Raw genomic sequence first — 57,671 nt, 5'->3', positions numbered from 1 at the left:
CTGAACACTTACGCGCATGGTTTTGAGCTTGCGGTAAACCAGCGTCTGCGTGGCCAGCAGATGTTCAATTTCCGACGTCCCGATACCAAAGCCCAGCGCGCCAAATGCACCGTAGGTTGTCGTGTGACTATCCCCGGCGGCGATCACCATGCCAGGCATCACTAGCCCTTGTTCATGAGCAACCACGTGTTCAATCCCCTGACGCGGATCCAGCACATCAAATAATGTGATGCCAAAGTCAGCGGCATTTTCCCGAAAGTAATCAACCTGTAGCTGTCCTCCCGGATCGGTCATTAAGACATCCCGTTGCGACCGCGTGGGATTAACATGGTCAATATTCAATAAAAACGTGTCGGGGTGCCGAACGGTGCGACCGCGTTCTCTTAACCCGCTAAATGCCTGCGGGCTGGTATATTCATTCAGTATTGAACGATCAATATAAAGTAAAACATGTCCTTCGTTATCAAGTTCACGAATGGTATGTGACTCAACTAATTTTTCATACAGCGTTTTAGCAGACATATATATTCCTGGAGCAACGAATATCCGGGTAGCCAAATATTCACAATTTAAGCTTTTAGCTATAGTGACACATTAATGAAAAAATGATGATTCCATTATGGAAAGTATAAAAACACACTTCGTGTCTATAATCAGAAACTCTCCTGAACTGACTGTTTTTTGATTTGCGGTTGTTTCTCATATTTTGCGAAAATAAACCGGCAGATAAATAATCCTATCCCCAGCATCATCAGACATGATGCCGCAATAGCATTCCATCCCTGCCAGGAGAAAAGATACCCGTTTAAATACCCCATTACTGCACCGCCAGAGTAGTAGCAAAGCAGATAAAACGATGTCGCCTGTCCTTTTGCGTTTGGACTCCGTGAACTGACCCAGGCTAATACGGTGGAATGAGCAGAGAAAAATGCGACTGACAGTAAAACGATACCTGAAATGAAAACCCACAGAGAAGGGGCGATTAGCGTGAGAAATGCACCGACCATCATACAGATGATCAGCATACTGAGCGCATTCATCGACCCAATATTCAACGCGACACGGGCAGCATATGGCGCAAGAAAAAAAGTTAATGAGAAGCTAACTGGAATCAAACCTATCCAGGTGTAGCTCAGCTCATAAGGCGGTCGATGCAGGTAAAACGCCAGAAAATTAAAGATGGACGTAAAAGAGCCGAAAAGAATAAATCCAATGACAAAACATAATGATACGCGGATATTCTTAAAATGTTCCAACCCGCCTTTCAACACTGCACCAAGCTGTAGTGAAGGTGTAGGAACAAACTGTCGGGATGTCGGGAGAAACAACTTCACCGCGAGTGCCATAGCAATCAGAACACCACCGAAGATAAAGAAAATCGTATCTATAGATACATGCTCCATCATCAAAGTTGCAAACACACGACCAGACATACTCCCTAGCGAATTGCCAAAAATAAAATATCCAGTAACAATCCCTGCCAAAGCAGGAGAGACTTCTTCACTGATATAGACTGTAACGGCCGCCGTAATACCACTTACTGCAATGCCGAGCAAAGCGCGGTATACCACCAGCATCGGCCATGATGATGCAGTTGCGCACAGTAGAGTTAAAATACCTCCTGCCAGCAACGAATAAAAAATGATTGGCTTTCGCCCAAAACGGTCAGATAACGTGCCGCTAAATAACATGGCTAATGCCAGAAACCCCACCTCAGCAGACAAAATCATCCCTACCTGATTCAATGGGATATTATAAACCTCACTTAACTTTGGTAATAAAGCCTGGATTGAATATAAAGAAGCTAACTCTGCCAAACCCGCCAGAGGTAATATCATTAAAACAGGCAAGTACTTACCTATTGTCTCTTCAATATTATTTTTCATACACAATGTTCCGTAAAAGATCCTGATTGCCATCTGCCTGTTTGCCAACAAACATCCGTGTATACAATATTTATCTTTTACGTTTGCAGAATTGACAGCGTTCACATTTTATTTTTCTTAATAGAGACAAAATGGAATCAAGTGTTTTATGAAATGTAGATCATCTAAGAATGACGCGGTAATGGCAACGTAGTAAGTTATGAACTATATATTTATTCAATAAATATATAGACATTAATTTGACGAAAAGAAATGAATCGGCAGTCCAAAACTGTCACTGGCAACCCCTTCTGGACGCCGCCATCCTTAGATGGAAACGTCCGTTAGCGTTTTATTCGATAGTCAGCTCACACGAGTTCTTTGAGCTGCTCCTGCATATAGGTCGAAAAATACTCTGGGTTTTTGATAAGGATGCGGTTACCGGAGGCGACTTTTTCTGCCCATCCGGCCACTTTTTTCGTGAACTCAGGATTCCATCCCTCCTGCTCACCCCGTGCCATCACAACTTCCGGACTCGCTGGCACACCTAAGTCATGCAAATACTTTAGAATTCCCTTAGCGGTGCTTTCATCCATTGAATGGGGCACTGACGCCGAAGTATTCATACCACCAATAAAATCCAAGGCTTTTTCAATTGCTGTTGGCATGCTCTTATCCTTAAAATTAACCACGTGAGAGACACCTTGATACTATGTACCCAACTCCGCCGGGATATCAAAGAGAACATCGCCTTTCTTTGACTTACCCCGCAGCTAAACGCTTTCGCGGCTATTTTCTGCACTATTTTTTGGCTTCTCCGGCTAAAACCAGCCCGGTCGCCACCGCATTGCGCGGGCCTTCAGTACCACGGATATTACCCTGCCCGGCGACAACGCTGTACTACGCCATCGTTATTGATAATGGCGGCATCGGTGGATCCTGCGCCTAAATCGAGGATCGCCAGCGGAGCGGCGCATCCAGGCGTCGTTAACGCGCCAGCCACAGCCATGTTGGCTTCCACACCACCGACTTCAACTGGGGTATTTAACCGGGCGCTTAGCTCGCTGGCGATAGCCTGCATCTGTAAGCGATCGGATTTCACCATCGCCGCAATGCCAACGGCGTTTTCCATTGAACATTCCCCGGCAATGCCACCCTGCACCGCGCGGGGAATAAACGTATCCACCGCCAGAAGATCCTGGATATGCACGGCGTTCATGTCATGACCGGTCAGCGAGGCCATTGATCTTACCCAGCAATAGTGGACACGCGACTAAGTGAGTAAACTCACAAGTAAGAAGTGACTCACATGACAAAACCAGCATCAACCACCAAAAAGCCACGCAAGCAGCACACGCCTGACGGATGAGCTTCGTGCTCAGGGTTACCAGTTCAACGTGAAAACCGTGGCGGCCAGTCTGCGTCGGCAGGGGCTGCGGGCGAAAGCCTCGCGCCGGTTCCGTCCGGTCAGTTACCGCAAACATGATCTGCCAGTCTCAGAGAATCTGCTGAAGCAGGACTTTTACGCCAGCGGCCCGAATCAGAAGTGGGTGGGTGACATTACGTATCTTCGCACTGGTGAAGGCTAGCTTTATCTGGCCGTGGTTATCGATCTGTGGTCGCGGTCAGTCATTGGCTGGTCGATGTCCTCGCGGATGACAGCACAGCTTGCCTGCGATGTGTTACAGATGGCGCTGTGGCGGCGTAAATGTCCGGAAAATGTCATCGTGCATACAGACAGAGGCGGTCAGTACTGTTCAACGGATTATCAGAGCTTACTGAAACGCCATAATCTGCGGGGAAGTATGAGCGCCAGAGGTTGTTGTTACGACAATGCCTGTGCGGAAAGCTTCTTCCATACGCTGAAGGTGGAATGTATCCACGGAGAGGACTTTGTCAGCCGGGAAATAATGCGGACAGCAGTGTTTAATTATAGTGAGTGTGATTACAATCGGTGGCGTCGTCACAGTGCCTGTGGCGGTCTCAGTCCGGAACAATTTGAAAACCAGAACCTCGCTTAGGGTTGTGCCCATATTACGCGGGTAGGATCACAGTTCTTTCCTTCTGCCACAAGTTTTCGGGCATCATCACGACGAGAACTGGCATCTGCAAGTGTGATCGTCGGATACACACCCAGCGAGATCATTTTTGGCTTACCGGCAAAACGATAACGGAACCGCCAGCTCTTGCTTCCATTAGGTTCAATTAGCAATGACAACCCTTGCCCATCTCCGAGTGTATAGGCTTTAGTTTCAGGCTTAGCGCGGCGAATCTGCATATCGTTTAAAGGCATGTGGATAGGAATCCAAGACCGAACAGGAACATATACACAATCCTATACACATTCAGTGTCGGATTCTACTGGATGGTTACGGACGGTGATGGACAAAAAAGCAATAAAGTCGTTATAAATCAGTGTATTTATGGATGAATACGGACGTTTGAGGAACTTGAGATGGTGCCGATAATAGGAGTCGAACCTACGACCTTCGCATTACGAATGCGTAAATTGATCTTGTAAAATCAATACCTATCGAATTTAAATGGATTTTTTGCCACAATATTGCCACAGTTCGTTAGGAATCAGACAGAAATGGCGACTATACGCAAACGTGGTAACTACCAATGGGAAGCTCAAATCCGTAAACGTGGTTTTCCCTCTCAAACCAAAACCTTTAACACCAAAGTAGAAGCAGAAGCTTGGGCCAAAATGATCGAGTCAGAAATGGCGAGAGGAGTTTGGCTTAGCCGCAGCGAAGCGGAATCTACGACATTGTATGAAGCCCTAACGCGATATGAAAAAGAGATTGTTCCCGACAAAAAAGGGGCAGTGCAAGACCGATCATTGGTGCGGATACTAAAAGGCACTCAGCTGGCGAAAAACTATATGGCCAGCATCAGGAGTGCCGATGTCGCCAAGCTGAGAGATGAATGGTTGAAAATCTATGCTCCTGCAACCGTTTTAAGGCGTTTGGCCTTACTTTCTCATGTATTCAATGTTTCGCGGAAAGAATGGGGCATGGAGAGCCTGCTGAACCCCGTAGAGGCCATTCGCAAACCCCAACCCAAGAACTCCAGGACCAGACGCCTGGAAGCGCTGCCTGTAGTTTCTGAGAAAACCGGTGTTACGTCAGGAAAGCAAATAGCCAACGAGATCGAACATATCATCGCCGCAACACATTCATTAGTATTGCCAGCAATCATTCTTCTGGCGTTAGAGACAGCCATGCGCCGTAGCGAAATCGCAGAGCTTCGATGGCGCTTTATCGATCTTGATCGGCGAGTTGCACATCTGCCGGATACTAAGAATGGTAATGCCCGCGATGTCCCTTTATCAACGAAAGCCATTACGATACTGTCCAGTCTCAAGGAACATTCTAAGCCAGCTGCTGATAAGGTTTTTGATATGCGTGCAGACGCGATTACCCGAGCTTTTGACCGAGCTGTAAAACGAGCCAGAGAACGATACGAGAAAACAAACTCATTATGTGATGAATCTTTCCTTAAAGATTTAAGATTTCATGACCTTCGACATGAAGCAACTTCTCGACTTGCTGAAATTTTCCCTATGCATGAACTAACCAAAATTACAGGACATAAAGATCCAAGAATGCTAATGCGGTATTATCATCCAAAAGCTGAAGATTTGGCGTTAAAGTTGAAATAAGGACGTTGTATGGATTATAAAAATAAGTTAGTTGATGCATCACCAAAATTAAACAACCCTCAACTATTGGCTATAATATACTTAATACCTTTTGGATACTTGATTGTAGAAAACCCATTATGGCTAGAAAATATATACATTGCCGCTCCAATTTTCCTATCATCTATAGCTTTATTAACCAGTGTATACATAGGATATCGTGATTTATTAAATAAAGTATTTAATAATGCAGTAGTTAAATGGGGCGTAACTGGCTTTACATATTCCGTATGCTTATGGATCGCAAAGTTTAAGCTTGACATAGCTTATGGTATAGTCCCAGAAAACCTTAATTACTCGACATTAGCTTATGCTTTCATGCTCTCATTTCCAATAGGGGCAATGATTTGTGCAATTACAGTCTATATATACATATTTTTGCGAGATGTATCCCCAGCAAAAATAGTAATATCCTCTATGATTTCAGTATATATTGGAAGCTTGGCTCAACATCATATACAGGTGAACAATCTTCCTGAAAAAATAATATTAATAGGACTTATAATTATGGTCCCCTATAACATGGTCAATTTAGCTAGTTCATTAGTTATTAAAAGGAAATTTAATTTTAATCGTTTAGTATCAGGCTTATCCCTTTTTGCTGTGTCAGTTGCTCTTTTTATTATTAGCATGACAGCAATGAAATACATTGAAAGATTTCAAGAAAAGTTTATTTTTCTCGATGCAAGAACATCTACGACATGTGGTAGCTCAGAAAGCAAATCTCTTTATATTGAAAAAAATGAAAATCAGTGTTATAAAATATCAGGAAATAAATTCTCGGAGTTAAGACTAACTCTTGTAGATAAAAACATCTCGAATATAAATAATAAAGGCACTTCAACTTATGAACAAAAATAACCCTGCTAATTCATTTTCTATAGAAGCAAGGAAAGAAGCTTTTCGGAGAGCTGAAGCCAGTCTTTTTTTATCAAGTAAAGATCCCAAAGGCTCCTCATTTTTTAATGAAATAAAAAGTAAGGTAATCAATGGAGAGCTAACCTATGAAGAGGCAAAGAGAGAAGTATTAAATTATCACATTGAACAATCTAAAAATCAAAATAAAAAAGGCTAACATTTAGTTAGCCTCTTCTCACTAGTGAGCTATTTTATAGTCCCTTAATGCATTTTTAAGTAACTCAGTTTGCACATCAGCATCATCATAATTATAAATTCCGGTAGCAGAATAATACTCTTCGATACATAGAATATTTATCAATGGTTCACAAATCTCTTTAATAAACTCCTTGTTGTTATCGGCAAAAATAATTTTTATTCCTTCCAAAACAAAGCTATTATAATCAGCCATTATCCACCTCCTTACAGGTGGTTAGTGGAAGCGTCAGTTAACGTTACCGCGCTAACTGACGCGCCTAAATCAAGATTTTTTACTGCCAGTTAAACTATCACCCTCAAACTCATCCTGTTCGTGGTTACTCTGACGATCGGCTGTGTGTTTACGTATTTGATTCGCTATTTCCCCACCAACGGTCTGTTGTGTTCGGATAGAATTAGTACTTCCCTTCATCATCTGATACTCCGCAGCTCCATTAGACAGTCCGCTCGCCATGTGAGAAGCCATGCGGCCAGCTCGTGAGAATGATGAAGCAAACCCTTGGCTTCCTCCGCTGAAGCTACCTGCATTGCTCCCTGCAGAAGAACCACCGGAACCGCCTGATGGTTGTCCTCCAGAAGTATCTACGGAACCGGTATCTTCCCCGCCGCCAAATCCTCCACCTGAACCACCTCTATCACCAGAACCAGATTCTTCGGCCATCGCCGCTTGTGCAGATTCAAATGCTGCTTTTAGAGCGGAAGCACCACCACTGACTTGAGCTGTAGCGCTCATTGCCATTGCCCCAGCGCCACTGATTGCAGTAGTAGCAGCGCCAGTAATCATACCTGCTCCAAAACCACCGATCCCTTGTAAGGACGCTCCTCCTACAACGCCTGATAACAACAACGGTAATTTATTCGTCAATACTAAAAGAATAATTGACGCCAGAAGTAAAACAATAAGACTATTAAGATCAGGAATATCATTTTTAATAATAGAAAAATACTGATCTATAAATGATTGCCCAATCCCAATAATTAATGTCATCGTAAATAACTGAACACCAATCGATAATACTGTGCGTAAGTAATTTATTGCTATATCAGAAGTCCATTTTGAGCCACCAAACCCAAGCAAAATAACTCCTGCATAACACAACACCCAAGCAGAAACTAACATTATTAGCATATTTATCGCGATAAGTGCCATTACTACTAATACTATTATCGCGACGGTTATCATAATGGTCGAAATCATTGGAGACCAAATTGATGCTGCTGAACTGACCTTTGTTAATATCACAAAAGCCATATCAACTATGCTGGAGGGTGAAATACCAGTACTTGTTCCTAAAGCATTTGCTGCAAGTTGTCTCATTGAGTTAATTATAGATTGTGATATGGCTGGGCCGTTGATTAAAAGATAATAAAAAAAACCAATCACGGCAAAAAAACGAACTATCTCTGCAAGTGCACTGGTTAAACCTTCCCCTTGCATCGCCAACATACCAAATGTCCAAGCCATACTTATTAATACCAGCCCCCAGAAGAGCCAATTTGCATAATCACCAATTACTAATGACCATGTGCTGGCTACTTGCTGAAACCTATCTAATAACGTATCAAGTAATCCGCTACTATCTAATTGACCAGCATAAGCATTTACAGAAAACAAAAAAATCATTCCCAAAAAAGTGAGTTTGCTTACTATTCTCATAATTACCATTCTCGCTTAGGGCTAGGATTGTTATTACTGCGCAGGGCACATTTATCATAGTTATGTTCGTTCAATTTATTCTCTGGCGTCGATAAACAATCTTCATCTTTTTTATCGCAAGAGCATAGAATCAATGGAATGATTAGAATAAAAATGACCAAAAGTTTATCTTTCATTCAGCTATCCCTCACCAAATTCGCTTCGGGCTTGGTGTGTTCTTGCCAGCTAACGCTTTTTCATCAGCTACTATTTGTTGGGCCTCTTTATCGGCCTGAGCCTGTGCCAGTGTTGCTGCAGCGTTTTGTTGGGATACCAGAAGCGAGCGGATTTGCAGCAACTGGTTCGTTTGAGCACTGGCAAGCTGGTTAGCGGCCTGAATAGCTTCCATTTGCCCTTGTGCGCTGGTTGCCTGAGTTTGCAAATCTGCAAGGTTATCAGCATCGCTTTGCAGTGTTTCCTGCTGTTCGTCGAGAGCCTTAAACACGGCGTCATTGGCCTTTTTACGTGCCTCAGAACTGTTCTGCTCAGCTTTACGCAGTGCGCTAATTTCATCCGTAGTACATTCAACATTACTGTTAAAACACGGTGATGAGCGGTAGTAATTCACGTCCTGATAACGTTTCAGATATGAATCAAGACTTCCGGCTTGATTTTTGTAGTAATTAAGGGTGTCCTGCGCCTGCAACAATTTGTTGATGGTCGAATTGGCCTGATCCCAGATATATGCCGCAGGTGCGACTGTATTTTTCAGCATGTTTTCATACTGCTGCAGCTGCGTTTGGTACTGCTGGATCTGTTTAGCCACAGCCTGAACGTTGTTGGCTGCGCTGATTGTGGTCTGCACCACATTAGTACCATCGATTACAGGGATACCGGCTGTCGCCGGTAATGCCATGATGGACGCCAGGAAGGAAGCTGCTAATGATTTTTTAGCTGCTAAAATCCCTCTCGGTGATGAAAATACTCGGAGCATTAACTTCATTTGCCCACCTCAATTTTAACTGATTATTGATATTGAAAACTCGTACTTTTAACTGATACAGATATTTAGGAAACCATAAATTTATTTGTCCAAGATTCTATCCATAATATTTCTTAGTTCTTGTCTGGTTGATTCTATTTTAGCAAGCAACGTTTTGATCAATGAGGGTGAAAAATCAACTGTGCGTGGATCGTTAGCTAACCACAGTTTAAGTAACCCACCAAGTCGACCAAGATCAGCATTTACTCGGCTAAGCTCTACAACCTGTTCAATATCTACAATAGACTCAACCTGATAACCCATTGCTACTTTACGAATGAAGCTCGCTACACTTAAGCCAGATGCTTCTGCATTTTCCTGGATTTGCGCTTTTTCATCTGGCAAACAATAAACTTTAATTGGTGTACTATTTTTTCTAGTCTGAGAAACGGTCATATCATTCTCCATACAGGCGGTAGCCGATCAGCCTCGCAGAGCAGGACTCCGTTGAGCAGCCCAGCTGCTAATAAGAGAAGGTAAAGTAGAAGCACCGTTTACGGTGGGCCTACTTTACATGTCCTGCCCTACATTTGCCGTTGTGAATCTGTGTACGTATTGTGTATTCCTGTGTACTCAGTGTGTTTTCCTAAAGCATTTGTGCAGGATTAGTAGTGTAAAAATGTGCAGCATATGTGTTTATTGGAAGGGAAATTATTTGAATGACCCTAAGAAATATTTTTATTCTCGCGGCTTGGGTTTTGGCGGCCTGCCACGTTTCCTTTGAAACCTATTTATCTCTTTCGCTATATCGTCATTTTCTGTCTTTGACTCAACAGATTTATCTATCCAATCCTTAACATCTTCTCTACGCCAGAGAAGACGTTTATTACCGGGAAGACGGCATCTTGGTGGAAGACATTTTGGATTTCGCGTTGCATCACTGCGGATACTTTTTACAGTTTTCTTTAATGCAAAAGCCAACTCTTCAACGGTTATAAGTTCTGGCATAACTGATTTCATCGAAGAACCCATCTCTCAGTAGAAATTTGAGGATTTTAGCGGCTAAAATTTTAGCCGCTAAAGTTTGCTAACCAACGTTATGAATTGAGAATAATTAAAACTTACTGGCAAAAAGAATAATGTCAACAGGATTTTTATTCATCGGATTTTTACTCCATATGAAATTGGTTTTATTGACCGATTTCTGAATGACACTAAGGTTTTAATAATTCCTTTAATCTTTTTGGTTATATAAAAGGTTAAAGATCAGGTTAGAGAGGTGTGGAAAAGCGATATATTCATTTGTTTATTATGACAATTTTAAATTATATCCGTACCTCAAATGTCATGAAAGCGTACCTCATATGTCATAAAGGCGTACCTCATATGTCATATAATAAAAAATAAGCAAACAAGTTATACACAATATTATTAACAGAATCTGTGGATAAATACACAGATTATACATGATAAAATAGATTGTTTAGCTAAACTAAATAGCAATAAATAAAATGAAACAAAATGTAAATAACAGAGAGTTGTAGATAACTTATAAATTTGGTTAGCTAACCTTTATAAGAAACACTGTTTGTAAATGATTCATTTCTGACAACGGATATATCGAAATTTAGTAAGTAAAATGCCACAGCTAAATCTTTTATATCATTTGTTTAGCTATACTATTTTTACTAAGGGTTATGTATATCTAAACTACAAAAACAGCAATGCAAAAGATAAACGGGTAACAATCGTAGAAAAGCTTTGTTGCTGAGGGGTTACCCTCATTGGAAACCGGCTTGAGATAAGTATCATATGAGGATATCAAATCCGACTGGTGAGGCCAGGTTTGATAATTTGAAGCGCTGGACGTAGCGTAGATGCCACAATAGAGGAGACAATAGTAAATTAAATTATAAGATAAATGCAGATTTTTGTTTCGCTATGAAGTTATCACTGAAGATAAAGTGTTCTAAGATAGATGAATGTGAGGTTGCCATGACAACGATGAAAGCTAGACCCAGTTCTGTTGCGGAAATTCTTTTAAATGAGTATTTGAAACCTTTAGCTATGTCTTCACGTGACTTAGCTAATTTGATGGGAGTACCTTATAGCAGAATTGACGATATATTACGACACTCTAAAAATATAAGTAATAGAGAGGGGGAATTACTTTCTAAAATCTTCAATACTGATAGCGATTTTTGGATAAAACTTCAAGAAAACTATATAAATCATACATGCAAATTCCATAAATAGTGCATAAACGCTAACTTAAGGCATATATTATTTGTACTACGCCGTTGTATTAAAGAGAGATATCAAGCAACAAAAATCAACTATAATAGGTAAAAAATCAGTATGAAGGAATTATCACAATCTGCACGATGGTTCTAATATAAATTTAGTAAAATAAAACATAAATCATTTCCGTATAAAAAGATGGCCAGGTCTTTATCATCGACCCAGCCAATTAGTAAAGGATTTTTCATTTCAAACTCATTAAACCTTAGGCATAAAACCTTAATGTTCAATATCTATTTGATTATCAATTTGAATAATGTTTTGAATCTCACTGTAAATATCAATGTTCTCATCTGGTACATCTATGCTAACCAATAAACTATATTTAACATTGTTAATATAGCGATCCTGCGCAGTACGATATTTCCACCATCCACCAACAGGATAGACAGCGATAGTATTCATCTCTGTTAAATCTGCAGCACTGCCTTTCCAAGCATCTGAGTGTAATGAACCTCTAACTCTGAGTTGAGGCCCCAGAAACCATCCTGACGCATCTCCTTCAGGTCCATTGTATTCTTCATTATTCGCATTACGGTTTATCGAAGCACGGAAATTTTCGAGGGTCTGATTAGGTCTAATAACTGCAAATCTCAATCCATGAGATTGATACGAATATTGTCGTCTGAATCCTTTTTGACTTGGATTAGGTTCAATAAAATACGACAATGTGATTCTTAAAATAACATTTGTTTCTGGTGGTAGTAAGCGAAGAGCTTCTACGGGCCAAGGGAGTGAAAACAGATGCATTTCATTCAATGTAGGATCAGTAGAACCATCTCTTTTAAATGGGGTGATTTCCGACTGAGATATTAATGTAAGTGCATTTTCCGCACTATGCATTGCTCGATTTAAATTAGGTACTCCATAACCAACCATCCTTAATAAGCTTTCTTTAGCCGATTTTGGTGTCCCCTGTGCACGTTCTGTTCTATATCGTTCGTGCATACGACTAGTCCATCTTGCTGTATGAACAAGTAATCCCCTAATAGTTTCAGGCCAATATTCTGGGTACTGAGCCATTAGCATAGCAGCATGTTTTGATACTAGAGCACAGGCTGCGCTAGTATCTGAATTAACTTCAAACAATTGATTTGTTGCCCTGCCAGAGGTTGTGAGCAAAGATAATTCAATTGTATTTGTGATTTCATCACGGCTAGGTGATAAAAGTTTGTTTCCGCCTTCCTCTACTAAATCTGGCTTATATGGGGCATGCTTTTTCCATCCCCAGGATACCGATGACCGAGATGACGGTGCAATATCTTCTGACATAGCGAAAGGAGACCAACCATCATATTCGCGGTCTGTATGGGTTGTTTTATCAGTATACGCCCCTACAGTTAATGCATTCCAAGATTGAGCAGGATCTTCAATTTCAGCAAGAGTCACTGAATCCCAATAATCTAATTCTAAATTTGTAGGTTGAGAGTTACCCGCAGAAATTATAAATAATCTGCGGATATCATCCTCTAAACCAAAACTAAACTTGTCAATCTCTGCAGACCATGAGGACGGTTGGCCTCCAAGAGTATTAGGCTCTGCTGTCACAGCAAGCGAATAAACTCTGCGCCAGTTCGGGTTTTCCAGCTCCAGACGACTTGACGTTCCTGTAGTAATAGCTCCATAAAGATTAGGATCATTAGTAGCTCTTGGAGGTAGTATCCTTCCTGATTCGATATTGTACGGAATCGAAATGTCCTGATCGTTCAATAAAACAGACAGGAAATCTCCATAAACACATAGTCCTGCTTGTCTGGAACCGTGGTCATTATAAGGCCTTTGATTATAATCATCGAAAAGTGGCCAAGATATGTCCCAAGCAGCTGCCAGTGATGAGTTAGTAAATCTAGATAATAGTGGATTATTGTAGTTAACACCTGTATCTAATATACAAACAGAAACATCAGCTTCATTGTTACGCGTAATTCTTGCAGCAACATTTTCTGCCCACTGATGCTGTTCTGTAGGTAAGGAATTAACTATAACTGATATATCATCCCTCGCTGATCTTATCTCTTTTAAATTAGATATTAATTCAGGACAAACTTTTAATCTCGATAGACTCGTACGGATAAGAACAACAGTAGTATCGAAAAAATTAATAGAAGTATTCCCGAGCCTTCCATTAATTCTTTCGCATAAACGCCGAGCAATATTTAGCACATCCTCCTTATTACCCTTAAGCCAAAGCTCAAACCACTTTTCAACACCGTGATCATCCGGAATAAGATCTTTTTTATCTGTCCAGAAAGAAGTTATATCTGCTAACTCGATATTTTGTATGCTATCAATTAACAAATGATTTCTAGGGAACTCGATACCATCCTTCGATGGATTCAAATAGTCATTTATTTTTTTAGTGAATTTAGTTCTGTCATTTTCATTAATGTATATAATCGCAGTTTCACGATTATTTGATTTAACTAAAGAACAAAGCTTGAAATAAGTATTATCGATTTTATCTATAGGAAGATCGCATTGTTCAAAACTGATTAGCCTAACATAAATCCCTTTTTCATCAGTAACAGGGGGAAGCCTCGGTCTTTCATCATAATGATTCAATATACGGCTATACTGATTTAGTAATGATATACCATGTACCGCTCGATCACGAGTTGGGACTTGGGGACTACGACCATTGCTCCTAGAGCGATAGTTTTCGGGGGAAACATAGCCGTTTAATAAAATATGCCTCTTGTTGGTAGTCATTTCATCCCTTATTGTCTACTTTCTTGCCTACGCTTTATAGCCTTTACTAACAAATCGGTTGTAATATTGTTTGCATTATAAAGCACTGATTCTTTGGCAGCATCTTCACTTGCTCGCGTGATCTCCGCTGCACTTAGACCTGAAGCACTATCAATGATCTCACTCCAAAATAAATTACCGAGGTCAAAGACAGCGAGTCTCTGTTCAATAAGATTCCTGATTAGATTATCCTCAGGCCTTGTGAACGGTATAATATCGTCAAATCGTCTATATAAGGCGCGATCTAAAAGCTCTGGATGATTGGTTGCAGCTAAAACTATGCTCTCAGAATCATCCTGCTCTACAAACATTAAAAAAGAATTTAAGACCCTACGAATTTCTCCAACGTCATTCTGAGCGCCACGCTGAGTTCCTATAGCATCGAACTCGTCAAAAAAATATACAGCTCTTGTTTGCCGTATGTGGTCAAAAATTAAACGCAGCTTAGCTGCAGTTTCACCCATATAGCGAGTGATTAGATTATCTAAGACGACTGTATAAAGTGGTAGCTTTAACTCTGTAGCAATGACTGATGCGGACATTGTCTTACCAGTACCGGGAGGACCAGTGAAAAGAATTTTTCTTCTTGGAATAAGCCCAAACTCAGAAAGTTTATCTTTCTGTTTTTGTTCAAGCAGAACCTGATTCAATCTTTCCCTAACGCTTCCAGAAATCACCAGTTCTTGAAGATGTACTGGCTTGTTCGTTTGCTCAAGTAACCCCTTAAGATCACCATCAGGCTGCTTAACAAATGGTGTAAGTCGTTTTTCAACTAAACCTACAGAACTCGTTGTTTTCTGATTTTTATCAACTAAGTTTTTTATATCATTAGCAAGCTTATGATGACCTTGCCTTGCTTCCTTAGCTGCCACCTGCAAAGCAATAGAAAAGAAACGCTGATCATCACGATCAACGTGGCTTTTCAATAAAGCTTTGATCTGCTCTGCAGTAGCCATAACCCCTCATACTCCCTTGTTCTCTTGTTGCAAAGTTTACTATAAATTCATTTAGTTCGACATCGTTACCTACCTGCTCATTACAGGAAAGTAATACCTTCATGAGCGTATCATCAATGATCAAAGTGTAATCAAACACCTAGGCATAGTACCTTCACTACGTGAACTGTATCACTCATTGTTATGTAACCAGAGTGTCCCTTTCTGGCACTTAGCTCTATCGGATAATGTATTTAAGCTGTTAATTTATAAGATTTTTCATCACTAAACTGTCTTTCATGCAACGCATCGATAAGGTCAACACATTACGTTTATAAGGAAGTAGTTTGTTTAGCGTAATGATGCAAATGCTGACCAATTAGCTTTGCCACAATTTTGCCACACCTACAACGCGCAAAATTGCACATTAGTGTTGAACAAAGCAAAATACTGCAATAGTAACTTGATGATTTTACGAGAAAAGATGGTGCCGATAATAGGAGTCGAACCTACGACCTTCGCATTACGAATGCGCTGCTCTACCAACTGAGCTATATCGGCCCTGAGAAGGGTGTGTTCACGCGGGTGAATCACGGGGTAGAAGGTTAAAACTAACCGGGCGGTGCGTCAATAGCCTTGCTACTCAACCGGCTATTTTTGCACCGCTCGTCATTAATTACGCACGAATCGTACCATCGCCAAAGCCTATCCACTTATAGGTGGTAAGCGCTTCAAGCCCCATCGGACCGCGGGCATGTAATTTCTGCGTGCTGACCGCCACTTCTGCGCCAAGCCCAAACTGCCCGCCGTCGGTAAAACGGGTAGAGGCGTTGACATAAACCGCAGCGGAATCCACTTCGTTCACGAAACGCGCAGCATTATGCATATCACTCGTCAAAATCGCATCGGAGTGCTGAGTACCATGTTCGCGAATGTGAGCGATAGCGCCATCCATATTTTCGACCACCACAACGTTCAGCTCCAGAGACAGAAACTCGTTATCCAGCTCTTCCGGTTTCAGCGGCACCAGTTTGGCAGGGCCATGCAGTACCTGCATGACGGTTTCATCCCCATGCAACGTCACGCCGCTCTCCGCCATCTGCTTGCTCAGCGCAGGCAAAAAGCGTTCTGCGATGTCCTGATGCACCAGCAAGGTTTCCACCGTGTTACAGGTGCTCGGGCGCTGGGTTTTAGCGTTGACAATAATCTTCAGCGCCGGGGCGATGTCTGCGCTGCTATCGACAAAAATATGGCACACGCCAATCCCGCCGGTAATCACCGGAATGGTGGATTGCTCGCGGCACAGTTTATGCAAGCCTGCGCCGCCGCGCGGGATCAGCATATCGATGTACTTATCCATACGCAGCATTTCATTGACCAGCGAACGGTCCGGATTATCAATCGCCTGAACCGCCGCCTCCGGTAAACCGCAAGCTTTCAGCGCCTTCTGAATGACACGAACGGTTGCGGCATTCGTGCGATGCGTCTCTTTCCCACCGCGTAGAATCACCGCATTACCGGTTTTCAGACACAAAGAAGCCACATCAACGGTAACATTCGGACGCGCCTCATAGATAACGCCAACCACGCCCAACGGCACGCGGCGGCGCTCCAGACGTAGCCCGCTGTCCAGCAGACCGCCGTCGATCACCTGCCCGACCGGGTCGGCGAGATTACAGACCTGGCGCACATCGTCAGCAATCGCTTTCAGACGCGCAGGGGTCAGCGTCAGGCGGTCCAGCATCGCTTCGCTCAGGCCGTTGGCTCGCGCCTGCTCAACATCTTGTACGTTCGCGCTGAGGATACTTTCCATTTGCGCTTCCAGTTCATCGGCTATTTTTTCCAGCACGCGATTTTTTTCGCCGCTGGAGAGCAGCGCCAGCTTATACGACGCCGCTTTAGCAGCAATGCCCATTTGTTCCAGCATATGCCTGTTCCTTATCGAGTAATCATGTCATCACGATGAACAGCGACCGGGCCATATTCATAGCCAAGAATCGCATCGATTTGTTGAGAGTGGTGACCGGCTATCCGCCGCAGAGCATCACTGTTATAACGGCTGACGCCATGAGCAATATCACGCCCTTGCAGGTTACAAATTCTGATGACCTCCCCCCGCGAGAAATTGCCCGTCACGCTTTTGATGCCTTTTGGCAGAAGTGAACTGCCACGTTCCAGCATTGCCGCGGTCGCGCCTTCATCAACCGTAATTTCGCCTGCCGGCGGCGCGCCGAAGATCCAGCGTTTGCGGTTCTCCAGCGGCGAGGCTTGCGCATGAAAACGGGTGCCGACGGAAATCCCCTCCATCACATCGCCGATCACGCCCGGTTTACTGCCTGAGGCAATAATCGTATCAATACCCGCGCGACAGGCTACGTCTGCCGCCTGAAGCTTAGTGCTCATACCACCGGTTCCCAGCCCGGAAACGCTGTCTCCCGCGATAGAGCGCAGCGCATCGTCAACGCCATACACATCTTTGATAAGCTCCGCCTGCGGATTGCTACGCGGATCGGCGGTAAATAATCCTTGCTGATCGGTCAGCAGCAGCAGTTTATCCGCGCCTGCCAGGATCGCCGCCAGCGCGGAGAGGTTATCGTTATCGCCCACTTTAATTTCCGCTGTCGCAACGGCATCATTTTCATTGATAACCGGCACAATATGGTTATCCAGTAATGCACGTAGCGTATCGCGGGCGTTCAGAAAGCGCTCTCTGTCTTCCATATCCGCACGCGTCAACAGCATCTGCCCGATATGGATACCGTAAATTGAAAACAACTGCTCCCACAGTTGAATCAGACGGCTTTGCCCTACCGCCGCCAGAAGCTGTTTAGAGGCGATCGTTGCCGGCAGTTCCGGATAGCCGAGATGTTCACGTCCGGCGGCAATCGCGCCAGAGGTAACAATAACAATACGATGTCCCGCGGCGTGTAGCTGCGCGCACTGGCGGACAAGTTCTACGATATGGGCACGGTTCAGGCGGCGCGATCCGCCTGTTAGCACGCTGGTGCCGAGTTTTACGACCAGCGTCTGGCTGTCACTCATGATTCTCTGCCGTTCAAAATAAGAAATAAAGACCAAATGAACGTTTTAGCAGGACTGGCTCCGGTTGCCAACAACCTGTACGCGTAGCGTGAAATTTTGTTGCGCAGGATCAGCAAGCGTAGCGGCAGAATTTGACCATTTTATTACCGCAACAATTAAACATATTTTTTTAAAAAAATTCTCACTTTGTCATAAATATTTCATTACCGAACGTTAAAAACCTTCCTGTTTTTTACCGGGTTTCCCGACAAATCATAGCGCGTAATTAAAACAGGAATGGAAATGAATAAGAGCACTCTGGCAATAGTGGTGAGTATCATCGCATCAGCATCTGTTCACGCCGCCGAGGTTTACAATAAAAACGGTAATAAGCTTGATGTGTATGGAAAAGTTAAAGCCATGCACTATATGAGCGATTATGACAGCAAAGATGGCGATCAAAGCTACGTTCGTTTTGGTTTTAAAGGCGAAACGCAAATTAACGCTCAATTGACCGGCTACGGGCGCTGGGAAGCTGAGTTTGCCGGTAATAAAGCCGAAAGTGATTCGTCCCAGCAAAAAACCCGCCTGGCCTTTGCAGGCCTGAAATTAAAAGATATCGGTTCTTTTGACTATGGACGTAACCTGGGCGCGCTGTACGATGTTGAGGCCTGGACGGATATGTTTCCCGAATTCGGCGGCGACTCTTCCGCCCAGACCGATAATTTTATGACTAAACGCGCCAGCGGGCTGGCGACTTACCGCAATACCGATTTCTTCGGCATCGTTGATGGACTGGATCTTACCTTACAGTATCAGGGGAAAAACGAAAATCGCGATGTGAAAAAGCAAAACGGCGACGGCTTCGGCACATCCGTGAGCTATGATTTCGGCGGCAGCGATTTTGCCGTCAGCGGCGCTTATACTCTCTCCGATCGCACCAGGGAGCAAAATCTGCAGCGCCGCGGTACGGGCGATAAAGCCGAAGCCTGGGCTACGGGTGTAAAGTATGACGCTAATGATATTTATATTGCGACCTTCTATTCAGAAACCCGCAACATGACGCCAGTTTCCGGCGGATTTGCCAATAAAACCCAAAACTTCGAAGCAGTTATCCAGTATCAGTTTGATTTTGGTCTGCGTCCGTCATTAGGCTATGTGCTGTCAAAAGGCAAAGATATTGAGGGCGTCGGCAGTGAGGATTTGGTGAATTACATTGACGTTGGCGCAACCTATTACTTCAACAAAAATATGTCCGCGTTTGTAGATTACAAAATCAATCAGCTTGATAGCGATAACACGTTAGGCATTAATGACGATGATATTGTGGCAATAGGGTTGACCTACCAGTTCTGATAAGTCGCATTGTGCCTGATGGCGCTGCGCCATCAGGCATGACAGCAGGGTTATGCCGACAGTTTTACCGGCTCGTCGTTGAAATCGTCAGACGGCTCCAGCGCCAGCTCCATAGAAATCAGCAGGTCGCGTAGCTTTTCATGAAACTCGCGTAGCGTGTATTCCAGTCGCTCCACCACTTCGGTTTCGTTAATCGGCACTGCGGTCCAGTTACCCTCTTTATCAAACAAACCAAACTGATAACGATAAGTGAAGCGTTTCTCTTGTGCTTCCAGCTCCATCCACCAGCCCCAAAATTCACGCTTCTCTGGCGCGGGCTTCACGTTGACGCAAACTGCCAGGCAATCGAAAAAAAAACGATTGTCTTCGCACTGCCCTTCCCGGATATAGGGGCCAAGCGCGGTAAATTTCTTGATCAATCTACTTTTCGGGTGTCCACTCGGTAACGTCATTGCGATCTCCTTTAATGAAGCAACTGTTTTACCAAATCAATAGAATTTATCAATCTATTAACACAATCTATGATTAATCCAGTCGGTAATTTCTTGCAGCGCGTGGTCAAAATTGCGGTACACCGGGTTAAAAGGGATCTCTATCAGCTTACCGTCTGAAGATGATGTTGTAATTAAGCGAGACTCTTCTTCCGGGCTGAAGGGATCGTTTTTCCAGAAGCCGGAAAGCATTGGCGTAGGACAACGTCTGCCCAGTAGCCCCTGTACTTTCAACGAATAGCGATTGAGCTCCACACGCAGCGCCTCATCCGAAGCATCATGCATACCCAGACGGCTGGCCAGCACATCCAGATACATCTCCGGCACCGTGCTCTGTCGTTGCGGATCGCTAAGTAGCGCATGGACCACCGGCCCCAGGCAAGCCACCGCTTTCAAACGCGGCGCTTCCAGATAGGCCAGACGCACCGCAACATTGGCGCCAAAACGGAAACCAAACGCCGCAACACGGGTATGATCCACCCAGGGGACATTAGGAAGCGCTTTTAACACATGCTGGTGGAGCAAGCTGGAATCCTGGGTTAATTTCCACTTTGATGAAAATCCAACCGAAGGCATATCAAGCGTTAACATCGCAATACCGCGCGGCGCGAAATAGCGTTCATACAGGGTGTAATAGTCGGTTTGCATGGCGTCCAGGCCGCCGCACATGAGCACCGTCGGAAACGGACCATCCCCTTTCGGCATATGTAAAAACGCGGTGACAGGCGAACCGCCAGGAACGGCAAATTCCATTTCACGTAACGAGCCGGGCAACCGCTGCGCGGCCTCTTCATAGGCGCGATTCGCCAGCGCCTGCGCCTGCTCCGCCAGCTCATCGCCCTTCAAATGCGGGTAGGCGGCAATGTTATAGAGCGTTGAGGCATGAAGCCAGTAGCGTCCGCTGCGCATGGCGTCCTGTTCCTGACAGGCTTTCTGCTGCCAGTCCATCGCCTGCTTTGCCCACTCATAAATCCAGTTGCCGCCGCGGTAACCGATGACCGTATCGTATAAATCATCATCCGTTCGCTCTGCGTCGCTCATCACAATGCGCGCCTGCACATCAAGGATTTCTCGTGGATCAACGCCGCGCCAAATCCACATCAGGCGGTTTATCATGCGGTACCAGTGCGGGACGTTCTTACCGTCCAGCGCGGATTGCATGGGCGGCTGCGACCCACGATTGAACCGACGGACAAGGGTAGACGTTTCAGTATGTTTAAAGCGGGGTTTGAACAGGGTTTCGCTGAGGTTAGCCTGTGTCATTCGTGCAGCCTCCTTGGATACTCATAGAGGCTTATTGTAACCAATAAAACAGCGCCCGGCATTGCCGGGCGCTCTGAAAAGCTGCTGATTAACGACCTGAAATCGGCGGTACAAATACCACACCCATATCCCAGGGCTGCTCAATCCAGGTGTTCTGAGGAATATCAATAACATAATCATCAACCAGCGGACGGCCCGCCGGTTTAGCGAAAATCGTGACGAAATGCGCTTTAGGGTACATTTCGCGAATCGCGACGGCGGTGCCGCCGGTATCGACCAGATCGTCGATGACGATAAAGCCTTCGCCGTCGCCTTCTGCACGTTTCAGCACTTTCAGTTCGCGCTGGTTATCGTGATCGTAGCTGGAGATGCATACGGTATCGACATGACGAATGCCCAATTCACGCGCCAGTAGTGCGCCCGGTACAAGGCCGCCACGACTTACGGCAATAATGCCTTTCCATTGTTCTGAAGGCATGAGGCGGCTCGCCAGTTTGCGTGCGTGAATCTGCAACATGTCCCAGGTGACGACGTATTTTTCGCTCATGTGAAGTGTCCCAGCCTGTTTATCTACGGCTTAAAAAGTGTTCGAGGGGGAAATAGTTGCGCGAGATTATAGAGACCTGACGCGCTAAAAACCAGTGTTTAGCGGAATCCACGCCTCTTTTTGTATGCTTTATACTACCCGCAGGCGGAGAAAGTGGTATTCTCAGTCGCATCTCGTAAGAGTTATCAATTCCGCTAACCCTGTGGCCTGTAAGAACGTTTTTCAGACCACCGCCAAGGAGACTTATCGTGTCTGAACTGTCTCAGTTATCACCACAACCTTTGTGGGATATTTTTGCCAAAATCTGTTCTATTCCTCACCCGTCCTATCACGAAGAGCAACTCGCGGAACATATTGTGAGTTGGGCCAAAGAGAAAGGCCTTTACGTGGATCGCGACCAGGTCGGTAATATTCTGATCCGTAAGCCCGCCACTGCAGGTATGGAAAATCGCAAGCCGGTCGTTTTACAGGCGCATCTGGATATGGTGCCGCAAAAAAATAGCGACACCGTTCACGACTTCACTACAGATCCTATCCAGCCTTATATTGATGGCGAATGGGTTAAAGCGCGCGGTACTACGCTCGGCGCCGACAATGGTATTGGAATGGCTTCTGCGTTAGCGGTACTGGCTGATGATAATGTCGTCCACGGCCCGCTGGAAGTGCTGCTGACCATGACCGAAGAAGCGGGCATGGATGGCGCGTTCGGCCTCCAGTCCGGCTGGTTGCAGGCCGACATCCTGATCAACACCGACTCTGAAGAAGAAGGTGAGATCTATATGGGCTGCGCAGGCGGCATCGATTTTACCTCTAATCTGCCGTTGACCCGTGAAGCTGTACCCGCAGGATTTGCGTGCTTTAAGCTAACCCTGAAAGGCCTGAAAGGCGGCCACTCCGGTGGTGAAATTCACCTCGGCCTTGGCAATGCCAACAAATTGCTGGCGCGTTTTCTGGCCGGGCACGCAGAAGAACTGGATCTGCGTCTGATCGATTTCAACGGCGGCACGCTGCGTAACGCGATTCCGCGCGAAGCGTTCGCTACCCTCGCCGTTGCCGCAGACAACGTAGGCGCTCTGAAAACGTTAGTGAACGCTTACCAGGATATTCTGAAAAACGAACTGGCGGAAAAAGAGAAAAACCTGACGCTGCAACTCAATGAGGTTGCCAGTGATAAAGCCGCATTGACCGCGCCGTCACGCGATACCTTTGTGCGCCTGCTGAACGCAACGCCGAACGGCGTGATCCGCAATTCAGACGTGGCGAAAGGCGTAGTGGAAACATCGCTGAACGTTGGCGTGGTCACAATGTCTGATGCGAATGTCGAAATTCACTGCCTGATTCGCTCTCTTATCGACAGCGGTAAAGATTATGTGGTGAGTATGCTGGATTCGCTGGGCAAGCTGGCTGGCGCGAAAACCGAAGCAAAAGGCAGCTATCCTGGCTGGCAGCCCGATGCGAACTCGCCGGTCATGCACCTGGTGCGGGAAACCTATCAGCGTCTGTTCAACAAGACACCGAACATCCAGATTATCCACGCCGGCCTGGAATGCGGTCTGTTTAAGAAACCCTATCCGGATATGGACATGGTTTCTATTGGGCCTACCATTACCGGACCTCACTCTCCGGATGAGCAGGTACATATCGAAAGCGTCGGCCACTACTGGACTCTGCTGACCGAATTGCTGAAAGCGATTCCTGCGAAGTAAGAAAGCGCTAAAATGCCCGTCCCATTTCTGGACGGGCTATCAATATGGAATATCGGGTATCCATTGCCAGATAAGCTCTCCTGGATGCGCTGAATAGCGCTGCGGCTACACGCGAATAGCCGGACAGCCCTATAACAGCGCCGGTAACACCGAATTATTGTGGCGTAAACGCCATTCCTTTAAATATCCGCAGCGGATTGCCGCGCTCAATCTGATGATGGAACAGACGCCTTTCAGACTTCAACGCCGCACACTCATTTTGCCGTTGCTGTTCCAGCCGCCAGGCAATCAGCAGCCGGGCCAGACGCTTATTCGCATGTTGACTGCGCTCCGACTGAACCTTCACGCTAATCCCGCTCGCCAGGTGCGTGGCCCGCACTGCCGAGTCGGTTTTATTAACGTGCTGCCCACCCGGGCCGGAAGAGCGCAAAGTCTCGAAACAAATCTCATCAGACTGTATGTGCTCGTCGGCGGAAAAGCGCCCAATGCCGACGTACCAGTTTTTTCGCCCATGGTGCGGACGATACGGGCTGGTACAAATCCACAGTAACGTGCCGCACCAACGTTCACTGAAAGCCATAGCTTTTTCGCCGTCCAGCGAGACCAGCGCAGAACGCAGCGTGTCTGGTAATCGTCCCGGCTCTGTTTCAAGTCGCGTCAACGATACCTTTTCTCTGGCAGCTTCTTTCGTCAGACAATCCAGCGCTTTTTTTACCGCCAGACAACACTCGTCCGGTCCCTGTGCGGAAGAAAGTTGCAGTAAGATCATGCGTTTTTCTCCCCTGAGGTTTTCAGCGTCAGCACCGGACGCAGGCAGGCAACTGGCGTAATCAGTCCGGCGTCTGCCAGACAATCCACAACGCTATCGATGGATTTATACGCCTGCGGCGCTTCTTCATAAATGAGCTGGCGATCGCGGCAAATCACCCGGCTACCCATCCCGGTACGGCAGAGCTGTCGCGGGGTAAATTTTGCCGATAACCGGTCTTTACACTCGGTACGCATCCATTTGCGCCCCGCGCCGTGCGCCAGGGAGAAGAGGCTCTCCTCGCTGACGACGGGTTTCACCAGCCAGCTATAATCGCCGCGCGAGCCGGGGATAATCACCAGTCCCTGCCCATCTGGCGTAGCGCCTTTACGATGCAGCCACCCCGCCTCACCCGCGACAGTACAGGGTTCAACGAAGTTATGCGCCACATCCAGCCGCGGTTCGCCCTCAGCCCTGAGCTGTTGCAGTATCCGGCGGGCAATCAGCGCGCGATTACTGCGGGCAAATGCCAGCGCATCGTCATGTTCTGCAAGGTAGCGGCGCGCATCGTCGCTATCTTCCGGCAAACCGTTATGCGAAAACGCCTCCACATGACGACGCAGGATAGCTTGCCCCAGACCGCGTGAACCACTGTGTACCAGCAGTAATAACTGCGCTTTTTGCAACCCCGACAAAGCGAACGAATCAGCATCGACGATGCGATCGACCTGCTGCAGCTCGGCAAAATGATTGCCGCCGCCAATGGAACCCAGCGCAGAGCGCCACGAATGATGCTGCATTGCGGCGGGGACATTCTCCTCCAGCCACTGCGCGTCCGCCACGTCAGTCAGCGACGCCAGCCGCTTCTCCAGTTTATCGGCGTTATATTTACGCCCTAAAATATCCGTTTGCCATAACGCCATGCCGCAGCCGATATCGTTGCCGACCAGCGCCGGATAAAAACGTCCACGTGAGAAAAAGGCTGCGCCAATAGGGTAGCCGCGCCCCGGATGCAGATCTGGCATCCCGATAACGCGTTTCATACCGGTTAACTTAGCCGTCGTATATAATTGTTGGATCGCGGAATCTTCGATCCACAGGTTATCCGATGCGATAGAAAATACCACATCTGATAAAGGACGAATATAATTGCCCATATACCATTCCATATATGAATTAAAAAATCAGGAAATGGCAGACTAATCCAGAGCAATAAAAGAAAATTAATCCTGGAAAGGTCTGCAAAGTGCGTTCAGAGAATAAAGTGTCATGATGAACCTCCTTTGCAGTTATTGAGAATGAGAAAACGCGGGTATAGTAATACTGAAATTTAGATGGTGCAATCGTAATAGTGATAAAATCTTAATAGCCTGACTTATAACCCTAACACCAACTGTCGTTCCAACTGAGGGTCGAGCAGCGTTACGTGTAACCCCACCAGCCGTACGCCGCGCTCGCCGCGACGCTCGTTCCAGGTTTTACGGGCGGTGGTAATTAAGTCTTCTTTATTTAATTGCGGCCAGACATGTTCCTGAGTGGTTTGCTGAAAATCATTAAATTTTAATTTAACGCCCTGTCGGGCAATCAGTAAATCGGGCTTTACTATAGCCAGACGACGCTCCAGTTCCGGATATAAATGTTCAATAATGGCCTCGCAGTCCGACCATTCATGAATATCCTCCGCCAGAGTACGCTCAACGCCTACCGATTTACGCAGCCTTTCGCTGTTAACATCACGCTCGTCAATACCCTGACTACGCTCCCATAATACCCGGCCAAATTTACCGAAGCGTTTGAGAAGCATCGCCAGATCGCACTGTTGAATATCCCCGCAGGTTCTTAACCCCATATTTTCCAGTTTGGCGGCGGAAACTTTCCCCACGCCTGGAATTTTGGCTAACGGCAACGTTTTAAGAAAGCCGGGTACATCGGCTGGCGTAATAACATATTGTCCGTTCGGTTTATTGAGATCGGAGGCGATCTTCGCCAGAAATTTCACTGGCGCAACGCCAGCGGAGGCGGTGAGTTGCAGTTCATTGAAAATAGTCTGACGAATCTCCCTGGCGATCAGAGTTGCCGATCCATAACAGTGCGGGCTGTCAGTCACATCCAGCCAGGCTTCATCCAGCGAGAGCGGTTCAATCAGTGAAGTGTAGCGGGAAAAGATGTCACGTACATGCCGCGAAGCCTCTTTATAGGCGTCAAAGCGGCCAGGCAATAGGGTGAGATGGGGGCACAGCTTTAGCGCCATGGCGGTCGGCATCGCGCTACGTACGCCAAACTGGCGCGCAGGATAGTTGGCGGTACTGATAACGCCTCTTCGCTCACGACTCCCGCCAATGGCAATGGGAATATCGCGTAACGCCGGATTATCACGCATCTCTACCGCGGCAAAAAAACAGTCCATATCAACATGTATGATTTTGCGCATCGCTCGCCCCCACAATACTGTTTAAGTGTACAGTATGTTTTATTGCGCGCAAAGAGACATTCGCGTTAAAAATGCGACATATTCGAAGGTATGACGACGAAAGCGGCGGGAAAATTGTAAACGTACACACGGGGACTTGCGAAAAACTGCCGTGGTGCTAATGTGAGCGCTCCAAATCCAGATTACTCCGATTTGGGGACTCTTTTGCCGTTCTGGCGTGTGTAACCGTTTTATCAAGGAACAAGCAGTATGCGTAAAATCGCATTTTTTCTTGCGATGCTTCTGATGCCGTGCGTCTCATTTGCCGGTTTGCTGAGCAGCAGCAGCCCCGTCACGCCGGTCAGTAAAGAGTATAAGCAGCAGTTAATGGGCTCACCGGTCTATATTCAGATTTTTAAAGAAGAGCGCACCCTTGATCTCTACGTCAAAATGGGTGAGCAATACCAGTTGCTTGATAGCTACAAAATTTGCAACTATTCCGGCGGGTTAGGCCCGAAACGCCGTCAGGGCGATTTTAAAAGTCCGGAAGGGTTTTACAGCGTTCAGCGTAATCAACTCAAACCAGACAGCCGTTTTTATAAGGCCATCAACATTGGTTTTCCCAATGCCTACGATCGCGCGCATGGCTATGATGGTAAATATCTGATGATTCACGGCGCCTGTGTTTCCGTCGGCTGCTATGCCATGACCGACAGCGGCATTGATGAGATTTTCCAGTTTGTCACCGCCGCGCTGGTCTTTGGTCAGCCGAGCGTGCAGGTGAGTATTTATCCGTTCCGGATGACCGACGCCAATATGCAGCGTCATAAATATTCATATTACAAAGATTTCTGGGCGCAGCTAAAACCCGGCTACGATTATTTTGAACAGACGCATAAGCCGCCAACTGTTTCTATCGTTGATGGACGTTACGTCGTGAGCAAACCGTTGAGTCACGAAGTCGTTCAGCCACAGCTGGCCTCAAATTATACGCTCTCCGAGGCAAAATAACGCCCATTCGCCTGGCATAATCTTTTGCCAGGTTTCATTCCCCGTTAGCGGCTGGGTAGCAATCACGGTAACCACGTCATTTGGCGTGGTCTGTGAACTGAAATCAATTTCCATATCCTGATCCACCAGCGTGGCTACGCCAAACGGCGCCCGGCGAGTGATCCAGTGCAAATGGGTTGAGCAAAACGCCATCACATATCGCCCATCTGACAGCAGCATGTTAAAAACCCCTTTTTCACGTAATACCGTCGCCAGTGTCGCAATATATTTAAATACCGCCGTCATGTTGCCCGGCGTGCGGGGATAACGCTGCGTTAATTTATGCAATAGCCAGCAAAACGCTTTTTCGCTGTCGGTTTCCCCCACCGGACGAAAATTACCGGTTTCCAGCGACTTATAACCGTTGAGCTGACCGTTATGAGCATAAGTCCAGTTGCGTCCCCATAATTCCCGGGTAAAAGGGTGTGTATTTTCCAGCGCTACTTCACCGCGATTAGCCTGACGGATATGGGCGATAACCGAGCAGGACTTGATCGGGTAATTCTGTACCAGTTTCGCAATCGGCGAATGGTAGCTCGGTTGCGGATCTTTAAACGTGCGACAGCCCTTTCCTTCGTAAAAGGTAATTCCCCAGCCGTCTTTATGCGGCCCGGTTCCGCCGCCACGCTGCACCAGTCCGGTGAAGCTAAAGCAGATATCCGTCGGCACATTGGCGCTCATCCCAAGCAGTTCGCACATACATCACCTCCACAAACGCCTTAAGCGGGAAGGCGTAATTTTTACAGCCAATCAAATCTCAAAATATCAAAGAAAACAATATGCTATACCCTAAATAATTCGAGTTGCAGGAAGGCGGTAAGGGAGGAAATCCCCAGGAACATAGATAACTATGTGACTGGGGTTTCTGAGCGCAACCAACGCACCTGCAGCTTGAAGTATGACGGGTATAGTTATTTAACCATCTCTTTTTCGATCAACTGAATCAAAATATGAATTACTTTGATATGAATTTCCTGAATACGATCGGCATAACCGAAGTGCGGTACGCGAATTTCAATATCCGCCGTTCCCGCCATTTTGCCGCCGTCTTTGCCGGTCAACGTAATCACTTTCATGCCTTTTTCACGGGCCGCGGCAATCGCTTTAATCACGTTACCAGAGTTACCCGACGTCGAGATCCCTAACAGGACATCGCCTTCGCGCCCTACCGCCTCAACGTAACGAGAGAAAATATAGTCATAGCCAAAATCATTACTGACGCAGGATATATGGCTAACATCAGAAATCGCAATTGCCGGGTAGCCCGGACGATTTTCACGATAACGACCTGTCAGCTCTTCAGCAAAGTGCATCGCATCGCAATGGGAGCCGCCGTTACCGCAGGAAAGTACCTTACCACCCGCTTTAAAACTGTCAGCCAACAGGACCGCCGCGCGCTGAATGGCGTGAATATTGGCGTCATCTTTTAAAAAATTAGCCAGCGTTTCCGCCGCTTCGTTCAGTTCGTTACGAATAAGATCCTGGTACATGAGGATATCCTTCAGCATGAATGTAAATGACAGTATGCAGTGTACCGGATAGCAGTACAGGCGAGAAGCATAAGCCGAATTAACGCCTCACGCTTTTGATTTTTCGTGCCCCCAAAAACGGCAACAATGTGAGCTTTGTTGTAATTATTTTGTAAACACATTGCTAAAAGATTTTACATCCACTACAACCTAATCATCACAAGTGGTCAGACCTCCTACAAGCAAGGGAGCTTTTCGTTATGATGATTTTGAGTATTATCGCTACGGTTGTTCTGCTCGGCGCATTGTTCTATCACCGCGTGAGTTTATTTCTCAGCAGCCTGATTCTGCTCGCCTGGACCGCCGCACTTGGCGTCGCTGGCCTGTGGTCCATCTGGCTGTTGGTTCCTCTGGCCATTATCCTCGTGCCGTTTAACCTCACACCGATGCGAAAATCAATGATTTCCGCACCGGTGTTCCGCGGCTTCCGTAAGGTCATGCCGCCGATGTCGCGCACTGAGAAAGAAGCGATTGATGCCGGTACAACCTGGTGGGAAGGCGATCTGTTCCAGGGCAAGCCTGACTGGAAAAAACTGCACAACTATCCGCAACCGCAACTCACTGCCGAAGAGCAAGCGTTTCTCGACGGTCCGGTAGAAGAAGCGTGCCGGATGGCGAACGATTTCCAGATTACCCATGAACTGGCGGATCTGCCGCCGGAACTGTGGGCTTATCTGAAAGAGCATCGTTTTTTTGCGATGATCATTAAAAAAGAGTACGGCGGACTGGAGTTCTCCGCTTATGCGCAGTCCCGTGTACTGCAAAAACTGTCCGGCGTCTCCGGAATTCTGGCTATCACCGTCGGCGTTCCAAACTCACTCGGCCCTGGCGAGTTGTTGCAGCACTATGGTACGGAAGAGCAGAAGAATCACTATCTGCCGCGACTGGCGCGCGGCCAGGAGATCCCCTGCTTTGCGCTGACCAGCCCGGAAGCAGGTTCTGATGCAGGCGCCATTCCGGATACCGGCGTGGTTTGCATGGGCGAATGGCAGGGCCAGCAGGTGCTGGGTATGCGCCTGACCTGGAACAAGCGTTACATTACGCTGGCGCCGATAGCTACCGTGTTGGGCCTGGCGTTTAAGCTTTCCGATCCGGATAGATTGTTAGGCGGAGAAGAAGAGCTGGGTATTACCTGTGCCCTGATCCCCACCTCAACGCCGGGTGTGGAAATTGGTCGTCGTCACTTCCCGCTTAACGTTCCGTTCCAGAATGGTCCAACCCGCGGTAACGATATTTTCGTGCCTATTGATTATATTATCGGCGGCCCCAAAATGGCCGGACAAGGCTGGCGTATGCTGGTGGAATGTTTGTCGGTAGGACGCGGTATTACCCTGCCGTCCAACTCCACTGGCGGGGTGAAATCCGTCGCGCTGGCAACCGGCGCCTATGCTCACATTCGTCGTCAGTTCAAAATATCTATCGGCAAGATGGAAGGTATTGAGGAACCGCTGGCGCGTATTGCAGGTAACGCTTATGTGATGGATGCCGCCGCATCGTTAATCACCTATGGCATTATGCTGGGTGAAAAACCGGCGGTACTGTCGGCTATCGTGAAGTACCACTGCACCCACCGCGGCCAGCAGTCCATTATCGACGCGATGGATATCACTGGGGGTAAAGGCATTATGCTGGGCGAGAGCAACTTCCTGGCGCGTGCTTACCAGGGCGCGCCTATCGCGATCACCGTGGAAGGCGCGAATATCCTGACCCGTAGCATGATGATCTTTGGTCAGGGCGCCATTCGCTGCCATCCTTATGTACTGGAAGAGATGGCCGCAGCGCAGAATAATGATGTGAATGCCTTTGATAAGCTGTTGTTTAAACATATCGGCCATGTCGGCAGCAATACCGTCCGCAGTTTCTGGCTTGGCCTGACCCGCGGATTAACGAGCCATACGCCAACCGGCGACGCCACGAAGCGTTATTACCAGCATCTGAACCGACTGAGCGCAAACCTGGCGCTGCTGTCTGACGTGTCAATGGCGGTACTGGGCGGCAGCCTGAAACGCCGCGAGCGTATCTCCGCGCGTCTGGGCGATGTGTTGAGTCAGCTTTATCTGGCCTCAGCCGTACTGAAGCGTTACGACGACGAAGGTCGCCACGAAGCCGACCTGCCGCTGGTGCACTGGGGCGTACAGGATGCGCTGTATCGTGCTGAACAAGCGATGGACGATCTGCTGCAGAACTTCCCGAACCGCGTCGTGGCCGGATTGCTCACCGCGATGATCTTCCCGACTGGCCGTCATTATCTGGCGCCGTCTGATAAGCTGGATCACGCCGTGGCGAAGATCCTACAGGTGCCGAACGCCACACGTTCACGCATTGGGCGCGGTCAGTATCTGACGCCCGCCGAACATAATCCGGTCGGTTTACTGGAAGAAGCGCTGCGTGATGTCATCGCTGCCGACCCTATCCACCAGCGCATCTGCAAAGAACTGGGTAAAAATCTGCCGTTTACTCGTCTGGATGAACTGGCGCGCAATGCGCTGGCGAAAGGGCTTATAGATAAAGATGAAGCCGCCATCCTGGCGAAAGCGGAAGAGAGCCGCCTGCGCAGTATCAACGTTGATGATTTTGAACCTGAAGCGCTGGCGACCAAACCGGTAAAGCTGCCGGAGAAAGTGCGTAAAGTCGAAGCCGCATAATCAGTCTCGCGTCTTTCCTGCCCCGCTTTCGCGGGGCTTTTTCTTGCCGCTTTTTTATTATTGCTCATGCTACAGTGTAAAGACGCTGTTCAATGAGGAGCTCCGATCGTGTCTGGTTTGAAAATTACTCTGTTGCAACAACCTTTAGTCTGGATGGACGGCCCGGCAAACCTGCGTCATTTTGACAGACAGCTAGAGCTCGTATCTGGCCGGGATGTGATTGTTCTGCCTGAAATGTTTACCACCGGCTTCGCGATGGAGGCCGCTAATAACTCACTTTCGCAAGATAGCGTGATTACGTGGATGCAGGCCAAAGCCCGACAAACTGACGCTCTGATTGCCGGCAGCGCGGCGCTACAAACTGAGCGCGGCGCCGTAAATCGCTTCTTACTGGTTGAACCGGAAGGCAAGGTTCATCTCTATGATAAGCGCCATCTCTTTCGTATGGCGGATGAACATCAACATTATGCCGCAGGCGATAAACGCATCATCGTGCAGTGGCGCGGTTGGCGCATTCTGCCGCTGATCTGTTACGATCTGCGCTTTCCGATATGGTCACGCAACCGCAATGATTACGATCTGGCGCTGTATGTAGCGAACTGGCCCGCGCCGCGCTCGCTACACTGGCAAACATTACTGACAGCGCGCGCTATTGAAAATCAGGCTTATGTCGCAGGCTGCAACCGGGTTGGCACCGATGGCAACGGGTTACATTATCGCGGCGATAGCCGGATCATTAATCCCCAGGGTGATATTATCGCCACCGCCGAACCACACCAGGCGACACGTATCGATGCCGATCTTTCTCTCGTCGCCTTGCAGGACTATCGCGAAAAATTTCCAGCCTGGCGCGATGCCGATCCATTCACCTTGTAAGCAACCTGCCGCTCACCGCGGCGGGATTGTTTCACTCCGTAACTCTCCGTAAAACAAATTCGCGTGGCGTAATGTGGCAGGCAACGTATTCTGACTAAGAGCCTATCCCACCAAGCGTTATTGGCGCAGCCAGTTTGGACACGGACAGCGCGCAAAAACCGGAGCGTACACGTAGTACGTGAGGATTTTGAGCACTGCCCAGGTCCAAAATGGCAAGTAAAATAGCCCTAATGGGATAGGCTCTAAGATAATTGCTCGCCATTCGTGGGTAATAAAAACGGTTAATCACTCCCTTATCAGGATATCTTCATGAAAAACTTTGTACGCACAACTTTACTGGCAGCGACTCTGGCGGGCGTTTCTTTTGGCGCTTTCGCCACCGCTGTCCCCAATCCTCCCCTGCCCGCCCAGGATCCTATTGTCCAGCATCTGAAGCTGACAAACGATCAGATTACCCGGATCAAAAAACTTCACCAACAACTGGAAACCGACGTCAGTCAGATTTCTATGAAGGGAATTAAAGACGGTGCGCTGATAGAGGTGATTAAATCCGGTAAATGGGATGACGCCGCCGTAAAACAGCAGCTTGCAGCCTTCAGTAACATAGAACAACAGGCTCGCTATTATCGGGTTAAATATTATTTTGATTTAAGCAAAGTCTTAACACCAGAACAGCGTCAACAGGTACAACAAGATCTCGCCCAGGCACTTGAGTAAATATTTTTGCCCGTTATTCCTGGATAACGGGCTTTATCCAGGTCGGGTACAAATTCATCTTCATCTTTTTCTTACAGCATCGCTCTATCTAACACTACCCGTTACATAACGTAGAAGTGAAACCGTACGTGGGGCAATTTGGCGAGGAGATGGATTTCCATACCGACGATTATCGTATTGTTATTTAAAATCTTCATCTCATTTTTTACCCGCTTACAGAAAACCCAGCGTTACAATAGACCGTTTTTTGGGCTTCGTTTATGTAATCGTTATATCACCCCCTATACCGTGAAACTTGTCTTTTAGCCCAATGTTAAGGCAGGTTCTGAAATGAAAAACTTTTTCGCAGTCTGCATCATTCCCCTTGTGGTAGCCTGGTCCGCTACTGCATCAGCAAAAGAAGGGATCTATATCACCGGGAAAGCGGGGACATCTGTAGTAAATGTCTATGGAATCAACTCAACCTTCAGCCAGGATGAGATAGTCAATGGTCATGCAACGTTACCTGACCGTACCAAAGGCGTTTTTGGCGGCGGGGTTGCTATCGGTTATGACTTTTATGATCCATTCCAGCTTCCAGTACGTTTAGAACTGGATACCACTTTCAGAGGTGAGACGGATGCTAAAGGCGGGCAGGATATTATTGCATTTGGTCAGCCAGTACACATAAATGTAAAAAATCAGGTCCGAATGACCACTTACATGGTTAATGGCTATTATGATTTTCACAATAGTACGGCGTTTACACCCTATATCAGCGCAGGCGTTGGCCTCGCTCATGTGAAGCTAAGTAATAACACCATTCCTGTTGGTTTTGGTATTAATGAAACTCTGTCTGCTTCAAAAAATAACTTTGCCTGGGGCGCAGGTATCGGTGCAAAATATGCTGTAACAGATAATATTATGATTGACGCCAGTTATAAATACATTAATGCCGGCAAAGTAAGCATTTCAAAAAATCACTATGCTGGTGATGAACATACCGCTTATGATGCAGACACAAAGGCTGCCTCCAATGACTTCATGCTCGGCATTACTTACGCCTTTTAAACACTATCGGTAAAATAGCTGGTTCTGTGGGTTCCCGAAGGCGCAATGGAGGATATCAGTAATGAATACTCCTGCGCCTTCAGAAAATCGTTGAACAGGTGCAACCTGGCGCCATTTTTCAGTACACTGCAACGTTTCTGGTATGGGCTTAACTTCCGGCTGCCCAAAAACAGCCCCGTCCTGTTGTATGATCTCTAAATGTGAATGGCACGATTATGCGAGATACTTACAAGTGTCTGGTATGAAGATATACTGCGAACGCCGATGTAAACGGCGCGCGTAACATTTTAGAGCGGGACACGCCGTGCTTGCCTGTGGAAGGAGCGTGCAGTCAGGCAGCCCGTTGGAGTAGGAACCCACGCCCTTCAGGACGTGGAGGATGTCAATGCACAAGAATTGGGGAATCTTTAGCAGAATTTATTATCTCTACAGTAGCATCTCTCTTGTTCCCGTCATAAATAACCCAATGCCTCCAGAGCTGAAACCGCCTTCAGCATGAGCACTGGCTGCAAATAACACCAAATAAAATAATAATATAACAACTACCGAGACAAAAAACACCTCTCTAAAGTATTTAGAATTCATACAGTCAGCTCATTTAAATTTAACGTCACATGCAACCATGCATGCGTAAAACAAGAACCACACTCATATTAATAATGATTAGTAATGTGAGTGTGCGTATAACGAGATACAGATGTATATTCCTTAATGTAACGGAACATCATCAATGCAAATAGCAACCATCGATATATTAAACTAAAATAATACATCTAGTGCATATATAAACCATTCGTATGGTGGCTGTAATAAAATTGTTGATAAACGGTCATCCCCTAAACTTCCAGCCTCCCCACCGCACGAACAATGATGTTCTTTATATTTAATCGTAATAAAAAACAAAACAATAATTAAACAAAAAATAAATAAGATATTTTTGATTCAAATTTTCACTCCTTCTGTTATATACACCAAGTTTCATTTTTTTTATGATCCCGAAAGAAAAAACCGTCATATGACGATGGCCATTGCATTCCATACATGTAATCAACTTCGTTCTGGTACACGGCTCTCTGTTCTACATCATTTATATCCCCGACAAGAATCTTTTGGAACTTATGATAATGATAAACACTACTAATAAAATTAGGATCACGAGGCACTACGCAAGCCTGAAAAAAGAACCCAAGGTTTTTAATTTCACTGGAATAAGAATGTTTACCACAAAAATCAAACCAAACTTCCATACCATAATCTCTGCGACTCCTGATGTACTCGCTCAGAAATTTGTGGTTGTTATTAAAGTCAACAGAAACAGCAAATAACCCGACGCTATTTAATTTACTGATCCTTTCCATATGTATGAGCACAAATTCCCAGGGGATCCTGAGTATATATTTATTTAACCCATATTTATGGTTGAATAAATTAAATGACTTTTGTAACTCTTCAAAAAACATCAATGACTCAATTATGTGGTTTTCGCCTTCTTTCCAGAAGGGTTCAACGAAATAAATATCAGTAACATCATCTGTTTTAATGCGGTTTTTTGTTACATGCACGGGGTGATATTTAACCATGTGATATTCCGCTGTGTTATTCTGTGCTGCTTAATTTCACCACTGCTGATTAAAATCCTTGTACAACAGCCGCAATCTGCCGTTGTTGTTCCGTAAGAAGGATAATAATGTATTAAATCAGTAAGTACACATCACACTTTCACACTGGCAGTTCGTTTGTTTCCTTTATTTGCTCAAGAACAAAGCTCGATGCAGATCCACTAATTGAAGAATTAGTTAATATTATTTTCTCATAAAAACTATAGTAATCGTTCATATCTGTAAATACTGTATGCATTAAATAATTAAATGATCCAGAAATTCGATAAAAGGCAATAACCTCAGGCATTGACTTTATTTTCTCAGAAATACTAGCGTATTGCTCCTCAGATATGTTAATCATAATAAAGACATTAAGTGAAAGACCTAGTTTTTCTTTATCCAATAAAGCGAACTGACCAATGATAACCCCCCTGTCTTTAAGTTTTTTTAAACGTTTGAAACATGGTGTGGGCGTAAGTCCCACTTTATATGCAAGTTGCCATAAAGTTTGCGCACAATCTTTTTGGATTTCTTTCAATAATTCTTTATCTTTATCATCTAAATACTCAGTCATAGGAAAGCAGAACCTCACGCATTGATTTTCATAAGTGAATAGATTTTCTTTATTAAATAAAACAAGTATATAAAGAGAACTCTGATTTAAAAAACCATATAAGAAAGATATCAATAAAATAAATAATTACTGTCAGGGGGTTTGTGTTCCCATCAGCATTGTCACTGTCAGCGTTCCCTGATACTCACCAGAACGCTTCTCCCTGATGTTAAAGGGTTGTGTTGTCAGGGTAAGGGGCACTGGCACACAACGTACCGCCTGCCGTTGCCCGGGAAGTACCACCGGACGCGTTGCTGCTTTATCCACGTTCTCCAGACTGAACTCCACGCCACGGGTGACAGGAATACTTCGTCCCCCATAATTCATACTGACCGCATAATCAATCGTATCAGCAGAATCGCTCTTTATAACCTGAAATCCCGTACCTGACTTATTGCTTCCTTCTATCTTCATCTGTAATGAACGGGCTTTCACACCTCCGTCATACAGACACATATCCAGATTAGCCCTGCCCGACATTTGTGAGGCATTCAGCCGGTGCAGATTCAGATCCACCCGAGGGGTTGCAGTACCAAACTGCGGAAAGTAAATAGCAGCATTTTCTGCAAAGTGGTCTGTCACATTCAGCGTGATATCCGACACTAAACTACCGATTGGAATATGCCACCATGCCTCAGCCCGCATCTGTAAATGTGCGCTCCATTGCCCAATAGGGAGTTTTCTGCGTTCGCTTGCAGGTATCCATAGATAATATCCCCACGAATAGGCGCATCCTCCACCAGAATCTAAAAAATAATCACCACACGAACTGGAACGGTATCCCTGAAGAGCCACCTCTGCCTTCTTGCCTGTTTTTAAATCTGTAAACATCAACCTGATTGCTGAAAACTTACCAGCCACCGTCACGTTATGACCCCACAGACTTCTCGTAGAGCATGCACCGTTACTGGGATCATTCTCAGAGAGACAAAGTAAACTCCCTCGGTTCATAGTGTTGTCCTCAAACTTAATATTTTCATTACGCAAGATGTACAAATCTTCAACAGACTGGCTAATGTCCTGAGTTTGAGTAATAGGTATGTATTTGTTGTAGGTAAAATGGTCTGCCCACACGTTTAATGGAGCTATACACATAGCTACCAAGAGCAGCCAATACCACGTCATACTCGCCCATTTCATTTTATTTTCCATACTAATCGTTTTTATCTTTACGTTATGCTTCCTGAACGGCATGGCGCAGCAGACCAGCAACGTTCAGTAAACGGATGACCCGCGGCGATATTTGCAACGCCTGTGGCAGGGCATCCACGTCACTTAATTCACACCGCACATCACCCACTACCTGCATAACATCCCGACGTTTATGTACTGACATCGGACAACGCAGGATCCTGTTTTTTGACAGCAGCCACAGGCTGGATTCTTTATGCTCGCTCTGCAGGCTAAATCGCCCGGAAGGTCCCAGCGACAAAAATGGATGGTTCAGTGGCTGTGCGTCCAGCAGCGGTCTGCCATCCTTGTCCAGTACGCGGCCAACGTACAGTCGGCTCATACTGGCGCTGATGTTGTGAACCAGCAGATGCCCGGGTGTCAGGAAGTAACGCCTGCTTCCCCCTCCCGCTTTTACGCCTGCCATACCCTGTGAACTAACCCCTGCATCCTCAATGGTCACCTCCGTGGCGTTATAGCCTTCCATCAGCAACAGCGACTGCTGACCAAAACCGAGACTGAACGGCTGGCTGCTGCCACGAACGCTGACTACTTTCCCGCTACTGCCCTCGTCCCCCTCTGACTCCACGTTCACCGCCATGCCAGAGGCCGGTTCACCGTCCTGACCACCTCCCCAGAACAGTCCATTACGGGATAACGCCAGAGACGAGCTGTAGCCAGCGGTGAGTGAACTGGCGCTGCCCGCATTACGTTGATGGGAGTTACTGATAGTGGCGCTCAGTTCCCCCATACGGCCGCTCATGCGTCCGCCGAGACTCCCGCTCCAGCTGTCGTCGTTATAACCGGAGAAACCCACCGACAGTTCACGATACAGATCCTGCTGCCAGGATCTCACATGGTTCACATTCCAGGACGTCTGTGTTTTTTGATTCCGGCTACTGTGAATATCGGTCCCGGCTGAGGTATACCCATTACTGCCAGTCATTGTCGGTGGTTGAGAGGCATATGACACACTGACACTCATAAACAAGCCATCATCATTCACTCCGTTATTTCGGGTTCGCCATACTCCCCCATGGGTATTAATATTCATGCCAGCCATATTAAGGCTGTACGTTGCACTAGCCTGAGCAGATTCGCGGTGAGAGGCAGGGATGTATGCCTGTCGCCAGAACACATTTTCTTTGTCACTGTTATCATCATATCCCCGGTAAACCGGCCGACCTTCTGTCCTGCTGGTACTGTATCCCAGTAGGGCATACCAGTTCCCCACCGGAACCGACAGGGAGGCGTTCATCGAAGTCTGGCAGGTCATACTGGCATGCACTGACTGTGGATGACGACCACTACAGGCATCACTTTCCGTATGGTTACGCCACAGACTCGCGGAAAATCCGTCGTTGTATGTCACCTGCTCAGTGTTACCGCTCGTGCTGTCTGTCCCATGCAGTATCCCGGCAGAAAGGTCCAGCGTGCCATCCAGCACTGCATGCTGTGAATTCAGTCGGGTTTCACTGTACCAGGCCTCATGTGCCAGAGAGATACCTTCGGTCAGACTGATATTTTTCCGCAGCCCAGTTCGGAATCCGGCAGCCATGACAGTCTCACCGTCATAATGGCTGGCTTTATCCCCGGTATCTTCCTGCCCGCCCTGAATAAACCACTGGGTCTGTGCACTGAAGCTATTACCCCCCTTACTGAAGGGCTGGCTCTCCGTTCGTCGCAGAATTCCATCCTCATATATCCGCAACGCCAGAGGATAGCTTCCCGGTGGAAGAGAGTGAGTATCCAGGGTATGCATTCCCGGGGTCAGGAACTGACTCCCCAGCAACTCGCTGCCACGATAAATATCAATACGGGCATTTCGGGTAACCTGAACCATAACCGGAGTGGCATTCTGGTCCACCTCATGGTTCACATAAGCTTGGGTGGTCCCGGTTCGTAATCCATCAAACCGGCTCAGGGGAAGCAGACTGAACCCAAAATCCCCCCCCGTGGCGCTGGACAGATTCCGCTGATCCATCCGACCAGCCTGGAGATAATACTGATTGCCGAGATCCTGACGGACAAACAGATTGTCAAACCAGGCCTGACTGTTATTGTAATGTTCTGACTGATTCCAGATAGCCGCCCAGTTGCCTCCCAGATAACGACCGTCACCAAGCCCCAGGGCACCGCTACCATTCAGTGTCATATTACGACTGTGGAGATCATCACTCAGATACAGCGTCTGGCGGTGAATAAATGCGCTGACACCCTCCGGGGTCGGAGTCAGCCAGCGTTTATCACGTCGTTCTTCATCCGGCAACCAGTCCCGGTTAAGAAACAAAGATAACTGAGCGTTGTTCTCATCAAAAATAACCGCAACATCCTCTTTATCTGTTGCCACGTAACCACACTCGCTGCTGTCTTTTGCTTCTGAGACACCACAGACCAGATTGCTGTTACGTAGCAACGGACGGCTGAGTGCAGCCAGCGCTTTTTGCCGTTCTGCGCCCGGCAACGCGGCAAGCCCACTGCTTTCAAGTACCATCAATGGGGACATGAACTGCACGGTGTCCGGTTTAACCACCACCGGAAATAATCCCAGTGAATGCCCTGGTAGCAACACTTCAATTTGCTCAGTCTGTCCTTCCAGCAGAGATTCAAATCCAGGAGGGGGAATAAGAGTTGCCTGGCTGGTAAAACTGCACAACCCCAGTAAATAATACATCCAGAAATAACGACTCACGTAAAGAGACCTGAATTGCAATGAATAATAAGATCAATACCGGATCCGGTTCAGGTACGAACGGTGACAACCCAAAACCGGATCAGATGAAGAGCTAATAACCGGTTATTAGCCGGCAGTGACAGCCTGTGAAATCACCAGACTGACCAATCCGCTGTATTCACCGGCAGGCAGGTTTTGTAAGGCTGCTCCAGCCTTCTGACCAATATCCAGGTTCAGCAGAGCTGAAGCATCGCCAGTTTTTCCGTCCGGGAACAGGGTTTTAGCTTCCAGTACAGAATTGGTGGTGGTCAGTGACCGTCCTCCCAGAGTCACTTCCATATCAATGGTTTTGGTGGGATCCAGGACGTTGATAAGTTGTGGAGCATTCAACAGTTTTACATTAACCGACTTGGTCTGATCGTTGCTGTAAAGGCGGGTCTGGAGTGATTTATGGACCAGGCCCTTACCCGGCATGAAATCCAGCTTCATAGTCGACGGGAGGGATGAACCATCGGCCTGCAGCAGTTCAAGTGTACTGTCAATATTGGCAGTGACGGTAATATCCTTCTGAACCGCAGAAACAGAAAAAGAATAAACGGTGGCCAATGCCACAGCCGCGGCAATAAAAGATGTTTTCATGTTCATAAAAAATAACCTTGCTTTGTTGTTTATTACAGTGATATATGTACACCCGGTATACATCCGCTCCCCCTGAGAATAAATGTAGGGTATAGCGTACGCTCCGTGTGTTTTTACTTTCCGGCTGCTGTTAAATCAGCAGAGATTACCGGTGAATTTGCACCCGTACGATATTCCACACGAAATGCATTACTTTTTATTCCGGCCGGAATATCAGCACTCCCGCCGGGATAAATACTTTTGTCTATATTCTGCCAGTGGCATGTGGTGTCGCAGTTGCCGGCCCGAATAAGAGAAAGCCGGGTATTTCCCGTATTCAGCAGGTGGTGACCGTCCGTTACCAGCGCAGGCCTGGGGTCTGACGGAGAAACACGCAGCAACACCCCCCAGACAAGATTCACACTTACGGATGAATTTTGCTTTCCACCTGCCTGTGGATCATCTTCCAGTTCAGGAACAGCCTCGAAGTATACCCGCCAGGCTTCCTCTCTTTCCGGTGCCTGAGTACTGATAACACGTATTGTTTTTTTTGTTCCCGGGGAAAGGGCAAATTTCTCCGGGGAGACAACAAGTCCTGTCTCTATATCATTCCCTGCTGGTACCTCCTTCTCCTGTGGCATACCAGGATGTTCAATACGCATGATTCTTGTTCGAATATATTGCACATGATCTGATTTAGAATAGACGAACAGCGAGGTGGCCTCTTCGCGGCTACTATTAATTTCTGCCGCCATGGGATAAACGAGCATATTCGCCCTGGCATGACCACATGCAAACATAGCGACACAGAGAAACACCCCGGGAAGAGTATCTTTAAAATTCATACCAGATTTTACCGTATAAAAGTCATCTAAATTTTAGTATTAGCATAGACAGAAAGTTATCAGCATAAAGAAGCAAATTACGATTCAGTGTTAATACATTTTGTGTGGAGGGCATCATACGGAATAAAATTTTTCGCTCAATACCTCTGTTTTTTTCAGGAAAGAAAAAATTAGTAAATAAAAGTCCACGGATTTCATTCACCAAAAGCGAACGACAGATCTGTAAGAATCGCTGAACAATTAATAACGCAGCAGTAAAAATTTTGGAAATTCTTCATAAAAAAGTTGTTACTGTGTACCTGACTTACTCAGATAAATGGAACTGTATCCCCCCCCCCCTTCAAAGCAACAAATACGTAACATAACAACGTAGGAGACAGAGAATCTAAAGAAAGCCCTCCAGGAGGGAGATACAATTCAGACTACAAAACCAAATAAACCTTAAACAAAGCCACAAATAGACTGATCATCATGAGGTTTTACAAAACCAGGTAAAAAAAAGTAAGCAAAGTAATTAATTTAGAAAACTAAAGTTACAGTTAGATCAGATTTACTTGCTCAATATCTGTTAAAAATATGATATCAGCAAACAAAAACTTATATACATCATATGGTTACGCTTGATGTTTACACCTCTCCAGCAAAGTGTAATCAATATAATACACTATTTTTAGTTGAAATATTGGTTAAATAATCCATAAACAACAATAAAAAACAGAATAATTCACCATGAAAATGTAATTTATCTTTTAAAACATAAAGTTACAAAAAAACACCATTCAAATTGATGCCAGTCCTTTACCTGTCAATGTTGTTTACGGTTCCTTTCCCCCTTTTGTGCGAGTAAGCAACATGAATGTACAAGTCTTAACGACCAATGCCTCTGTCAGCCCAAAAATAAGTCGACATTCCTGTGCATGGCGCTGCAGCAGTTCGACTTCAGCTTCCAGCCAGGCATCGATCATAAGGTCGTCCGGGAGTTGGCCGGTCTGGCGTTCGTGGAGCGCTGCGAGAATGTGATCCTGCTGGGGCCCCCGGAGTGGAGAAAACCCACCTGGCCGCTGCCCCCGGTGTGAAAGCGGCAGATGTGGGCCATCGGGTGTTGTTCATGCCGCAGGGCAGGTTGGTAGACGCTGATGAAAGCGAAGCTGGAAAACCGCCTGAAGCGCCAGCTACAACAACTGAGCTATGCGCGGGGGCTGATCCTGGACGAAGTAGGTTACCTGCCAATGACCAGTGAGGAAGCCAGTCTGTTCTTCCGACTGCTGAACCGACGGTATGAAAAAGCGAGCATTATCCTGACGTCAAACAAAGGCTTCGCAGACTGGGGAGAGATGTTCGGTGATAACGTGCTGGCAACAGCGATCCTGGATCGGCTACTGCATCACTCAACCACACTGAATATCAAAGGAGAAAGTTACCAACTGAAGGAAAAACGCAAAGTCGGGGCGCTGACCAAAAGCGCAACGCCAATCAGTGAAGATGAAATGGCGGAAAGCGGACAGCAGAAGTGATCAAACAGCGGATATTAAAAATAGCGAAAAACGACCATAAATCCTGGCGTTGACACCCTCAAGATTTAATATCAGAAGCTTCCATGCCGCCGTATCCAGACTTCCAGTTGTCCCTGGTGGCTTCAGAAATACCGGCCTCCCGGTAGACATCTTTAACAGTCCGTCCGGATTCAACTGATCTAATCACAGCGATGATCTGGTGCGCAGTAATACGGGCTTTACGCACAGCGATCTCCTGCGTTGGCAGATTGATTATGCCGGATGATCTCTAAATGTGAATGGCTCGATTATGCGGGATACTTACAGTGCAACCTGGCGCCATTTTTCAGTACACTGCAACGTTTCTGGTATGGGCTTAACTTCCGGCTGCCCAAAAACAGCCCCGTCCTGTTTCCGGGTATTATCATTTCCGTCAGTCGGCATCATGTTTTGTATTGGGCATCGTCAAAAGACGACTGGCTGACCAGTCGCATATCTCGATGCCTCAATTCAGTCATCATCATGTGGGTTTAAGTCAGGAACGTGTCAAAACCATTCCAAACGGGTTAATCATCATTCAGAAAATCAATTTGTGGGCGATTATTCCATTTATCTTCAATAAAAGACAGAAAGCGTTGAAATAAAGGAGAATAATACTGACGATGACGCCATACAAGATAAATGGGGAGATCTGGAACCCTCCATTCAGGAAGTATAATTTCAAGTTCATTATTTTTTAAGTATTTGGTGGCAAGCCAGGCCGGAGTCATGAGGTTGATACCCTTTCCTTCTAAAACCAAATTAAGAACACTCAAAAGATTATTGGAAGATAAATGAACATTAACAGCGCCACTAATAGTGTATGATTCATCTTGACGGAAAAGAGTAAGAGGTCCGGAAAGACCATGGTTGTGAAGACCCACAATAATGTGATTTTCCAAATCGCCAGGGTGTGAGATCCTGCCATATTTTCTGATATATTTCGGACTCGCACAAAGAACCAACTTTAAAGGGCTTATCTTTCGATACACGAGATCCTCACTTTCGATTATGCCACTTTTAAAAACCAGCTCATCAAACTCCAGGGATTTACTAAAAAAATCGCTACGCTCTCGTGAATCCAGGTAGATTTTTGTATCCGGATAGCTAGCTGTAAATTCCCATATCCACTTATTGGCAAGAAACTCACAGACAATAGCCGGAGCCGAAAATTTTATACTCCCTCTGATAATTTTATCCGGATTTCGCAATTCATCCAGCAAGGACTGAAAGGAAGATGTTATCCTTTTCATGCTTGCATAGGCTGTCTGACCAGCTCCAGTCAGTTCTAAGTGATGTGAATCGCGACGAAGTAAAGTAACCTCAATAGAATTCTCAAGGCGGCTAAGCGATTTACTGACAGCAGAAATGCTAATATCTAATTCCCGCGCAGCCCGGGAAAGATTCCCTACTTCCGCCACTTTAATAAATATCATCCAGTCTCGCATACCACGATTATTGATCAGTTCCATCATTATCTTCCGTTGATAAAAGAAATTCTTATATTAAAGGAGCTATCAACGACTTACTGATGCGTCATTGTGTGCCTCAATGTCCTTGATATCATCTTAATAAAAAATCTATTGGCTGCAAAATAGCATCTGAATCGATCATGATTTTGCATCCATCTCCGGTTACTAATTGAACCTGTTTACCACTCAGTGTAAATACCCTATCTCAGAAGTGATCGTCAAGGTTGTCGCCGAACCAGATCTCAATAATAAAGTGGTTCATTGTCATGCACCCGTTCTGCAAAGGCATTCTCCTTTTCTGTGACGCAGTCTGGAGCACATTAATTGCATCGTTCACCTAACAAAGTATCCCGTGGAAACAAGCAAAACATCGCCAGATTATTCTTACTTGCATACCCCCCACCCGGCTCGATATTATTTGTGAAAGCGGAGGAAACAGAACAGACGGTTTAAATAAGACGCTTACTCAAAACATAAACCTATGTGCAGGCTCCTCTCATTTCGTCACGTCGCTGATATCCAGCTTTACTGGTGCCAGGGGAAGATATCTGCGCAAGGCAATAATTCCGGCGCAACAACAACCACTCCCGCTGGGCCTCTGTACATTCAAAATCTCCCATGACCAAAAGCCAGCGGGTAGAAGCCCTGCGCCAGTGACCTGCTGCCTCCAGATTCTGCGCAACCGGGTCTATCACGGCCTCCGGTGTTATCTTATTTCTGCTCAAAATCAGCACCATCATTTGGGATATAGCCTACAACCCCTGCCCGCCGATGATGGGGGAGGATTCGGTATGCAGCACTTTCATCCTGGTCTCCGGCTCAGTCAGCTATCCGACGTGCCCCCTTATGCCGGGCCAGCAGCGAAGAAAATCCGGGCGTGGTGTGATAAAACAGACGACGTTTCAGCCAGCCCACATTCTTTCGCTCCTTTGTGTTGATACGACCAATACGCTGTGAACCGATGACTGGATTGTTCATACGCCTTTCTGTGGTATACAGGTATGTGAACCCCAGCTCTTCAGCCACATGAATATAGTCAGAACAATACCAGCCCTCAGGCCAGCACAGATGCTGACTGCAATAACCCAGCATCTCCCTCATCCGCTTACGACTAAGAAGAATATCGACACGAAGCAAATCCGACGGATTACGGGACACAGGTTTCTGGTCCCAGCGTCGGTGGGTGTGCGTGTGCGAGTGAAACTCAACAAGGCCACTGAGGTGCATCTCCCGGACCTCTGACCAGCGCAGCATGACCTCATCAGCCCGGCCTTGTTTAACCAGCATCTGACACTCATCATGAGAGTACACCGGTTCGCCTGCAGGAATACGGACCGGTCCGTCACTGATCAAACTGGTCACAAGAAAGAGATGCGCATGCAGATTAAACTCCTGCAGCACCGGAAAAACCTGCAACCAGTTATCCAGCCAGCCGCCATCAAAGGTCAGCATGACGCTTTTACGAGGCAATCTTGCACCATGATAAAAAGCTTCCACCTCTGCTGCGGTAACGGTTTTCCAGCCAGATTCAGCCAGCCATTTCATCTGCGCCCGGAACGTACGGGGAGATAAGGTTATCTGTCCGGGTTTATCACTGACATGGTGATACATTAATACCGGTAAATGTCGTGCATAAGACATATGCTTTATTCCTTTATGTAAAAAATAAATTATTTTTACGCCTGAGGGGACAAGAAAAAGCCCCCTAAACATAAAACCTTAAATATCACATATGAATACCTGACAGATAAACAAACCTTATACCAGGGGCTTATAAAGCCCCGCTCACAAAAGAGTGAATCAAACAAATCCACAAAACAGAAAATAATAAAGGCATCAGTGTCTGTTAAATTATTTTACGAAACATAATATTCCTCTCCCTACAAAAAAGATGAATTTCAGATTTTAAAATCAATCAGCAATTGATTTTTCTGCAATGAAGATTGCTAACCATATTTACCTTGAGTAAATTTTCAATACATCCTCGAACCTGATATACAGTATTCGCCTTATTCACTGATACAGGAAGTATGAGTGGAACAGATGTCTACGCCTCCTCATGTGTCAATGCACAGGCCTTAAAATCCAGCGTCCAGGTGTCCGCAGGCACTTCCTGATTACCATCAACGACCACACTGAAACTGGCGTTATCTGCAGCGGTTCTTAAAATGGCGCCACGACCATTCACTGTATCTGGTTGCCACCCCTCACCCTCCAGGCGAACCTGAATGTGATGGCGAGGATCCTGTTGCCCGCTCAGCAGCAATACGGTAGGCGTGTTACCCGCCTTTTGCTCATCGCTCCATACCCGAAACCCGCTGTGACTGCCGTGATAAGTCACCCAGCCTTGCGCAAGCACCATCCCATCTGGCACGTGCCCAGCCCGAAAGTAAGTCCCTACACGTAGCGTTGTCTGAAGTTTTTCTGCGGCGTTCGCTATCGGCACCAAGCTACTGGCAGTGACCAGTAAGGTTACGCTATAGATAACCGTTTTCATTCGCTGTATTTTCATCCACATTATTCTCTCCTTCAGAATCGGCTATCTGCAGAGACCGCTCATTTGATACAAGCCCGCGATTCCCTTGTGGGCAGGTAGCTGGTAGTTAACCCGACATTGCTGTGCTCCCCATTTCACCGTCAGTTCGCCCTTATCCGCCAGACCAGTGAGATAAACCTGGCTATCAGTATCCACCAGAGCAGCACTGCCATCCTGCCCATTGACTGTAACCTGCGCCCCGAAAGGAATGGCGCTCCCATCTTCCCGTTTCAGCGTCATCAGTGCCCTGGCCCCGATGCGAGTGTGAAACTTCGCTTCCACCACCGCCCCTTCGGTTGGCACCACGCGCACATCGGTTTGTGTGACCTCTGCGTCATCCGGTAGTCGCGACGGATCGAGGCTGACTGTATTCTCCTGATAGACGTTCAGGTTGCCCACTGTGGTGTCGCCACGAAAATCCGTCTTAACGCCAGGCCAGCCGCCAACTGGCACCCCCGAGGCCCCTGGCGCTTCAACCAGCGCCACTGAGCCTTGCAAAGGTTGCCCCAGCGTCACACCATGATGGTGGATAACTATACCTCCCGCGATATTGACTCCCATCTGGCGCATCGCCCGGCTGTAGCTATAGTCACCACCTAACAGGCCGTAAGCCCCATTCCATGCCAAGTGCAATGCGCTGTTATTACCACCACCTGGCGGGGCATCGGCACGGTAACTCTGACGCACCTCCCAATCCAGTTGCTGACTGAATGCCTCTCCGTTGACCCCCACTTGTTGCGTCTGACCACCGTGTGATGGTGAAGTCATCTGCCAACTAGCACTTACATTATTCCCCGTCCAGCGGCTTAATGGCATACTGAACCACAGGCTGGTTATGTTCTCTTTACGGTGCGCGCCATTGCGCCACAGCGTTCTGTTTTGATTCCAGTTCAATGACAGCGAGCCCCCTCCGATAGAGGTTCCCCAACTCAGTCCGTAGCTGTCATCATGACCGGGGCGATTACGCCAGTCGGTACGGGAACCGGTTAAACTCAGATTGCCCAAATGCCTCCCCCATGACTGACTCAACATCAGGGTGGTACGCGAGCTCGGCTGCAAATTATCTCGCCACGACCATAGACGGTTGCCATCATGTCGATAACTGTCGAGCACATCGGATAGGGTGTTATAGCCCTGCGAGGCATACTGCCATCTCGTCAGAAAAAAATTTGTCCCCGTCGCAGTCAGCTGGTTGCTGTAACGCAGTCGCCAGGAGGCTCCTTGCTGTACCGCCTCCCCCTGACGCTGACTGTGTGTGTCGCTTCCATCGACAGATAAACTCCCCCACCGCCCGAGAGATCCCCCCAAACCAAGCAATGCAGCTTGATAGTGCGTTGCACTCTGTATACCGCCGTATGCAGTGAGATTCCACGGCAGACCATACATCAACGTAGCCTGCGCGATCTGCGCCTTATCCGTTGCAGAGTCTGACGATCGGTATCGGCCCGCCAACAGGCTGTACTTCAAATATCCCTGGTGCAGTGCTATCGCCGGGGTCTGATACGGCACCACAAACATTTGTGTACTGCCATCGGCCTCCCACACGGTGACATGCAGATCACCACTACTGTCTGTTACCGACAGATCCCGCAGTGCAAACGGTCCGGGCGCCACGGTGGTGTTGTAAATGGTGTAACCATTCTGTTTGACCTCCACCCGAGCCTGCGTGCGGGCAATCCCACGCACTACCGGAGCAAACTGCCGCTCACTGTAGGGCACCATGTTGTCATCCGATGCCAACATCACACCGGTAAATGGCACACTATCAAATATCTCCCCCTGCGAAGTCTTTTGCCCCAGAGTCAGACGACTTTTTAGTGAGTACAGTCCACGCTCAGCATAGGTATATGCTGCCTGCCACTTCCCCGACTGTTGACCACTCCGCTGCCAGCTGGTCGCATTGCGGACACGCCACGCACCTATATTGATTCCCGGTTGCAGTTGTACCCAGGAAGAGTTGTCACGCCTCTCCATATCCATTTTGTAATCCGTCTGCGTTGTCCTCGCACTGTAGTTCATCAGAAACGCCGGAATACCATCATCCCAGAGATCTTCAGGAGCGATCCCCTTAAATTCCGGACGCAACGCCACCTGAGGAATACTCAGTTGCAGTTGCTGATTATTGATATCCAGTACCGCTTTAGCCTGTGGAATGGCGGTCAGATCCGCACACTCATCTGGGGTCTTTGCTGCTTTCCACAACTGAGGGTAATCTTCCGTTTTTACGCCGTAGCGTGAAAGCTGACTGACCGTCAAACAAGGAGCCAGAAAAGGCGTTCCTTGCCCATCCTTTTCCAATTTGAACACCACATCACGGGTGTCGACACGTTTACCATTCACCATCACGTCCACTCGATAAGTCCCTGGCTGTTGTACCCCCTGGTTAAAGAGCGACATATCAACCCCTTTCGCTGCATCGCCCAACATCGATGCATCGAATGTGTAAGCGTGCGCATTTGCGCAGTGAACTACTCCCGCGATAAACAGTAGCAAGGCAGGATGTTTGAACTTCATATTCTGCCGCTAAGCCCCTGGATTTATTTAAGGACGTAGTGGAACGGATGACTTTCACCACCAAAGTCTGTAATAACGCTCCACTCGATATCACCACGAGTGCCACCTGGCATATTTAGTGTTTTGTCAGCAAAGGGGGGGATATACTCAAGCCCTGTAATGGGCTTTCCCCCTACTGTGACGGAGGCTAAATTCATGTAAAACGGGGTGGGGTTCTCCACCTTAAGTTTGTTGCCCGTCTCCACCCATCTTAAATTTCCTGCAACATCTTCCGGCGTCCCCTTCACGGCATCCGGGCGGAAAATCAGCTTATCACAGACGTTGATGGACAAATTGAGGTCAAGGGTCGCGCCCTTAGCCTGTGTATCCGACGGTTCATTTTCGGGTGGTACCGCCTTTACACAGACCCACTGTAAAGTTTCACGATCCGTTGGCATGTCACCACCAGTACGGACAATACGCAGTTGACTCTGCTGGTTCGCTTCTAAACGAAATAGAGGCGGCATCACCAAAAAGGGAGCAGGCGAACTTTTGTCTGCTGCTTTGACTGAAGACTGAACCAAAATAGGGTAATTCTGCGGGTTGCTCACCGAGAGCGTGGCTCCAGCTGTACCAGCGTGATAAATCACCCGTGTAGCCCCCAGCTTCACGCTGAATGATTTAGCGTTTAAATTTAATTTCTGCTCAGAGGCATACACTGGAGGAGTTATAGAATTAGAGACGAATAAAACAGCCGCCATTACACCAAAACTAATAATTTTCATATTACAAGTTATAAAAAAATGTATGACTTGATATTTATTGCGCCTTAATAAGGCGCAATAAAAGTTGTTTACTATTAAGCTTGATACTCCGCTATGTTTAGCGTCACTGGATAAGTATCAGCCTTTACCGTTTGTGATCCAGACAATTTCACAGCGACTTTATCTGCCATGTTATATACCCACCACTTATGCGAAGCACCATCCACTAATGAACCTTTATTGCCACAGCCTACCCCCCCAAAGTTAACTTTAATGGTATTACCATTTTTACCAGTTACCGTCCACACATCGCTGGCGTTGCCCACTACTTCAGGTTTAGAATAATCTCCCGTTACCGCGTATTGTTTGCTCGAACCGCTTACCGAAAGCATAGCAATAGCCTCATCAGCCTTATGAGGCCCTGCCACCAAGCCAAACACTGGAGTAAGCCGTGCTTGTAGTTGTCCAGGATTACTGAAATTTACATCCGCCGACACGCCAGTGCTTGTATTCGGCACGAGCGAGCCAGCATAACAACTAGCAGCCATAATGCTTAATGCACTTGCGATAATTAAATTTTTTACGTTTTTCATCGAAAAACCACCTTTTTTTAACCAAATTAAAATAATCCAGCACATCCAGAATACATAACGCCATACCAAATCTTACCGTATGGAAAAATCCGTGGCTGGTAATAACAGCTTGTACTTATTGGTATTTGTTACCAATTCAAATAAGTAATGTCATAAAAATCTATATATCAGAGCACCTCTTAATCACGTTGTTGTAAATATAACCAGTATTGATGTTAACATTGTGTTGTCAGGGGGGAATAGAATGCTAGTCAAAAAGCAATTATACCTTCCATTTACATTCAAGTGATAACATTACAATGACACCCACCACACTGGGTGTGGGAAACTTATCTTCGAAGAGAGGATAATTATCAGGCATCGTTGCAACATTGTTTATATTTAAACATACATCTCCTAACTCGACGGTAAGATTATTAGTTAACTTTTCCTCGCAGGGAAGATCTTTAATGGAAAATCTTGTTTTCCGAAACGGAAAAGCAATTATAAAGCTCCAACGAGAGTCTCAACACTAAGAGCTGACTGACACAGGCCAGACTGATTATACAGGCATGAAAAAGCTCTCCCCTTCCTTTCAGTTCTTGCTGGATTATGCAAACGTCGCACAACCTCCCCGTGAACATGGCACATTAATTTGAAGCAGCTCTCATCAGGTATCGCTTTTCAGTGCAGCGAAATTCATCGCAGGTGCCCCTGTAAATAGACCCGTTTTAGTTCCATGCATTTTTAAGATTCCGGCCAGATAATGTTGTTAGCGGTATTCCTTCGGTATCATATTGTTCCGCGATTCATGTGGACGTTCGCAGTTATATTCTGATAACCCTTTATCCGTAATTTCCCGCACCTCATTCAGCGTTCTGAACAGATAAGAATTGAGTATTTCTGTACGGTATGTCCGGTTAAAGCGCGTGATGAAAACGTTTTTCTTCGGCTTACCCGGCTGGATAAACGCCAGCTTTACTGCATGTTTCTTTGCTCATTCAGCCAGTGCCAGCGAGATAAATACCGGTCCCTTATCCATACGCAGCATGGCCGGATAACCGCGGTTGCTGTAATCCTGTCGAGTACACGGACCACTCGCAGAGCTGGCAGATTCAGATCGATTTCTATCGACAACGCTTCACGATTACAGTCATCAACAACATTGAACTTGCGAAAACGACGCCCACAGACCAGCTCTGGTTCAGCGCTTCCGGCGTGACCTGTGGCGAGGGATTGCGTACCGGCAGCCGTTGTTTACCCTTACGGCGAAAATTCAGCTTGAGCAGACAGTAAATACGGTGGAGCCTTTTGTGATTCCACGCGTATCCCTGCCGCCGTATCCAGACTTCCAGTTGTCCCTGGTGGCTTCAGAAATACCGGCCTCCCGGTAGACATCTTTAACAGTCCGTCCGGATTCGACTGATCTAATCACAGCGATGATCTGGTGCGCAGTAAAACGGGCTTTACGCACAGCGATCTCCTGCGTTGGCAGATTGATTATGTCGGATGATCTCTAAATGTGAATGGCTCGATTATGCGGGATACTTACATACTCACGCATTGAGAGACTTTCAGTTCGTTTGTACGGTGAATGGATGCCGCAGGCGGGGTTTATTAACGGGATGCCCGTCAAGGTGCGGGTAATGAGGGATTGCATCGTGATCACGCCGCAGCATACCCACGGACTCTTTGTCTGTATTGAAGGGATGGGCGTGACTTTTATTAATCAAAAGAAGGTGAAAGCGTGGCTAAAAACCTTTCCGGGGGCGCTGAACAATACCGGAGATATTCCGGTGATTAAACGCAAAAGAACGGAACAGGAGTTAATGAGTAATTGATAATAAAAAGCCGGGAAAAGATAACCCCTCCGGCTTTTACACATTATTCATCCGGTTCCAGATGTTTTATTTCAATCCTTTTGGTTTTATTTCTGGATGTTTTTCATATAATGGATTCATTATTTTAATAAGCATTTCACCCATGATAAAACCAACCGCTTCTCGATATACATTAAATTCATCCTCATCACAACGGGACTGAACAACAGCAACAGATTCATCAAGTTCCTTACCGAATCTCAACATTAAATTACTAATTAATATAGCTGTATCCTTATCGTTAACCATACCTATTCCTGTAGTAAAAACATCAACAGCCTTGATTTTATTTGCATTCGTTAACACAATTCCAGAAGGCAAATCCGTTACTTTTTGTAGGCAAAGACGTAAGTAAGCATTCACTAATGCAATTATTTTAAACCATTTTTCATCTTAATAACTTGCCAGAATCACCTCTATCAGTACCACAAGTAATAAGGCCAAGAGGATCACTATCTGTAATAGGATTCAGAGGATAATGATATCGGCTCCATCCCCCTTTCAGCCCTATTGGATCTACGTAATATACCTTCCCAGTCCCGGATTATAGAAACGGCGCTAGTTATAATACAGCCCCGATTCTTCATCGCATTGGGATAGGCTCTAACTGGAGTTATCACACGTTAATGTAATTTAATTACCTCCCCATGTTTCCCCGCATCATCCGTATACATTGCTTGCAAGCATATTTTTTGTCCATCATTTTTAATATAGTTAAATTCTTCAATTAAAGAATAGTTAATATAGTCCACTCTATAATATAACTCCACGGATTTTGAATTAATGACATTACTATATTGAAGTTTTCGCCCTTTAAATTCACCGAGTATTTTCATTTTAGTTCCCATAACTGTTAAAAAATCTTTTCTCGCAGTGGCATTTTTGAAAGAGTCACATGACAAATCATATATCTCAGCATACTCCCCTTTATTATAAAGAGAAAAAAGCTTATCAACTTCTTCTTTCGCAACTTCTCGAATAGCGCTATCATTTTTAATATTCTCTCTACCTAACCATGTAAAAAATAGAATAACGAACAACACAATCAACACCATAAATAGTAACGATAGAAAAAATCTATTTCTTTTCACTTGAATTCACCTGATAACCAATCATATTCCTTATCCATCAGATCGAAAATCTCCGATAGACACCTCGAATGCCGGGAGCATGTGAGTTCCCCCTAGTCTCCAAATCCGGGTCCCATACTCACACCTTTTGTATATTTATAACTATCAGTTTGATCACAAGCATCTGTATAAGCCATTCCCGCAAGAAGTGCCTCCATAAGAATCCCCTCCAGACTCTGATATTCCTGGTAATAAATCAGCATCAGGGGCTGATATTGTGAATAACAAACCAGCAGAAGTACCTGTACCGCTATGATCACACAATGAATAATACGCACAAACCTCTCTTTCCTTTGGGGTGTGTACTCCGGCTCCAGTTGTCCCGCCATCTGCTCCGGCGTCAGCCTCCCGTAACAGCCATACCGGTACACGTACTGCATATCTTCCGTGATGCGGTTATCCGCCTATAATGATTTCCCGGCTTTTATTCAACGAAGGATTAATAATTTCATGTACAGTCTCTGATATTCTTTACTCAGAGTTATCAGCCTATCCCCCAAAATAAATCACATATTATCTTGATTATTTTTTTAAGATTATCTCTAAACATCCCTCTTTTCGATAAAGTGGCATATAATACCCATATTATCGCGCTTATACTTCCAATAATAAAGATCAACATGGATATTTTATTAATCATATTCATCAAACATCAATGTCCCTATCTTTTTGATGAAATTCATTGGAGAATCCATCATGTTATGGAATTTCTCTTTATACAAATCGCTAATTGATGGCTCATCTGGATCGTCAAACTGTTCACTATAAGGCAATACACCTAATAAATTTTTGCAGCACCTATCCTTGTCGGTTTCATTAAGTGATTCTGATAATCATAAATTTGCCCTGTTATATGAAGCAGTTGCCAATTTGATATTCCACGCCCCCATGCCAGAGAAACATTGCCCACTGGAGACAATATAACCAATCCATCAGCAGCAATACCTATCCCGAGTTTGGCTACCCCACTTGCGTGCAATCTTGCAGAATTAGCCATATTTAAACTAGCCGTTAACATTTTTGCCGGATTAAATGGAAGACTATCCAGACTATTATTAGTCTCATCTATCATGCGACTACATAATTCACATGTAAACAATCCCAGCGGATCTGTATCTGTGACGGGATTCAACGGATAGTGGTAAGGATTTAATCCCCCTTTCAGCCCTGTCGGGCCTGACTGACGAACCTGCCACACTCCGGTGCATAATATCTGAACAGATTTTAATGCAGGCCCGTTTCATCGTCAAAATACGGCCCCGGCAGCCGGTTGCTCATCACCGCCCGGTGCTGGCCGGGGAGAGGGAGGCGCGGTGCCATGATGTCGCGCCCATACTCGCTCACCCTAAGCTCCACAATCAGCCAGCATCCGGCGGAGAATTAAGAATTTATTTAGTCAGCAAATATGAATGCCTCCGGCGCCAGCGTCCGCCACATCAACAGCGAAACCTGCATGACCGCCTGTTACTCACAAATCCCCAGCGGCGACTGCCAGGAAGAAGCGGGATTTGAGACCGGGGAGCGGCGTGACGGTGAAGATTTCGGACGGGTGTATTGTGCTAATGGCGGACGGTAACGAGGTGCAGGAGCTGCGCGAGCAGCTTTACAAGGCTGAACTGGTGGTTAAGGGGATGCGGGACGTGATTGTTTAATAAAAAGGCCGGTAACTCGGCCTTAATTTTACCTAGATAACTTCTTCATAAAGATTATTTATAAAATCAGAAAAAGATTCATTGATTAAATAAACATTACTCATATCAGGAGTCTCTCCTTCATCAACTTCAACCTCATGATCCCAAAAATAAATTTTATTTTCGTTATCTTTCAGCTCCATAATAATAAGGTTACCTCCCGCATCATGAGCAATAGGGATAAAGCCTGATGGGATTCTATCTTTATAATTATTGTAATATTTAAGAAGGTTACTATTTTTCTCTTTACCTAAGCTAAGAAACCGATCAACTGAAGATGCATCGTTTCTATCAGAAAAAAATTTGAACGAGTCAGGCTGAGGTTGCCCTCCATTATGTTTCATCAAAAAATTTTTATAATCAATTGGTAAAACCCCCTTTATCTCTCTCTCAAAATCAGAGATATCCTCTAATGTTGCCGGTTTTTTAGAATAAATGATATTGATCACAAATTACCTCTTACTTGTGGAAATCCCACCTGAATGCCTTATTGCATCATGTAAATCAGTAGGAACTAATTGCATATATCCAGAATCCTGATGGTGATGCCAAGTATATCCTTCAGGACGAGGATTTCCGGGACCATATCCCACAGCACGATCAGCCCTGCCAAAATCCACATTCCTTGACGCACCCAATTCAATGCGAGTATTTTTAATTGAATAACGTGAAAAATCAGGGAATCCTGCATGATTAAATGGTACACCATGAGGATATTTTCCTCTTATATCTACTGGTAATTTGCTGGCCGGATAGATTTTTCCTGCAAATGAACTATTGCTAGGATTACGTCCATTGATTTTCTTCACCATTGGGCCACAACTCAGCCCAAGTGGATCGATCCAGCTTATCGGATTCGGCGCATACTGATAAAGATTTATCCCACCCCGGATCGAAATAGGATCGCCCGATATAAACTTCCCGATATCCGGATCATAAAATCTGTACAAATTGTAATGCAGCCCCGTTTCCCTGTCCAGATATTGCCCCTGGAAACGCAGGTTCTGCTGTACGGGCCGGGTTTCTTTTTCATGCGTCAGGTTCCCCCATACCTGATAGCCCGCTTCCCAGACAATATTGCCCCCGCCGTCCGTCATCTCCTCCGGCGCGCCGTTTACGTCCGTATGGTAATACAGCACCTCATCCGCTTCGCCCGGCGCCGCCCTGTCCACCCGCGCCAGCGGCTCGTGGCTCCCCTGGTCGCTGTAGATATACAGGCTGCTGCTTCTTCCCAGCCTGCACTCCTGCGCCAGCCGCATTCCGTCCCATAAAAACGTCGTCCGGTTATACGGCTTTCCTTCCGCGTCCAGCTCGTGCTTCTCCACCCGCCTGCCCGGCGCGTCGTACACGTACCCGTAACGCCGTACGGTGTTCCCCCGGGT

At 46.3% G+C, this 57,671-nt stretch carries 54 protein-coding genes, 2 tRNA genes and 12 pseudogenes (1 of these 68 running past the window's edge); 16 read left to right on the top strand and 52 right to left on the bottom strand.

What is annotated here, in order from left to right; all coding sequences use genetic code 11:
• From leuC to ACLJQJ_RS00320, 5 genes and pseudogenes are all read right to left on the bottom strand, one after another.
• Positions 1 to 522, bottom strand: the 5' portion of a protein-coding gene (gene leuC / locus ACLJQJ_RS00340; protein ID WP_001274861.1) for a 3-isopropylmalate dehydratase large subunit. Its footprint begins 900 nt before the window's first position; the window shows 522 of its 1,422 coding nt (coding positions 1–522); it begins with the start codon at positions 520 to 522; its stop codon lies beyond the left edge, outside the window.
• Between the two features lie 131 nt (positions 523 to 653).
• A complete protein-coding gene (locus tag ACLJQJ_RS00335) occupies positions 654 to 1,892 on the bottom strand; it encodes an MFS transporter (RefSeq protein WP_077909702.1) in 1,239 nt (412 codons plus the stop codon).
• A 341-nt stretch (positions 1,893 to 2,233) separates the two neighbouring features.
• Positions 2,234 to 2,557: a DUF1889 family protein gene (locus tag ACLJQJ_RS00330; RefSeq protein WP_001573898.1), complete on the bottom strand. Its 324-nt coding sequence runs from the start codon at positions 2,555 to 2,557 to the stop codon at positions 2,234 to 2,236.
• Positions 2,558 to 2,666: 109 nt separating this feature from the next.
• On the bottom strand, positions 2,667 to 2,738 hold the full coding sequence (locus tag ACLJQJ_RS00325; protein ID WP_071604630.1) for a hypothetical protein: 72 nt from the start codon (positions 2,736 to 2,738) through the stop codon (positions 2,667 to 2,669).
• A 4-nt stretch (positions 2,739 to 2,742) separates the two neighbouring features.
• Positions 2,743 to 3,108 (bottom strand): annotated as a pseudogene (locus ACLJQJ_RS00320) (diol dehydratase reactivase ATPase-like domain-containing protein); the annotation flags it as partial.
• Positions 3,109 to 3,217: 109 nt separating this feature from the next.
• Here ACLJQJ_RS00320 and ACLJQJ_RS00315 point away from each other — a divergent pair.
• Positions 3,218 to 3,886 (top strand): annotated as a pseudogene (locus ACLJQJ_RS00315) (IS3 family transposase); the annotation flags it as partial.
• 17 nt (positions 3,887 to 3,903) lie between these two features.
• On the opposite strand, the pseudogene ACLJQJ_RS00310 reads toward ACLJQJ_RS00315, so the two are convergent.
• Both ACLJQJ_RS00310 and ACLJQJ_RS00305 read right to left on the bottom strand, forming a co-directional pair.
• A pseudogene (locus ACLJQJ_RS00310) lies at positions 3,904 to 4,158 on the bottom strand (Arm DNA-binding domain-containing protein); the annotation flags it as partial.
• 163 nt (positions 4,159 to 4,321) lie between these two features.
• A tRNA-Ser gene (locus ACLJQJ_RS00305) sits at positions 4,322 to 4,433 on the bottom strand.
• 25 nt (positions 4,434 to 4,458) lie between these two features.
• Between ACLJQJ_RS00305 and ACLJQJ_RS00300 the strand changes: the two genes are divergently transcribed.
• Genes ACLJQJ_RS00300 through ACLJQJ_RS00290 form a run of 3 tightly spaced genes read left to right on the top strand, consistent with a single transcriptional unit; the run spans position 4,459 to position 6,646 of the window.
• A complete protein-coding gene (locus tag ACLJQJ_RS00300; protein ID WP_001396517.1) occupies positions 4,459 to 5,532 on the top strand; it encodes a site-specific integrase in 1,074 nt (357 codons plus the stop codon).
• A gap of 9 nt (positions 5,533 to 5,541) precedes the next feature.
• Positions 5,542 to 6,432: a hypothetical protein gene (locus tag ACLJQJ_RS00295; RefSeq protein ID WP_063809049.1), complete on the top strand. Its 891-nt coding sequence runs from the start codon at positions 5,542 to 5,544 to the stop codon at positions 6,430 to 6,432.
• Positions 6,419 to 6,646 carry an antitoxin VbhA family protein gene (locus ACLJQJ_RS00290; RefSeq protein ID WP_063809048.1) on the top strand — a complete coding sequence of 76 codons (228 nt, stop codon included), beginning with the start codon at positions 6,419 to 6,421 and terminating at the stop codon, positions 6,644 to 6,646. Before ACLJQJ_RS00295 ends, ACLJQJ_RS00290 begins: the two co-directional genes overlap by 14 nt.
• A gap of 21 nt (positions 6,647 to 6,667) precedes the next feature.
• Here the strand turns inward: ACLJQJ_RS00290 and ACLJQJ_RS00285 are convergent, their stop codons facing one another.
• The 6 genes from ACLJQJ_RS00285 to ACLJQJ_RS00260 form a co-directional block, all read right to left on the bottom strand.
• Complete coding sequence (locus tag ACLJQJ_RS00285) at positions 6,668 to 6,880, bottom strand: hypothetical protein (RefSeq protein WP_001460380.1); 213 nt, start codon at positions 6,878 to 6,880, stop codon at positions 6,668 to 6,670.
• Between the two features lie 69 nt (positions 6,881 to 6,949).
• Complete coding sequence (trbL, locus tag ACLJQJ_RS00280; RefSeq protein ID WP_063809047.1) at positions 6,950 to 8,344, bottom strand: P-type conjugative transfer protein TrbL; 1,395 nt, start codon at positions 8,342 to 8,344, stop codon at positions 6,950 to 6,952.
• 2 nt (positions 8,345 to 8,346) lie between these two features.
• The gene (locus ACLJQJ_RS00275; protein WP_015965741.1) at positions 8,347 to 8,520 is read right to left on the bottom strand and encodes a hypothetical protein; all 174 of its coding nucleotides are present in this window, start codon (positions 8,518 to 8,520) and stop codon (positions 8,347 to 8,349) included.
• A gap of 11 nt (positions 8,521 to 8,531) precedes the next feature.
• Positions 8,532 to 9,326, bottom strand: a complete 795-nt coding sequence (gene trbJ, locus ACLJQJ_RS00270; RefSeq protein ID WP_063809046.1) for a P-type conjugative transfer protein TrbJ — start codon at positions 9,324 to 9,326, stop codon at positions 8,532 to 8,534.
• Between the two features lie 81 nt (positions 9,327 to 9,407).
• Positions 9,408 to 9,761, bottom strand: coding sequence for a conjugal transfer transcriptional regulator TraJ (gene traJ, locus ACLJQJ_RS00265; RefSeq protein ID WP_001460377.1), 354 nt, complete (start codon positions 9,759 to 9,761; stop codon positions 9,408 to 9,410).
• Positions 9,762 to 10,043: 282 nt separating this feature from the next.
• Positions 10,044 to 10,325, bottom strand: coding sequence for a hypothetical protein (locus ACLJQJ_RS00260; RefSeq protein ID WP_020244701.1), 282 nt, complete (start codon positions 10,323 to 10,325; stop codon positions 10,044 to 10,046).
• A gap of 975 nt (positions 10,326 to 11,300) precedes the next feature.
• On the opposite strand from ACLJQJ_RS00260, the gene ACLJQJ_RS00255 reads away from it, so the two are divergent.
• On the top strand, positions 11,301 to 11,561 hold the full coding sequence (locus tag ACLJQJ_RS00255) for a HigA family addiction module antitoxin (protein ID WP_072018501.1): 261 nt from the start codon (positions 11,301 to 11,303) through the stop codon (positions 11,559 to 11,561).
• A gap of 264 nt (positions 11,562 to 11,825) precedes the next feature.
• Here ACLJQJ_RS00255 and ACLJQJ_RS00250 read toward each other — a convergent pair whose 3' ends face one another.
• The 5 genes from ACLJQJ_RS00250 to proB all read right to left on the bottom strand — a co-directional run bounded on the left by ACLJQJ_RS00250 (position 11,826) and on the right by proB (position 18,331).
• The gene (locus tag ACLJQJ_RS00250) at positions 11,826 to 14,315 is read right to left on the bottom strand and encodes a S8 family peptidase (RefSeq protein WP_063809045.1); all 2,490 of its coding nucleotides are present in this window, start codon (positions 14,313 to 14,315) and stop codon (positions 11,826 to 11,828) included.
• 8 nt (positions 14,316 to 14,323) lie between these two features.
• Positions 14,324 to 15,310, bottom strand: coding sequence for an AAA family ATPase (locus ACLJQJ_RS00245; protein WP_044066426.1), 987 nt, complete (start codon positions 15,308 to 15,310; stop codon positions 14,324 to 14,326).
• Between the two features lie 464 nt (positions 15,311 to 15,774).
• Positions 15,775 to 15,850, bottom strand: a tRNA-Thr gene (locus tag ACLJQJ_RS00240).
• Positions 15,851 to 15,965: 115 nt separating this feature from the next.
• Positions 15,966 to 17,216 (bottom strand): glutamate-5-semialdehyde dehydrogenase, encoded by a 1,251-nt coding sequence (proA, locus tag ACLJQJ_RS00235; protein ID WP_063809044.1) that lies wholly within the window; start codon positions 17,214 to 17,216, stop codon positions 15,966 to 15,968.
• A gap of 11 nt (positions 17,217 to 17,227) precedes the next feature.
• Positions 17,228 to 18,331 (bottom strand): glutamate 5-kinase, encoded by a 1,104-nt coding sequence (proB, locus tag ACLJQJ_RS00230; protein WP_001285275.1) that lies wholly within the window; start codon positions 18,329 to 18,331, stop codon positions 17,228 to 17,230.
• A 282-nt stretch (positions 18,332 to 18,613) separates the two neighbouring features.
• Between proB and phoE the strand changes: the two genes are divergently transcribed.
• Entirely contained in the window at positions 18,614 to 19,666 is a 1,053-nt protein-coding gene (gene phoE / locus ACLJQJ_RS00225; protein WP_058107409.1) for a phosphoporin PhoE, read from the top strand.
• A gap of 50 nt (positions 19,667 to 19,716) precedes the next feature.
• Here phoE and crl read toward each other — a convergent pair whose 3' ends face one another.
• The 3 genes from crl to gpt form a co-directional block, all read right to left on the bottom strand.
• On the bottom strand, positions 19,717 to 20,118 hold the full coding sequence (gene crl / locus ACLJQJ_RS00220; RefSeq protein ID WP_000174693.1) for a sigma factor-binding protein Crl: 402 nt from the start codon (positions 20,116 to 20,118) through the stop codon (positions 19,717 to 19,719).
• 57 nt (positions 20,119 to 20,175) lie between these two features.
• Positions 20,176 to 21,420: an esterase FrsA gene (gene frsA, locus ACLJQJ_RS00215; protein ID WP_000189586.1), complete on the bottom strand. Its 1,245-nt coding sequence runs from the start codon at positions 21,418 to 21,420 to the stop codon at positions 20,176 to 20,178.
• A gap of 88 nt (positions 21,421 to 21,508) precedes the next feature.
• Positions 21,509 to 21,967, bottom strand: coding sequence for a xanthine phosphoribosyltransferase (gene gpt / locus ACLJQJ_RS00210; RefSeq protein ID WP_001292018.1), 459 nt, complete (start codon positions 21,965 to 21,967; stop codon positions 21,509 to 21,511).
• 248 nt (positions 21,968 to 22,215) lie between these two features.
• Between gpt and pepD the strand changes: the two genes are divergently transcribed.
• Positions 22,216 to 23,673, top strand: a complete 1,458-nt coding sequence (gene pepD / locus ACLJQJ_RS00205) for a cytosol nonspecific dipeptidase (RefSeq protein WP_001292977.1) — start codon at positions 22,216 to 22,218, stop codon at positions 23,671 to 23,673.
• Positions 23,674 to 23,827: 154 nt separating this feature from the next.
• On the opposite strand, the gene prfH is transcribed toward pepD, so the two are convergent.
• From prfH to dinB, 3 genes are all read right to left on the bottom strand, one after another.
• Positions 23,828 to 24,442, bottom strand: a complete 615-nt coding sequence (gene prfH / locus ACLJQJ_RS00200) for a peptide chain release factor H (RefSeq protein ID WP_063809043.1) — start codon at positions 24,440 to 24,442, stop codon at positions 23,828 to 23,830.
• Positions 24,439 to 25,578, bottom strand: coding sequence for an RNA ligase RtcB family protein (locus tag ACLJQJ_RS00195; RefSeq protein ID WP_063809042.1), 1,140 nt, complete (start codon positions 25,576 to 25,578; stop codon positions 24,439 to 24,441). Before ACLJQJ_RS00195 ends, prfH begins: the two co-directional genes overlap by 4 nt.
• 218 nt (positions 25,579 to 25,796) lie before the next feature.
• Positions 25,797 to 26,852: a DNA polymerase IV gene (dinB, locus tag ACLJQJ_RS00190; RefSeq protein ID WP_001226205.1), complete on the bottom strand. Its 1,056-nt coding sequence runs from the start codon at positions 26,850 to 26,852 to the stop codon at positions 25,797 to 25,799.
• A 249-nt stretch (positions 26,853 to 27,101) separates the two neighbouring features.
• Here dinB and dpaA point away from each other — a divergent pair, with 249 nt between their 5' ends.
• A complete protein-coding gene (gene dpaA, locus ACLJQJ_RS00185; RefSeq protein WP_001225658.1) occupies positions 27,102 to 27,842 on the top strand; it encodes a peptidoglycan meso-diaminopimelic acid protein amidase in 741 nt (246 codons plus the stop codon).
• Here the strand turns inward: dpaA and ACLJQJ_RS00180 are convergent.
• Both ACLJQJ_RS00180 and lpcA read right to left on the bottom strand, forming a co-directional pair.
• Complete coding sequence (locus ACLJQJ_RS00180; RefSeq protein ID WP_000333387.1) at positions 27,813 to 28,580, bottom strand: class II glutamine amidotransferase; 768 nt, start codon at positions 28,578 to 28,580, stop codon at positions 27,813 to 27,815. The genes dpaA and ACLJQJ_RS00180 overlap by 30 nt on opposite strands.
• A 212-nt stretch (positions 28,581 to 28,792) precedes the next feature.
• Entirely contained in the window at positions 28,793 to 29,371 is a 579-nt protein-coding gene (lpcA, locus tag ACLJQJ_RS00175; protein ID WP_000284051.1) for a D-sedoheptulose 7-phosphate isomerase, read from the bottom strand.
• A gap of 239 nt (positions 29,372 to 29,610) precedes the next feature.
• Here lpcA and fadE point away from each other — a divergent pair, with 239 nt between their 5' ends.
• From fadE to pagN, 4 genes are all read left to right on the top strand, one after another.
• Positions 29,611 to 32,055, top strand: coding sequence for an acyl-CoA dehydrogenase FadE (fadE, locus tag ACLJQJ_RS00170; RefSeq protein WP_000973041.1), 2,445 nt, complete (start codon positions 29,611 to 29,613; stop codon positions 32,053 to 32,055).
• Positions 32,056 to 32,163: 108 nt separating this feature from the next.
• Complete coding sequence (locus ACLJQJ_RS00165) at positions 32,164 to 32,931, top strand: amidohydrolase (RefSeq protein WP_000015789.1); 768 nt, start codon at positions 32,164 to 32,166, stop codon at positions 32,929 to 32,931.
• Between the two features lie 309 nt (positions 32,932 to 33,240).
• A complete protein-coding gene (locus ACLJQJ_RS00160; protein WP_000788200.1) occupies positions 33,241 to 33,648 on the top strand; it encodes a Spy/CpxP family protein refolding chaperone in 408 nt (135 codons plus the stop codon).
• Between the two features lie 330 nt (positions 33,649 to 33,978).
• On the top strand, positions 33,979 to 34,698 hold the full coding sequence (pagN, locus tag ACLJQJ_RS00155; protein ID WP_000787605.1) for an adhesin/invasin protein PagN: 720 nt from the start codon (positions 33,979 to 33,981) through the stop codon (positions 34,696 to 34,698).
• Between the two features lie 3 nt (positions 34,699 to 34,701).
• On the opposite strand, the gene ACLJQJ_RS00150 is transcribed toward pagN, so the two are convergent.
• Complete coding sequence (locus ACLJQJ_RS00150) at positions 34,702 to 34,890, bottom strand: hypothetical protein (RefSeq protein ID WP_031603244.1); 189 nt, start codon at positions 34,888 to 34,890, stop codon at positions 34,702 to 34,704.
• A gap of 56 nt (positions 34,891 to 34,946) precedes the next feature.
• On the opposite strand from ACLJQJ_RS00150, the pseudogene ACLJQJ_RS00145 reads away from it, so the two are divergent.
• Positions 34,947 to 35,050 (top strand): annotated as a pseudogene (locus ACLJQJ_RS00145) (hypothetical protein); the annotation flags it as partial.
• 610 nt (positions 35,051 to 35,660) lie between these two features.
• Here ACLJQJ_RS00145 and tioA read toward each other — a convergent pair.
• The 6 genes from tioA to tcfA all read right to left on the bottom strand — a co-directional run bounded on the left by tioA (position 35,661) and on the right by tcfA (position 42,219).
• Complete coding sequence (gene tioA, locus ACLJQJ_RS00140; RefSeq protein WP_000241747.1) at positions 35,661 to 36,278, bottom strand: protein TioA; 618 nt, start codon at positions 36,276 to 36,278, stop codon at positions 35,661 to 35,663.
• 139 nt (positions 36,279 to 36,417) lie between these two features.
• Entirely contained in the window at positions 36,418 to 36,873 is a 456-nt protein-coding gene (gene tinR, locus ACLJQJ_RS00135; RefSeq protein ID WP_000141547.1) for an Lrp/AsnC family transcriptional regulator TinR, read from the bottom strand.
• Between the two features lie 132 nt (positions 36,874 to 37,005).
• Positions 37,006 to 38,052 (bottom strand): CfaE/CblD family pilus tip adhesin, encoded by a 1,047-nt coding sequence (locus tag ACLJQJ_RS00130; RefSeq protein ID WP_001543176.1) that lies wholly within the window; start codon positions 38,050 to 38,052, stop codon positions 37,006 to 37,008.
• 34 nt (positions 38,053 to 38,086) lie between these two features.
• A complete protein-coding gene (gene tcfC / locus ACLJQJ_RS00125; protein ID WP_000092516.1) occupies positions 38,087 to 40,774 on the bottom strand; it encodes a fimbrial outer membrane usher protein TcfC in 2,688 nt (895 codons plus the stop codon).
• Positions 40,775 to 40,882: 108 nt separating this feature from the next.
• Entirely contained in the window at positions 40,883 to 41,458 is a 576-nt protein-coding gene (gene tcfB, locus ACLJQJ_RS00120) for a fimbrial protein TcfB (RefSeq protein ID WP_000287954.1), read from the bottom strand.
• 50 nt (positions 41,459 to 41,508) lie between these two features.
• Positions 41,509 to 42,219, bottom strand: coding sequence for a fimbrial chaperone TcfA (gene tcfA / locus ACLJQJ_RS00115; protein WP_001009501.1), 711 nt, complete (start codon positions 42,217 to 42,219; stop codon positions 41,509 to 41,511).
• 917 nt (positions 42,220 to 43,136) lie between these two features.
• Between tcfA and ACLJQJ_RS00110 the strand changes: the two are divergent.
• Positions 43,137 to 43,733 (top strand): annotated as a pseudogene (locus ACLJQJ_RS00110) (ATP-binding protein).
• A 64-nt stretch (positions 43,734 to 43,797) separates the two neighbouring features.
• Here the strand turns inward: ACLJQJ_RS00110 and ACLJQJ_RS00105 are convergent.
• The 11 genes and pseudogenes from ACLJQJ_RS00105 to ACLJQJ_RS00055 form a co-directional block, all read right to left on the bottom strand.
• A pseudogene (locus tag ACLJQJ_RS00105) lies at positions 43,798 to 43,959 on the bottom strand (transposase); the annotation flags it as partial.
• A gap of 80 nt (positions 43,960 to 44,039) precedes the next feature.
• Positions 44,040 to 44,159 (bottom strand): annotated as a pseudogene (locus tag ACLJQJ_RS00100) (hypothetical protein); the annotation flags it as partial.
• A gap of 119 nt (positions 44,160 to 44,278) precedes the next feature.
• On the bottom strand, positions 44,279 to 45,226 hold the full coding sequence (locus ACLJQJ_RS00095; protein ID WP_000970302.1) for a LysR family transcriptional regulator: 948 nt from the start codon (positions 45,224 to 45,226) through the stop codon (positions 44,279 to 44,281).
• A gap of 496 nt (positions 45,227 to 45,722) precedes the next feature.
• Positions 45,723 to 45,960, bottom strand: a pseudogene (locus tag ACLJQJ_RS00090) (PerC family transcriptional regulator); the annotation flags it as partial.
• A gap of 82 nt (positions 45,961 to 46,042) precedes the next feature.
• Complete coding sequence (locus tag ACLJQJ_RS00085; RefSeq protein ID WP_000119391.1) at positions 46,043 to 46,864, bottom strand: polysaccharide deacetylase family protein; 822 nt, start codon at positions 46,862 to 46,864, stop codon at positions 46,043 to 46,045.
• A 406-nt stretch (positions 46,865 to 47,270) separates the two neighbouring features.
• Complete coding sequence (gene afaD / locus ACLJQJ_RS00080) at positions 47,271 to 47,741, bottom strand: AfaD family invasin (protein WP_063809041.1); 471 nt, start codon at positions 47,739 to 47,741, stop codon at positions 47,271 to 47,273.
• A 21-nt stretch (positions 47,742 to 47,762) separates the two neighbouring features.
• Positions 47,763 to 50,273 carry a fimbrial biogenesis outer membrane usher protein gene (locus ACLJQJ_RS00075; RefSeq protein WP_063809040.1) on the bottom strand — a complete coding sequence of 837 codons (2,511 nt, stop codon included), beginning with the start codon at positions 50,271 to 50,273 and terminating at the stop codon, positions 47,763 to 47,765.
• Between the two features lie 23 nt (positions 50,274 to 50,296).
• A complete protein-coding gene (gene safB, locus ACLJQJ_RS00070) occupies positions 50,297 to 51,037 on the bottom strand; it encodes a pili assembly chaperone SafB (protein ID WP_000691916.1) in 741 nt (246 codons plus the stop codon).
• 74 nt (positions 51,038 to 51,111) lie between these two features.
• Positions 51,112 to 51,609 (bottom strand): Saf-pilin pilus formation protein SafA, encoded by a 498-nt coding sequence (locus tag ACLJQJ_RS00065; RefSeq protein WP_063809039.1) that lies wholly within the window; start codon positions 51,607 to 51,609, stop codon positions 51,112 to 51,114.
• Positions 51,610 to 52,360: 751 nt separating this feature from the next.
• Positions 52,361 to 52,931 (bottom strand): annotated as a pseudogene (locus tag ACLJQJ_RS00060) (integrase core domain-containing protein); the annotation flags it as partial.
• Entirely contained in the window at positions 52,865 to 53,023 is a 159-nt protein-coding gene (locus tag ACLJQJ_RS00055) for a transposase (RefSeq protein ID WP_217805114.1), read from the bottom strand. The pseudogene ACLJQJ_RS00060 and the gene ACLJQJ_RS00055, both read right to left, overlap by 67 nt.
• A 91-nt stretch (positions 53,024 to 53,114) precedes the next feature.
• Between ACLJQJ_RS00055 and ACLJQJ_RS00050 the strand changes: the two genes are divergently transcribed.
• Positions 53,115 to 53,429, top strand: a complete 315-nt coding sequence (locus tag ACLJQJ_RS00050) for a SymE family type I addiction module toxin (protein ID WP_072102863.1) — start codon at positions 53,115 to 53,117, stop codon at positions 53,427 to 53,429.
• Between the two features lie 66 nt (positions 53,430 to 53,495).
• Here ACLJQJ_RS00050 and ACLJQJ_RS00045 read toward each other — a convergent pair whose 3' ends face one another.
• The 6 genes and pseudogenes from ACLJQJ_RS00045 to ACLJQJ_RS00020 form a co-directional block, all read right to left on the bottom strand.
• Positions 53,496 to 53,774, bottom strand: coding sequence for a hypothetical protein (locus ACLJQJ_RS00045; RefSeq protein ID WP_077918084.1), 279 nt, complete (start codon positions 53,772 to 53,774; stop codon positions 53,496 to 53,498).
• 130 nt (positions 53,775 to 53,904) lie between these two features.
• A pseudogene (locus ACLJQJ_RS00040) lies at positions 53,905 to 54,062 on the bottom strand (RHS repeat-associated core domain-containing protein); the annotation flags it as partial.
• A gap of 29 nt (positions 54,063 to 54,091) precedes the next feature.
• Positions 54,092 to 54,559, bottom strand: coding sequence for a hypothetical protein (locus ACLJQJ_RS00035; protein WP_063809038.1), 468 nt, complete (start codon positions 54,557 to 54,559; stop codon positions 54,092 to 54,094).
• 92 nt (positions 54,560 to 54,651) lie between these two features.
• On the bottom strand, positions 54,652 to 54,927 hold the full coding sequence (locus ACLJQJ_RS00030; RefSeq protein ID WP_223229629.1) for a hypothetical protein: 276 nt from the start codon (positions 54,925 to 54,927) through the stop codon (positions 54,652 to 54,654).
• 449 nt (positions 54,928 to 55,376) lie between these two features.
• Positions 55,377 to 55,670 (bottom strand): hypothetical protein, encoded by a 294-nt coding sequence (locus tag ACLJQJ_RS00025; RefSeq protein WP_125854225.1) that lies wholly within the window; start codon positions 55,668 to 55,670, stop codon positions 55,377 to 55,379.
• Positions 55,671 to 55,694: 24 nt separating this feature from the next.
• Positions 55,695 to 55,867, bottom strand: a pseudogene (locus tag ACLJQJ_RS00020) (RHS repeat-associated core domain-containing protein); the annotation flags it as partial.
• Positions 55,868 to 56,003: 136 nt separating this feature from the next.
• On the opposite strand from ACLJQJ_RS00020, the pseudogene ACLJQJ_RS00015 reads away from it, so the two are divergent.
• Positions 56,004 to 56,250, top strand: a pseudogene (locus ACLJQJ_RS00015) (hypothetical protein).
• A gap of 32 nt (positions 56,251 to 56,282) precedes the next feature.
• Here the strand turns inward: ACLJQJ_RS00015 and ACLJQJ_RS00010 are convergent.
• Both ACLJQJ_RS00010 and ACLJQJ_RS00005 read right to left on the bottom strand, forming a co-directional pair.
• Entirely contained in the window at positions 56,283 to 56,738 is a 456-nt protein-coding gene (locus ACLJQJ_RS00010; RefSeq protein ID WP_058820897.1) for an SMI1/KNR4 family protein, read from the bottom strand.
• A gap of 3 nt (positions 56,739 to 56,741) precedes the next feature.
• The coding region (locus ACLJQJ_RS00005; protein WP_240872390.1) for an RHS repeat-associated core domain-containing protein at positions 56,742 to 57,671 on the bottom strand (930 nt) is incomplete at its 5' end.

Source organism: Salmonella sp. SAL04202, assembly GCF_046550775.1.
In the GTDB taxonomy this organism is placed as follows: Bacteria; Pseudomonadota; Gammaproteobacteria; order Enterobacterales; family Enterobacteriaceae; genus Salmonella; species Salmonella enterica.
The sequence above is the reverse complement of the archived record's forward strand: the minus strand, read 5'-3'. Positions and strand labels throughout refer to the sequence as shown.

Coding starts and splice junctions, on each gene's coding strand:
- ACLJQJ_RS00300 (WP_001396517.1), top strand. CDS start 4,459: ATGGCGACTATACGCAAACGTGGTAACTACCAATGGGAAGCTCAAATC.
- ACLJQJ_RS00295 (WP_063809049.1), top strand. CDS start 5,542: ATGGATTATAAAAATAAGTTAGTTGATGCATCACCAAAATTAAACAAC.
- ACLJQJ_RS00290 (WP_063809048.1), top strand. CDS start 6,419: ATGAACAAAAATAACCCTGCTAATTCATTTTCTATAGAAGCAAGGAAA.
- ACLJQJ_RS00285 (WP_001460380.1), bottom strand. CDS start 6,880: ATGGCTGATTATAATAGCTTTGTTTTGGAAGGAATAAAAATTATTTTT.
- trbL (WP_063809047.1), bottom strand. CDS start 8,344: ATGAGAATAGTAAGCAAACTCACTTTTTTGGGAATGATTTTTTTGTTT.
- ACLJQJ_RS00275 (WP_015965741.1), bottom strand. CDS start 8,520: ATGAAAGATAAACTTTTGGTCATTTTTATTCTAATCATTCCATTGATT.
- trbJ (WP_063809046.1), bottom strand. CDS start 9,326: ATGAAGTTAATGCTCCGAGTATTTTCATCACCGAGAGGGATTTTAGCA.
- traJ (WP_001460377.1), bottom strand. CDS start 9,761: ATGACCGTTTCTCAGACTAGAAAAAATAGTACACCAATTAAAGTTTAT.
- ACLJQJ_RS00260 (WP_020244701.1), bottom strand. CDS start 10,325: ATGAAATCAGTTATGCCAGAACTTATAACCGTTGAAGAGTTGGCTTTT.
- ACLJQJ_RS00255 (WP_072018501.1), top strand. CDS start 11,301: ATGACAACGATGAAAGCTAGACCCAGTTCTGTTGCGGAAATTCTTTTA.
- ACLJQJ_RS00250 (WP_063809045.1), bottom strand. CDS start 14,315: ATGACTACCAACAAGAGGCATATTTTATTAAACGGCTATGTTTCCCCC.
- ACLJQJ_RS00245 (WP_044066426.1), bottom strand. CDS start 15,310: ATGGCTACTGCAGAGCAGATCAAAGCTTTATTGAAAAGCCACGTTGAT.
- proA (WP_063809044.1), bottom strand. CDS start 17,216: ATGCTGGAACAAATGGGCATTGCTGCTAAAGCGGCGTCGTATAAGCTG.
- proB (WP_001285275.1), bottom strand. CDS start 18,331: ATGAGTGACAGCCAGACGCTGGTCGTAAAACTCGGCACCAGCGTGCTA.
- phoE (WP_058107409.1), top strand. CDS start 18,614: ATGAATAAGAGCACTCTGGCAATAGTGGTGAGTATCATCGCATCAGCA.
- crl (WP_000174693.1), bottom strand. CDS start 20,118: ATGACGTTACCGAGTGGACACCCGAAAAGTAGATTGATCAAGAAATTT.
- frsA (WP_000189586.1), bottom strand. CDS start 21,420: ATGACACAGGCTAACCTCAGCGAAACCCTGTTCAAACCCCGCTTTAAA.
- gpt (WP_001292018.1), bottom strand. CDS start 21,967: ATGAGCGAAAAATACGTCGTCACCTGGGACATGTTGCAGATTCACGCA.
- prfH (WP_063809043.1), bottom strand. CDS start 24,442: ATGATCTTACTGCAACTTTCTTCCGCACAGGGACCGGACGAGTGTTGT.
- ACLJQJ_RS00195 (WP_063809042.1), bottom strand. CDS start 25,578: ATGGGCAATTATATTCGTCCTTTATCAGATGTGGTATTTTCTATCGCA.
- dinB (WP_001226205.1), bottom strand. CDS start 26,852: ATGCGCAAAATCATACATGTTGATATGGACTGTTTTTTTGCCGCGGTA.
- dpaA (WP_001225658.1), top strand. CDS start 27,102: ATGCGTAAAATCGCATTTTTTCTTGCGATGCTTCTGATGCCGTGCGTC.
- ACLJQJ_RS00180 (WP_000333387.1), bottom strand. CDS start 28,580: ATGTGCGAACTGCTTGGGATGAGCGCCAATGTGCCGACGGATATCTGC.
- lpcA (WP_000284051.1), bottom strand. CDS start 29,371: ATGTACCAGGATCTTATTCGTAACGAACTGAACGAAGCGGCGGAAACG.
- fadE (WP_000973041.1), top strand. CDS start 29,611: ATGATGATTTTGAGTATTATCGCTACGGTTGTTCTGCTCGGCGCATTG.
- ACLJQJ_RS00160 (WP_000788200.1), top strand. CDS start 33,241: ATGAAAAACTTTGTACGCACAACTTTACTGGCAGCGACTCTGGCGGGC.
- pagN (WP_000787605.1), top strand. CDS start 33,979: ATGAAAAACTTTTTCGCAGTCTGCATCATTCCCCTTGTGGTAGCCTGG.
- tioA (WP_000241747.1), bottom strand. CDS start 36,278: ATGGTTAAATATCACCCCGTGCATGTAACAAAAAACCGCATTAAAACA.
- tinR (WP_000141547.1), bottom strand. CDS start 36,873: ATGACTGAGTATTTAGATGATAAAGATAAAGAATTATTGAAAGAAATC.
- ACLJQJ_RS00130 (WP_001543176.1), bottom strand. CDS start 38,052: ATGAAATGGGCGAGTATGACGTGGTATTGGCTGCTCTTGGTAGCTATG.
- tcfB (WP_000287954.1), bottom strand. CDS start 41,458: ATGTATACCGGGTGTACATATATCACTGTAATAAACAACAAAGCAAGG.
- tcfA (WP_001009501.1), bottom strand. CDS start 42,219: ATGAATTTTAAAGATACTCTTCCCGGGGTGTTTCTCTGTGTCGCTATG.
- ACLJQJ_RS00095 (WP_000970302.1), bottom strand. CDS start 45,226: ATGATGGAACTGATCAATAATCGTGGTATGCGAGACTGGATGATATTT.
- ACLJQJ_RS00085 (WP_000119391.1), bottom strand. CDS start 46,864: ATGTCTTATGCACGACATTTACCGGTATTAATGTATCACCATGTCAGT.
- afaD (WP_063809041.1), bottom strand. CDS start 47,741: ATGTGGATGAAAATACAGCGAATGAAAACGGTTATCTATAGCGTAACC.
- ACLJQJ_RS00075 (WP_063809040.1), bottom strand. CDS start 50,273: ATGAAGTTCAAACATCCTGCCTTGCTACTGTTTATCGCGGGAGTAGTT.
- safB (WP_000691916.1), bottom strand. CDS start 51,037: ATGAAAATTATTAGTTTTGGTGTAATGGCGGCTGTTTTATTCGTCTCT.
- ACLJQJ_RS00065 (WP_063809039.1), bottom strand. CDS start 51,609: ATGAAAAACGTAAAAAATTTAATTATCGCAAGTGCATTAAGCATTATG.
- ACLJQJ_RS00050 (WP_072102863.1), top strand. CDS start 53,115: ATGGCTCGATTATGCGGGATACTTACATACTCACGCATTGAGAGACTT.
- ACLJQJ_RS00030 (WP_223229629.1), bottom strand. CDS start 54,927: ATGGCGGGACAACTGGAGCCGGAGTACACACCCCAAAGGAAAGAGAGG.
- ACLJQJ_RS00025 (WP_125854225.1), bottom strand. CDS start 55,670: ATGATAGATGAGACTAATAATAGTCTGGATAGTCTTCCATTTAATCCG.